Consider the following 57671-nt stretch of genomic DNA (forward strand, 5'->3'; position numbering starts at 1 on the left):
CGTCGCTACCGCATGAATCAGCGAAAACAACAGCGCAAAGACCGCAGCCGTCAGCAGCCCGATCCACGGCGACAGCGCCCCCAGATCCGCCTGCTCGGCATAATAGCTGCCGACAGCCGAAGCGAACGCTCCCGACACCATCAAGCCCTCAATGCCGATATTCACAATGCCCGAACGCTCCGAGAAAATGCCGCCGAGCGCCGAGAAAATCAATGCCGTCGAGAAGACGAGCGTTGTATTGAACAGCTGCCCGATAATCGTTAATGCTTCCATCTACAACGCTCCCTCCTTTTTGCGTTTGCCGTAAAACGGAATCAGCACCCACTTGACGATGCCCTGCGTCGCTACGAAGAAGATGACCGAGCCGATGACGATGCGGATAATTTCCGGCGGCACGTCGGCGCCGAAGCTCATGCCGGCCGAGCCGTACGTCAGCCCGCCGAACAACGCAGCCCCAAGCACAATCCCGAGCGGATTGTTCGCACCGAGCAGCGCTACGGCTACGCCGTCAAAGCCATAGCCCGGCGAAGCCGCCGCCACCACCTGATAGTGGAACACGCCGAGCACCTCGAACACGCCGGCCAATCCGGCAAAAATGCCGCTAATGAACATCGCCTTGACAATGCTGCGGTTCACGTTCATGCCCGCATATTGCGCAGCGTGCAGATTATGGCCGACAGCGCGCAGCTCGTAGCCCTGACGGGTTTTCCACAAAATGATATAAAAGGCCACAGCAGCCGCAATCGCCACAGCCGTACCCCAATGAACGCGAGCATTGTTCAGCAGCTCCGACAGCCAGCCAATGCTCATCGACGCCGAATCCTGAATCATGTAAGAACGCTGTTGTCCCGGCTGAAGCAGGAAGCGGTTCACGATATAGTTGGACAAGAACAACGCGATCCAGTTCAGCATGATCGTCGTAATAACCTCGTTGACGCCACGTTTGGCCTTGAGAAAGCCGGCGATAGCGCCCCAGCATCCGGCCAGCAGCGCTCCGGCCAGCACCGCCAATGGCGCGTGGATAATCCACGGCAGCCCGGTCAGCTTGACGCCTACCACCGTCGCGCCGGTCATCCCCATAATGAACTGGCCTTCAGCCCCGATGTTGAACAAGCCTGTCCGGAACGCAAACGCTACCGACAAGCCGGTTAGAATCAGCGGCGTAATCTCGCGAACCGCCTCGCCAAAATCGTACCAATTGCCAAAAATCCGGCTGAACAACGCCCCGTAAGCAACAATCGGGTTATAGCCGCCAACCAGCATCACGAGCGCGCCGAACAGCAGGCCGAGCACAATCGCCACCAGCGGCGTTACTGCGGAATCCCGCGTAAAAATCCGTATCAGCTTGTTCATGCGCCGCTGCTCCCTTCCCGCGTCCGGCTGCTGCCTGCCATCATCAAACCGATTTCCCGGTCGCTCGTCTCCTGCGGCAGCACCTCACCGACAATTTGTCCCTCATAAATGACCGCAATGCGGTCAGCCACATTCATAATCTCATCCAGCTCAAAAGAAATCAGCAGCACCGCTTTGCCTTGATCGCGCTGCTCGATCAGCTGCCGGTGCACAAACTCAATCGCGCCCACATCCAAGCCGCGCGTCGGCTGAGCCGCAATCAGCAGCTGCGGATTTTTGTCGATCTCGCGGGCGATAATCGCTTTTTGCTGGTTGCCGCCGGATAGCGACCGCGCCTTGTTGTAGATGCTCGGCGTGCGCACGTCAAACTTGCTGATCAGCTTCTCGGCGTGCCGGTCGATGGCCTCGTAATTGAGCAAGCCCCCACGGTTGTAGGCTTTGTGAAAATACGTTTCCAGCACCATGTTTTCACTCATTGTAAAATCCAGTACCAGCCCGTGCTTATGGCGATCCTCGGGAATATGCGACAGCCCGGCCTCGGAGATTGCTCGCGGTGTTTGCCCCGTAATCTCCTTGCCGTTCAGCAGCACCTTGCCGCCGTCCACCGGACGCAATCCGGTCAGCGCCTCGATCAGCTCGCTTTGGCCATTGCCGTCGACACCGGCGATACCGAGAATCTCGCCGCTGCGCACCGTCAGGTTGATGCCGCGCAGCGCAGCGAGCCCTTGATGATTGCGCGCCGTCAGTCCCTGCACCTCCAGCACCGCCGCTCCCGGCGCAGCCGCCTGCTTCTCGACTTTGAACGAAACGCCGCGGCCGACCATCTTCTCGGCCAGCAGCTGCGGGTTCGCGTCCTTGCGGGCCAGGGAATCGATCACCTTGCCCCGGCGAATAATCGTCACCGTATCGGCGATTTCCATAATCTCCTTGAGCTTATGGGTGATCAGAATAATCGACTTGCCTTCCTTGACCAGATTGCGCATGATCGTCATCAGCTCGCTGATCTCCTGTGGCGTCAAAACCGCAGTCGGCTCGTCGAAAATCAAGATGTCCGCGCCGCGATACAGCGTTTTCAAAATTTCTACGCGCTGTTGCATACCCACGGAAATATCCTCAATCCGCGCATCGGCGTCAACCTTCAGCCCGTATTGCTCCGAAAGCCGGCGCACCTTCTCCCGCGCGGTGCGGTAATCGATGCGCACACCCTTTCGGGGCTCCATGCCCAGAATAATGTTTTCGGCGACCGTAAACGGCTGCACCAGCTTGAAGTGCTGATGCACCATACCGATTCCCAGCTCGATCGCCCGATTCGGGCTGTCGATGGAAACCTCTTGGCCATGCAAGCGGATGCTGCCTTCGTCCGGCTGATACAAGCCGAACAAAATATTCATCAGCGTCGACTTGCCGGCGCCATTCTCGCCAAGCAGCGCGTGAATCTCACCCTGCGCCAGCTTCAAGCTAATGGCATCGTTCGCGACGATGCCGGGAAACCGCTTCGTGATGTTAACTAGCTCAACAACCGGGGCTGCACTCATCGAATCACCCTAGGATTAGAATAGTGTTGCATAAAGGAGAAAACCCCCGGCGCGCGGCCCGCCGTCAAGCGGGCCGCAGCTGGAGGCGATCCCTTTTTTTCTGCTTTGGAAGTAAAGAAGGCTAGTTTTGCAACTAGCCTGTGTACGACTGTCGAGAGGGCGTGGAGGACTTTGTAAGATTCGGAGAAGCGCAGCGTTCGCCTTTGCGGGCCGATGGCTGCCTTTGGAACATCCATTCAAGTCATCGGCCTGCAACAGCGATCGGAGAACTTACGAAAGTCCGTAGCGCCCTGCTCCTCGACATGGATCAGGCCAAGCAACTCCTGGCCTTCATTTACGCGCCGTTTATTGTTCCGGCACCTTGATCTCGCCGCTGATGATTTTCGCTTTGTACTCGTCGACTTTTTTGAGGATGTCAGCCGAGACGTTTTTCGTCGAAGTGGCCGGCAGACCTACGCCATCGTCTTTCAGGCCAAGCACAACCGTCTTGCCGCCTTGGAATTTGTTGTCGATCACGTCTTTGGAGACGCGGATGACAGCTTGGTCAACGCGTTTGAGCATCGAAGTCAGCGTAACGTCATCGCCAAACTCCAGGGATTGGTCCTTGTCGACGCCGATGACCCATACCTTCTTACCGGCTTTGGCGCGATCCTTTGCTTCATTGAACACGCCGTTGCCCGTTGCGCCGGAAGCGTGGAAAATGATGTCGGCGCCGTCGTTGTAAATCGTAGCCGCAGCCGCTTTGCCGAGGTCCGGCTTGTCGAATGCGCCCGTGTAGTTGATCGTGACCTTCGCGTTCGGGTTCACCGCTGCAACGCCAGCCTTGAAGCCGGCTTCAAAGCGTTTGATGACCGGAATGTCGACGCCGCCGACAAAGCCGATTTTGTTTGTTTTCGTAGTCAGACCGGCAACAACGCCGACGAGGAACGAGCCTTCATGCTCGGCAAAGGTAACGGATTCCACGTTCGGAGCGTCAACCGTGTTATCGATGATCGCCAGCTTGGCGTTCGGATTTTGCGTAGCTACCTGCTTGAGCGCGTCACCCATCAGGAAGCCGATGCCCCAAGTCAGCGTGTAGTTGTCTTTTACAAACTGATTCAGGTTCGGCGTGTAGTCGGCATCGCTTTTGCTTTGCAGATACTTCACGTTGGCGCTGGTTTCGTCTTTGACCTTTTGCAAGCCTTCCCATGCGCTTTGGTTAAACGATTTGTCGTTAACGCCGCCGATGTCGGTCACCATCCCGATATTGACGTTAGAAGCTTTGGCGCCTTCCGTTGCGGCTGGCGAAGCGCTGCTGCCCGAATCATTGCTTTTGCCGCACCCGGAAAGTACGAGCGCTGTGGCCATGACCAGCATGAGCCCTGTCGAAAACATTTTTTTCATTGACGAGTCCCCCTGTTTTTTGTTTTGAAGGTAGAGCCGGAATTCCACACCCTGTAGTATGGTCTGCGTTAGTCAAAATATGTAAGACTTCCACTCCCGATTTTATCATTTCTTGTCCATCATGAAAACGACTTTTGCAACATTTTGTCACATTTGGCCGTATGACTAACCGCAAAGGCAGGATGGCCAAAAAGCAGGGCGCATAGTCCTAGTGATTTATGATATAACCAACGGTCAATAAAAGCAACAAATAGGTTCTAGCTGATTTTTTGCTTCAACAGCTCGGCAAAAGCCGACGGTGCCAGCGGATTGCTGAACAGCTGCCCTTGCACTTCCTGGCATTGCAAATGCTGGAGATGCTCCAGCTGCGCCTTGGTTTCGACGCCCTTCGCCACCAACTTGAGGTCCAGCCGCTGCGCCATGCGCATGATCGCGCTGGCCAAAGCCTGATTCTCCCGGTCTTCGGGCAGATCGCGAATCAGATTGCTGTCCAGCTTCAACGTGTCAAGCGGCACCTGCTCCGCGCTTGGGCTCGCGAACAGACCCAGGCTCAAATCGTCCAGCACAATGCGCAGACCAAATGCCTTGAGAATGCGCAGCTTGTCCCGCACCTCCTGCACGCTGAGCGCGCAAATGCCCTCGGCCAGATCGAACTCCAGCATTTCGGGCGGGAGCCCGCTTTCTTTCAGCGCTTCGGCTACAACGTCGAGAAAATGCTCCTGACGGAATTGTCCCGCGGTAATGCCCATCGTCAGCTTGAGCGAAGGGAAGCCCATTGCGCGCCAGGCCTGCGCCTGCACACAGGCGGTACGCAGCGCCCACTCGCCAATCGGCGCAATCAAGCCGCTCTCTTCGGCCGTGCGCACCCACTCATGCTGTGCCATCAATCCCCGGCCGGGACGCACCCAGCGAAGCACGGCTTCCATGCCGACCAGCCGGCTGTCGCTCAGCTCGTATTGCGGCTGATAGTGCAGCTCCATCTCACCGCGCTCCAGCGCGTGGCGCAGCCCTTCCTCCAGCTCCAGCTTGCTGGCCACCATCGCATTGATTTCCGGGGCAAAAAATTGAAAATGATTGTCGCCGCGCTGCTTGGCGCGATACATCGCTTCATCCGCGTGCTCCATCAGCTCCTGAGGCGTCTCGCCGTCCAATGGATACAACGCGATGCCCATGCTTGCTGTCACGGCAACCGGATGACCTTCCAGCTGGAACGGCGTTTCCAGCGCATGCTGAATTCGCAGCGCTACCAGATGGGCGTCCTCGGGCTTATTGATGTAGTCGAGCAAAATGGCAAACTCGTCCCCGCCTTGACGATAGACCGTATCGCCTTCGCGCAGGCAATGCAGCAGCCGTTCGCCGGCATGGCGAATCAGCGCGTCGCCGGACGAATGCCCCAGCGTGTCGTTGACTTCCTTGAAGCGGTCGAGATCAAGGAACAGCACGGCGGCCAGATGGCCTTTGCGCTTGGCATGAATGAGCCCCTGACGCAAACGGTCGTCGAACAGCCGACGGTTGGGCAAGCCGGTCAGCACATCGTGATACGCCATATATTCCATTTCGCGGCTGACCTCTTTATAGGCATCGCGGGCCAGCAGCAAGTGGCGAATGCGGTGAGTAAACACCAGCAGAACGCCGGACTGCAGCAGCAGCAGCGTCAGCGTACCGGGCTCCAGAAACAAGCCGGCGACGGCGGCAGCGGCCAGCAGCACGGAAATGACCGCCACAAAGACGGGAGCTTGCTTGACGAAAAGGATCGACGCAGCGGCAATGGACATAACCAGACCGGCCAGCAGTCCGGGCAAACCGGCCTTGACGGACCACAGCTGGCAGACGGCCAACAGCACAACGCCCGACGCGCCGAGATATTCCCACAAATGTGCTTTGAAATGCTTGCTTGCGTTTCCGCTGACGCTACGCATCGCGCTGCTCCTCTCCGCCTGCCGGCACCGATATACAACTGCTTCAATACATGCTATAGAAGAAAACCCCCGCCGGAGTCTTCCGGGATGACAGTCTGATCTCTGAAAAAAGCTATTCCCGATGGAATAGCCGTATAAGCCTATTGGCAGGAGCGCTGCCCGCCGTAGGCTCTCCCGATAGGGACAGCTTGCTTCTTTAGGCTTGTGGCTCCAGCCCCTTTACTCGCCAAAGGCGAGCGCTGAAATGATTTCATTGGGACTTTTTTACTATACCACAAAAAACCATCGTTTTCTAATAAAAAAATCACAAAAACGCAGGTTTCGCCTGAAATTTTTTCCATAAAATAACGTGCAAAAAAAAGCCGCGCGGCGGCGGCTGGTCCTCTCTGTGCCCGCGGACTTGTCCGCACAGCGCCAGATGCGGTTCAAATCAGCAGATTGAACAGCTTGGGGTCCTTATTGATTTCGATATAATTGTAATCCTTGCGCGACAGACGTTCGATCAGACCGTCGTAATCGGCTTTGTGCTTCAGCTCGATGCCGACCACGGCCGGAGCGTTCTCGCGGTTGCTTTTTTTCATATATTCAAAGCGGGTGATATCGTCCGTCGGACCCAGCACTTCCTCCAGAAACTCGCGGAGCGCTCCGGCCCGCTGCGGAAAGTTCAGCACAAAGTAATGCTTGAGTCCCTCATAAATCAGCGAGCGTTCCTTGATTTCCTGCATCCGGTCAATATCGTTATTACCGCCGCTGATGATGCAAACGACGTTCTTCCCGCGAATCTGCTCGCGGTAAGCGTCCAGAGCCGCCACAGATAACGCGCCTGCCGGCTCGATGACAATGGCATTGTTGTTGTACAGCTCCAGAATGGTCGTACACTCCTTGCCTTCCGGAACGAGCACGATGTCCTGCAAGCCCTCGCGGCACAGCTCGTACGTCAGCTCGCCAACCTGCTTGACCGCCGCGCCGTCCACGAACCTGTCGATGCTGCCCAGAGTGACGACGCGCCCCTCGCGCAGCGACGCCGACATGCCTGCGGCACCCGCCGGCTCCACGCCAATCACCTCGGTATGCGGCGACACGCTGCGCACATAGGTCGATACCCCGGCCGCCAGACCGCCCCCGCCAACGGCCGCGAAAATAAAATCCGGCGTATCGGAGAGCTGATTCATGATCTCCAGACCGACGGTTCCTTGACCGGCAATCGTCCGCGCGTCGTCAAACGGATGCACAAATATCCGGTTCTGCTCCGCGCACGCCGCTTTGGCTTGCGTAGAAGCATCGTCGAAGCTGTCCCCTGTCAAAATGACCTCGACGAATTCCCCGCCGAAAAATTTGACCTGCGCCACCTTTTGCCGCGGTGTGGTTGTCGGCATGAAAATTTTGCCTTCGATCCCGAGCAGCCGGCATGAATACGCCACGCCCTGGGCATGATTGCCCGCGCTCGCGCAGACGACCCCGGCCTGCCGCTCTTGCGGCGACAAGCTTTGGATCACGTTGTAGGCCCCGCGTATTTTGAACGAGCGGACGACCTGCATGTCCTCCCGCTTCAGGTACACGTTACAGCCGTATTGCTTGGATAAAAACTCGTTGCGCTGCAAGGGCGACGGCTCAATAACCTTACTCAGCGCGATGTTTGCCTTAATAATATCCTCCAAACCTACTTTTCCGGTTATCGACATACGCATCTGCACCCTTTCTGTATCGGATTTGAAATTTTTAAAGCCTATTGTAGCACAACGGCCAATGAAGAGGATAGTGTGAAAATCAAAAGCGCCGACCGCCGCCGCCAAACGGCAAAAGCCGCCCCCATAACGGAGCGGCTTGAACGTTCGCCAGCGCGCCGGCGGCGGCCTGTGGCCGTGGCGGCGCGGCTGTGCGGATGGCGGATGCGAAGCGGATGACGCGACATCTGGCGCAGCAGCTATTGCAGCGCTGATCTTACATATAGATCGGAGGGCGTTGATCGCCCAGCTCGGCGCGTTTTTCCAGGAAACGATAGAACGCAGTCGCCGCTTGGGCGCGCGTCACTTCCTGCTTGCCGTTGAAGCGGCCGTCCGTGAGCGACATGATTCCCAAGCCGGTCACAATCGCCACTTCACCCAAGCTGCCCAGCTCGGAGGCGTCGGCAAAACGGTCGTTGAAGATCGCCGGATAGCCAGCCAGCTCTTTATAGCCAAGCGCTTTGACGATCAGCGAAGCGACTTCCTCGCGCGTCATGTGCGCCTGCGGGTTGAACGCTTTTCCCGGGTCAAGCAGACCGCGGTCTACGGCGTTCTCGACGTAGGCAAAATAAGGCGATCCCGCCTTCACATCGGCAAAGGAAGCGGCGCGGTCCGACGAATACTGGATGCCGGTACGGCCTCCGTTGATCGCGATCACGAGCATCTTGATCAGCTCGCCCTTCGTAATCGCCGCGTTCGGGCTAACCTTGCCGTCGACAACGTCCAGCGCGCGGTAGTCGAGCATGAGCTGCAGCTCACTTTGCGCCCAGTGGCCTTCAATATCCGTTGCTTGCGGCTTTTCCAGCGTGATCGGCTCCCCATTGGCTGCATCGCGCCATTCGCCGGTCTCGGCGTCGAGGAAAAACGAGTCGTGGACATATTTTGGCACCAGCGAATACACCAGCTTTGCTTCGTGCCCGCCGTCGCCGCTGCCGCCCGGAGGAAGCTCGCCGGACGCAATCATCAGGTTGAGCTTCTGCTCGGCAATGCCGCCCTTCACCATCGGACGGTTGAAGGAATCGGCTACGATATAGCCCAGCTCGATATCATACTGGGAGAACAACAGCTCTTTCGCTTCTTCAATCGGCAGCAGCTTTGGCTTCTGCGCCGGATATTCACGGCCGCTCAGCCCGTTGGAGTAGCTGACCAGCTCGCCGGTTTCGCGGTCGATCGCCACATTCACGGACTCGTAGCCGGCCAGAACGCCGTCAATCACCCGCTGGAAGGTAAAGCTCCAGTTGCGCGTTTGCTTGAGCGTCTCGGTATCCAGCTCCTGCTGCATCGGCGCTTCCAGCACCAGCTGATCGGCGTAATACGGCGCGAACTTTTTCACGGCATCCATCGCTTTTTGCTCGGCGCTTTCCAGCGATACGTTGGCCACGACCGGATGGTCGGCGTCGGACCAATATCCCTTGAAGTTCGTGTATCCGGTCACCTCGCCCGTACCGGCGTTAACGCTGGCCATCACACTGTCGACGGCAATTCGCTTCGATTGCTTGTCGTTGCTGTCCTCCGGCTCGGTCCAGCTGAAATTCCACACCATCTCGGTTGCGTCAGAGTAACCGCTCGGATATTCGCTGTAGGAGGCGTTCGTCAGCTTGTAGCCCGCAGGAATCGGGAAAGCCGCCGTCACCTTGGCGAGCGCTTCTTCCTTGCTCAGCTTTTTGCCGTCGGTCGGCTTCTCGCCCAGCGGTTTGTCGCTCAGCGGCTTGTCGTAGCCCGCTGCAGCCACACCTGCGGATTGCCCCCACAGCTCGCCGCTTACCGCCTTCAGCGCCAGCGTATCCATCGTGTAGGCTACATACAGCTTGCTCGGATCTTTGGCATCGTAAGGAGTCTGGTAGACCGGCACAACCCGCGCCTTTTCGCGGAACAGCGCCGCTGTCTTGTCCAGACCGAGCAAGTCGCCGGCCGACTCGAACTTGACTTCATCGTCCCAGTGGAACGAATATCCGGTCACATCGCCGCTACCGTTCACCGTCACGGTCACGCCGTCGCTGGCAAACGGCACGCCGTTCTCCACGCGGTCGAAGCGCACGTCATACTGCTGATAGCTGTTCAGCGGAGTCAGCGTCTGCTCCTCTTGGCGCACATTGTAGCGAACGTGATCCTTTTGCTGCGGATTGATGCGGGCGATCCACGTATCGGCAATCGCTTTGGCATCTTTATAGCTGATCTTTGGCGGGTACGTCGGCTTTTGCGCCGGATCATTGTTGTTATAGCGGTAGTCAAGCAATCTTCCGTTCATCGCGTCAATCGAAACGTAAATATCGCCCAGATACTGATCGTCGATCTGCCGGACGTAGCTGAAATTCCAGATGGCGGGAACCCTGCCGGTCGCATCCGGGTAATCGTTCAGGTTGGCGGATTGCAGCTTGAAATCGGCGGGAATCGTTATGTACGTTTGAATGAGCTCCAAGGCTTTCTCCTTGCCGATATTCACTTTGGTTTGCGTGCCATTGGCGGCTGCGGGCATCGAGGCGGCTGTGCCTGCGGCGGCCGTAGCCGAGACAGCAACGGGAGCTGCAGCGGGGGCAGCCCACGCTTGCGGGGCGATAGATAACAACAGGGCCGAAGCCACGGCGGCCGTACCGGCTTGTTTAAGTAATTTCAAATTCATCTTCCTCCTTCAAAAGTTCGCGGCTTGCGCCAAATCTACACCCTAGACGGCCCGCTTCCGCAAAAGGTTGCGGACTCGCCGCATGCGCGCATAAAAAAATCGGAGGCCCTCAGGCCCCCGATTTCGGCGTTTGCATTTGAATCTTGCGCATCAGCGTGCTCAGCTCGTCCGGCGTCAAATCGCGCCAAGCGCCCACCCGCAGCGAGCCCAGCTCGATATGCATAATCCGCACGCGGCGCAGCCGGACCACCCGGTAGCCGAACGCCTCGCACATCCGGCGAATTTGCCGGTTCAGTCCTTGTGTCAAAATAATGCGGAATACACGCTCGCCCATCCGCTCTACCTGGCACGGCTTGGTCGTCGTCCCGAGAATTTTGACTCCGCTGGCCATGCCTTGCAGAAACATCGGCGTGACGGGTCGGTTGACGGTTACGATGTATTCCTTGTCGTGGTTGTTCTCGGCGCGCAAAATTTGATTGACGATATCGCCGTTATTCGTCAGCAGGATCAGGCCCTCCGAGTCCTTGTCCAGCCGGCCGATCGGAAAAATCCGCTCCTTGTGGTTGACAAAATCGACAATGTTGCCTGGCACGTGCGTCTCCGTCGTGCTGGTGATGCCTACGGGCTTGTGCAGCGCAATGTAAACATGCGCTTTCTTCGCGCCCAGCGGGCGGCCGTCCACACAGACCTCGTCACCGTCGGCTACCGTACTGCCCAGCTCGGCGATGGCGCCGTTGATCGTCACTCGCTTCGCTTCAATCCATTTATCGGCCTCGCGCCGCGAGCAGATGCCGGTTTCGCTTATAAATTTGTTGATTCTCATCGTTGGGCTAACCCCTTATCGGACAAAATCGCGCCAAGCGGCGCTCTCTCCCCCCATTATGCGGGATTCGCCGCACAGGTTCAAGTGGCGGGCGCGGACGGCGGGCGTGGGGGCCGCGGGGGCTGATCGGAGGAGGCGCGAGCGGGCACAGGGGGCAGGGCGTCTGTGGCGCGGACGGCGGGCGTGGGGGCGCGGGGGCTGATCGGAGGAGGCGCGGGCGGGCACAGGGGACAGGGCGTGTGGCGCGGACGGCGTGGGGGCAGCGGGGGCTGATCGGAGGAGGCGCGAGCGGGCACAGGGGACAGGGCGTGTGGCGCGGACGGCGGGCGTGGGGGCCGCGGGGGCTGATCGGAGGAGGCGCGAGCGGGCACTGGGGGGCTGTGAACAGCAGGTGCATAATGCGTGGGTGGCAGCGGGGCACAAGCTATGCGAGGTGGCAGCAGCGATCTACGGCAGGTGCCGGTGCTGACACGGATCGACGGCGCAGGGCGCTGAGCCGCGAATGGCCGGCTCATGAGGCGTGGGTGGCAGCGCTAAGGAGCGCGGCTCGCGCGGGGCGGGCGTTTTCGCTACAATAGGAGGGAAAACGCCAAAAGGAGGCAGCTTTATGCACATCTGCCTATTGGGCGCTACCGGCCGCGTCGGCCGCCGGCTGCTGGCCCAGGCGCTGGCCGAGGGCCATCGCGTCACCGCGCTCGTCCGCTCCCCCGACAAGGTCGGGCAGCTCGCCGACGAGCGGAAGCTTCGGCTGGTGCAGGGCAACGCCTGCACGCAGCCGGATCTGTTGACCGCGCTGCAAGGCGCCGACGCGGTCATCAGCTGTCTCGGTACGGACGGGGGCACCGTCCTGACCGAGACGACGCCGCTGCTGCTTGAGGCGATGCAGCAGCTCGGGGTACGGCGGGTCATCGCCATCGGGACCGCCGGCATCCTGGACAGCAGCTCGCACAGCGGGCTGCTGCGGTACGAATCGCCGGACTCGCGGCGATCGTCAACCCGCGCGGCCGAAGAGCATCGGCGCGCGTGGGAGCAGTTGGCCGCGGCCGATCCGGCGCTGGCCTGGACGCTCGTCTGCCCGACGTATTTGCCCGAGGGCGAGCGGACCGGCCGCTACCGGATGGTCCGCGACCGGCTGCCCGAGGGCGGCACGTCGATCTCGACGGGCGACACGGCCGACTGCGCGCTCCGGCAGCTGGCGGACGACAGCTACCTCCGCTGCCGGGTTGGCCTGGCGTACTGAGCCGCACGTTGCTTCTGCCCAGCGCGCCTCAGCCCACACAGAGTCCGCTGTCGGCAATCCGATCCGCCCGTCCGTCCGGGTAGCCCAGCCCCGCTGCGGCCTTCACGGACGCACTTACGGTCGGCACTCGCGCTCCTGGAGTCCCGCGCGGTGCGCAGACGCCCCCGCCCCTGCCCGCCTGAGCGCCATTCACCGTCGACCGCACGCAGCGCTTGCCGGTGCGCGAGCAGCGCAACGCCCCCGCGTCCGCCAGTATGGCGAATGTCGGGGGCGTTGTCTGTCGGCTCGCGGGCCAGAGGAAGCCCCGACGCGCAGCCGTAATCTTTTTGCCGAGGATCAAGCTGACCGGAGGGCAGCGACATTTCGGTTTTCAGTGAATGCAGCCTCAACCCACAGCTTCTGGCCTCAATATTCTCTGCCGCGCGTCAGCACGCGCGCATTGATGACGCAAGCCGCCAGACCGGCGATGCGGAACACATATCCCAGCACCGGGATGTAGCTCAACAGCGCAAACGCAACGTTGGCCAGCGACACGTAGAAGGTACCGCCCCGGTTAAGCAGCGCGAGCACCAGACTGAGCACGGTCAGCGGCACGATCCATTGGGCGGACCAGATATACACGAACGGAATTAATCCCAACGCGTAGCCAATGGCAATGCCCAGTTCCGAAAGCAGCTGAATGATCGTCAAAAAACGAATCGTATCCGGTCTCACAGAATCACCTCATCCTGCCGCGTCAACGGCTGTATTCATACAAGACAGGCGAAGATCGGCAGTCCCGCCCCCCAGCCGCGTCAGCATCCGACGAACAACAGACCGGCATCGGGCCGGCCGCTGCCCTGCAATCAAGCCGAGGGCGATTGGGCCGGCGTTCCGCTCTGCTGCGTCAGCCCCTGCTGCAGCTGGTACATCTGGAAGTAACGCCCACGCCGGCTCATCAGCTCGTCATGCGCGCCGCGCTCGACAATCTCGCCGCGATCCAGCACGAGAATCAGATCGGCGTTTTTGATCGTCGACAGCCGGTGCGCGATGATAAACGTCGTGCGCCCCTTTTTCAGCACATCCAGCGCCTCTTGAATGACGGCTTCGGTTTCCGTATCGATGCTCGCTGTAGCTTCATCGAGAATGAGCACAGCCGGATCGAACGCCAGCGCGCGCGCAAAGCTGATCAGCTGCCGCTGCCCCGCCGAGAGCGTGCTGCCCTTTTCCAGCACCGGCTCGTCGATGCCCCGCGGCAGATGTCGGAACATCTCGGCGGCGCCAACGTCGCTCAGCGCCCGCTCCACCTGAGCGCGCGAAATCGCCGGATCGTTCAGACTGACGTTGGACGCAATTGTTCCCGTGAACAGGAACGGGTCCTGCAGCACGATCCCCATATGGCTGCGCAGCTGCTGCTTGGGAATGCCGGTAATATCGCGGCCGTCGATGAGCACCCGCCCCTGATTCGCGTCGTAGAAGCGGAACAGCAGATTCAGGATCGAGCTTTTGCCCGAGCCCGTATGGCCCACCAGCGCCACCGTCTCGCCGTGCCGGGCTTCAAAGGAAATCTGGCGCAGCACATATTCATCTTCTTTATACGCAAAGCTGACCTGCTCGAATGTCACATCGCCCCGATAGCGCTCCATGCGCGAATCGGCAACATCGGTTCCCGGCTCGTCAAGCAGCGTAAATACCCGATCAGCGGCGACGATCGCCCGCTCCATATTGGACAGCTGGTTTACAATGCCGACCATCGGCTGGAACATCCGGTTCATGTAATCGATGTAGGCATACAAAGCGCCAATCGTAATCGCCGCCGCCCCTCCGGCCATCCAGCCGCCGCCCACCAGCAGAATGAGGCCGAAGAAAAACAAATTTCGGATCACATTCATCAGATTATGCGACGTAATGGAATTCAGACTGAGCATTTTGTTCTGATATAACGTATATTCATCGTTTAACGCGTCAAACTCGCGCTGCGTCTCCTTCTGACGGCGAAATGCGCGGATAATCGGCATTCCTTGGATCGCCTCGTTCAGCATGCCGTTGATCTGGCTGACCCGCTCGCGAATCTCCTGATTGTAGCGCGTCGCATATTTGCGGTACAACACAACCCAAGCGAACAAAATCGGGACAATTGGCAGCGTGAACAACGCCAGACGGTAATCCAGCACAAACAGCGCGATCAGAATGCCTGCCATATACACAACGCCGGTAAAAAAATTCGCCAGCACCTGCACGTACAAATCGCGCACCGCTTCCGTATCGTTCGTCACCCGCGAGACAACGCTGCCCGCAGGCTGATTGTCGAAATACGGAATCGGCAGCCGCTGAATGTGCTTGTATACGTCCATGCGCATCCGCTGGATAACCCGATTGGCCGCCACCTGCAGCAAATACCGCTGTCCGTAGGTCAAAGCGGCCCCGATGATCGTCAGCGCAAAGAACATGCCGGCAATCAGCAGCAGCGGCTTAAATTCCGGCTTGTAGAACGCGTACAGCTCCCCGGCGGACAGCTCCTTGGCCGGATAGACCGCTGTCCGGTCCCCGTACGTAATCGTCAGTTGACCGTCCGCATAGCTGCGTTCTCCGTCAAACGTGATCGCCTGCGGCACGAGCACGAACCGGCGGCCGGACTGCAAAATCCGCAGCTCGGCTCCCCGCTCCTCCCCCGGTGCAAAATGATCGCTGCGCTTGTACCAGCCGCCCTGATACGCAACGGCGTCCTCGCTCTCCGTCGCTTGCTGCACCGCGTACCACGGCAGCTCAATGCCGAGAATGTTGCGGTCGATGACCGTCTTGGCGACGAACGGTCCGGCCAGCTCGGCCGCCACCGCTCCGGCGAGCAGCAGCAGCGCCAGCAGAATCGGCTTTTTGAACAAAGCCGCATAATGAAACAATCGCTTGCCTGTATGCATAAGGCCTTCACCTTCTTTTCCCTCATATTGCCAAACAAATGCAGGGGCGCGCCTACGACTCGATTCCGGCCTCCAGCTGCTGGCGGTCATATTGCTCCTTGTACCAGCCGCCCCGCGCCAGCAGCTCCTCGTGCGTGCCTTCCTCGACGACACAGCCCTCGTCCAGCACGATAATCCGGTCGGCGTGCTGAACGGCGGACAGCCGATGCGTCGTAATCAGCGTCGTCTTGCCGGCCCGCCCGGTGCGAATGCCGCGAATAATCTCGGTTTCCGTCTTGGCGTCGACCGCCGACAGGGCGTCGTCCAGCAGCAGAATCTCCGGGTCGATCAGCAGCGCCCGCGCAATCGACACGCGCTGCTTCTGTCCGCCCGACAGCGCCACGCCGCGCTCGCCGACCATCGTCTCCAGCCCTTCGGGCAGAAACTCGACGTCCTTGAGGAACGCCGCTTGCTCCAAGGCCCGCTCGATGTCCTCCGGCGCCGCATCCTTGCGTCCAAACGCGATATTATCGCGCACGGACATCGAGAACAGCAGCGGCTGCTGCGGCACGTAACCGACCCAGCCGTGCAGCTTCTCCAGCGGCAGCGCATCGACCGGAACGCCGTCAATGGTCAGCTCGCCAGCGCCGCCCGGATATTCACGCAGCAGCTGGCGCAGCAGCGTCGTCTTGCCGCTGCCCGTCCGGCCGACAATGCCCAGCGTCTGCCCGCGCTCCAGGCGCAGCGACACGTTGACCAGATTGTCGATGGGCGAAGACGGATAGCGGAACGTCACCCCTTCGAACGCAATCGCTCCCGGCTGAGCATCCGTCTGCGGCTGCTCCGCTTCCGGCACGTCGGGCTTATAACCCAACGTCTCGTTGACGCGGTCGAGCGAAGCATTGCCGCGCTGCATGATGTTGATCAGCTCGCCAACCGCAAACATCGGCCAGATCAGCATACCGAGGAACGCATTAAAAGAGACGAGATTGCCCAGCGTCAGCTCATTATGGAAAACGAGATAACCGCCATAGCAAAGGCCGATCAGAAAGCTCAAACCGACCAGAATTTTAACGGTCGGCTCGAATAGCGCTTCGACCCGAACGACCTCGATATTTTTTTCATACACGTCTTCCGTCATCTTGGCAAAATCGGCCACGCTCGCCTTCTCCTGCACAAAAGCGCGAACGACGCGCACGCCGGAGACGGCTTCCAGTACGTTATCGTTCATCTGACCAAACGCATTTTGCGCGCCCATGAAGCGCTGGTGAATACGGCTGCCGTACAACGTCACCAGCATCGCCAGAATCGGCAACGGCAGCAGGGAAGCCAGCGTCAGCTTCCAGCTAATCGTAAAAATCATCATCGCAACAATCGTAATCATGAAAATCGTCGAGTCGACCAGCGTCAAAATCCCGAAGCCGACCGTAGCCGACAACGCCTGCAAATCATTGGTGCCCCGCGCCATCAAATCGCCGGTGCGATTGCGCTCGTAAAAGGTTGGCGTCATGCGCAGCAAATGGCTCATCAAGCGCGAGCGCATCAGCCGCTCCAGCACAAAGGCGCCACCGAGCAGCTGGTACAGCCAGATATAGCTAAACACATAGCTTCCGACCATCAACGCCGCCCAAATCAGCAGCACCTTGGTCAGCTCGCGCCCCGTCAATGTGCCCAGATGGATGGCGTCGATCGCGTAGCCGATCAGCTTGGGCGGTACGACATCGATAAATCCGACAAGGTTCAAGAGGATCAGCGCCACTGTATAGCGCTTCCAATGAAGCTTGAAGAACCAGCCTAGTTTTTGTAAAACCGTAAGCATAGGTGTAGAACACCCCTCTCTCGTAATAAAAAGAGGCATACCGCATCGTTTGCGATATGCCATCTTCTGCTGTTTATGAAGCGCACGCTGCGTGGAGACGCGCAGCCTGCGTACAATGACGTGAAACACAGACGCGGCTTGCCGCCGCAAAGGCCTTGCTTCAGCCCTGAAATCCCATCCCGTCGCAGGTTGCGGAATATAAGGTTGTCAAAGACATGCGCACCAACGCCGGAAGTCGTCCGCCTTGCATTGTTGTCGTACTCATTTGTCAAACCCTCTTTCCACTTGATCTGCTGTATACGGTACTTGGTGATCGTACCACCCGCGGCAACGCTGTGTCAACGGACTTTTTGATTCATAATCAACTGTCGGAGCACACGGACGTTCACACATGTTTCATCCTTTTCACGCATAAATTGGAATAAAACCTTTTTGGGAGGAATGGTCTATGCCTGCTTGGTTGGAGCTCACCGGCTGGATCGCCGTATTCGCTGTGCTGACCGGAACTGTCATTACTTTGATTGCCCGTGGCATCAGCCGGGATTCCACGGCCTATGACTTGATTTTTGTCTGGGACGGCAACTATACGGCTGAGGAGCTGGGGCTTGCCGAGAAACCGTAACAGTGAGCCGCTTCGCCGCAACGAAATCCGCAAAAGCCAACCAGGCCTGACGCGTCGTAGCGGCAAGCCTGGTTGATGTGTAGAAGCGATACACTTACTTCCGATAAGGCCTCACCGGAATCACAATGCGCACAACGGTCCCTTCATTTAATCGGCTGTGGATGGTTACGCCGTACTCCTCGCCGTAATGCAAACGCACGCGCTCGTCTACGTTGAAGATGCCGTAGCCTTCCTTCGCTTCGCCGCTTTGCGCCGACAGCTCCCGAACCTTCTCCTCGCTCATGCCAAGACCATTGTCGCTGATTTCAAACACGATGGTTTCCTGCTCACGGTAGACGGACAAGCCGATTTCCAGATGCTCCGCGCTCCAGGCATGCTCCAGGCTGTTCTCTACAAATGGCTGCAGCACAAGCTTGATCGTTTCGCAATCCAGCAGCGACTCGTCAACCTCCAATTGAAGCTGGAAGCGGTCGCCGTATTTGATTTTCTGAATGCCGGCATACGCCTGCACCTGCTCCAGCTCATCGGCCACGGAAATCACGAAGCTGCCCTTGTTCAGCGTGAGACGGTAAAACTTGGCCAGCCCGCGAATCATACGGGTCAAGTCCTCGGTCCGCCCCAACTGGGCCATCCGACCAATCGACGATAATGTATTATAGAGGAAATGCGGATTGATCTGGGCCTGGAGCGTTTGCAGCTCGGCTTCTTTTTTCTGCAGACGGTTGACGTACACCTCTTGAAACAGCTGTTCAATCGTTTGGGCCATGTCATTGAAGGCTTGGGATATCAGCGTAAATTCGTCGTTGCCGCGATATGTGATGCGCTTATGGAAATCGCCGTTCTGGAAGGAACGCAGCGAGGTCGTCAGCTTGAGAATGCGCTTGGAATAATAATTCGAGATCAGCAGCGAGACGAGCGCAATGACCAGACTGCTCAGCAGGCTGATCCACAAGGTCAGCTTGCGCAGCTTGCCCGCGCCTTCGTTCAGCGAAGCCTTGGGCAGCAGCGTCACGAGCGAAGCGTTCATCAGCGGCACCTCGGAGCGGATGACCAAATATTTGCCGTCGTCAAAAACCGGCCCGTTCTCCTCCGCCGTCTCGGCAGCCGCGCTGCGGTACAGCAGCCGCTGGCGCTCGTCGAAGATCAGAATCGAGCTTTCCTTGCCAAGCTTGGTGTAGTCGACGCTCTGGAAGACATCCTTGAGCTTGACGGTCAGCTGCAGCAGTCCGGTCGGATGCATGCTCTCGTAATCGATCATCGTATGGAATAACGAAATGTTGCCGTATTCGCGGTCCATATCGACCTGCTGCCAGATCAAGGGCTGCTGATTGTCGGTAATTTCCTTGTACCACGGCTGGCCGCTGACCCGGCTGGCGTATTTCAGTCCATAGCCGCGCCCCAGTTGCAGAGGATCGCCAATGTGCGTGAAATACACCTCGGGAAACGTCGGACGGTCGAGATACAGCGTCATCAGCACCGGGCTTTGCGAGAGCAGCGAGGCATTGACGAGCTTGGGGATGATCGACTGCCGGGTGATACCCAATTGATCGACATCGGAAAACGCCCCGGAAAGAAAATCGGCGACGGTCTTGTCGGCATATACCGACTCCATGCCGCGCAGCACATCGCGAATGCGGTAATCGATATTGTTTTCCATCTGCTGCATGGCATATTCCACATTTTTGACAGTGCGCGCTTGCAGGGCGTCCAGCGAATAATGGTACGAGAACAAGCCCAATAGCGCTATCGGAATCAGCACCAGCAGTAGATGGGAAGCAAACAGCTTGAAGCCAAGCGGAATGAACAGCCGGGAAGGCTGAATTTTCATCGTGGTTCCTCTCTAGCCGCGGAATTCACCCGGGGTGAATCCGGAATAGTTTTTGAACTGCTTGCTGAAATAAGCAATGCTGCGGTAGCCGAGCTGGTCGGCGACCTCGTAAATTTTGAGCTTGGGATTTTTGAGCAGCACCTTGGCTTTTTCCAGCCTTTTGGTAATCATCGTTTCTGTGAAGCCATTGCCGTAATATTCCTTGAAAAGCACGCCCAAGTGGTTGGTCGAATAACCAAAATGGTTGGCCAGCTCCTTGAGCGTAATGTCCGAAGCCATATGCTCCTCCATATAGGCGTCGATCTGCTCGAACAGCCCCTGATTGCGGTTGCGTCGCTTGTTCAGCAACAGCTCGGACACATGGAACAGCTGGTAACGCAGCCAGCGGTGCAGCTCCTCCACCGTTTCGAAGCGGTAAATAACATCCAGACCGACGATCTCCCAACCGATCAGGCTGGTCAAGCTTTCATGAATCGACTGGAGGTAGTTGTCGAGCCGGGTAATGACATGGACTGCAAAGTGGTAAATGGAGATGGTGTTCCTGAGCCCGCGGAACAGCTGGAACAGCTCCTTGAGACAATCGTCGATGCGGATCAGCTCGTAGCTCGACATCGCAGCGAACATCTCGTCGAGTACGTCGGTCAAATCGTTGGATTCGCGGGCGACATCCTCTTTCGCCCTGTAGGCCTCGCGCGTATACACCTTGCCCTTGCCGTCAAACAGCTTGTAATTGAGCAGCTCGCGCGCTTCGCGGAACGACTCGGACAGCAGGTCCATCCCGTCGACAAAGCCGCCCAAAGCGATCGTCAGCGAAATGGCCGCTTGCTCCTTGAGGCTGCGGATCAGCTCCTGCAGCGCTTGCGGCGCCTTAGCCTCATCCAAATGGGTAATAAAGCCGATCTGGTTCGGCGCGACCTTGCAGGCAAAACCCCAGGCATGCGCCATATACCCCTCATAGACCTTGCCCAGCAAGCTGCGCGGCTCGGTCTCGGGGTCTCCTCCGCCGGCCTGCACCTTCCACAGCAGCTCGTCCACCTCGATCAGCCCCGCCGCCCAGCGCCGGGAAGCCAGCGTTTCATCCTCGAACAGCGCGGCCAGCCGTTTCGGATCGTAATGGCCCTCCAGCAAATCGGAGACGACGTTGCTTTGATACCATTGGAACGACTCCTCCAGCCAAAGCTCCTTTTTCTGCTTCTCTTTCTCCTGCTCGATTTGCACCACCGTTTTGCGCAGCGTGGCAATCAGCTCGTCGTCATCGACCGGCTTGAGCACATAATCAACCGCCATCAGCGAAATCGCCTGCTTCGCTAACGTAAAGTCATCGTACCCGCTTATAAAAATGACCTTCAGGTCCGGACTGCCCCGCCGGCACGACTTGGCCAGCTCAATGCCGGAGATGACTGGCATCTTGACATCGGTAATAAGCAGATCAACCTCGTGCTTTTCGATAAACTCCAAAGCCGCCGCAGGGCGATTCGACGCCAGCAGCACCTCGATCCCCAGCTCCTGCCACGGGATGCACAGCTTCAGACCCTCCAGATCAATGCTTTCATCATCAACCAGTACGCAGCTTACCATCGTATCACACGCTTTCTGAAAATCTGGTCTACCCGGAAAAAGTGAAGGAGGAAGCCGCCCTTGCGAGCCGCTTCCCCCTGCCTTTTTATTGACCGCTGAGTTTCTTGAGGTTGTCTTGCCATACTTTCGATTTGAACTCCAGCACTTTGTCATAGCCCATAGCTTGAGCTTCTTTGCTGGTTTGCGCGATAATCGATTTCACTTCATCGTCGGATTTGGCGAAGATCATTTTCGGCAGGCTGTTTTTATATTGATCTTTCAGACGTTGCATGATAATGCCCAGATCGGATTTCGGATCCGGATCCATGTTGGAGAACTCCGTCGTGTTGAGCGACGTTTTGAACGATACGGTCGATTGCGATACCGTCGTCCAGTCTTGCGCCGCCTCAGGCAGCGCTTGCTCGCGTTTGCCTTTAGTTCCGTCGATGTAGGACGTGTTGCCGGCCCACAGGAACTCACCGATGTGCTGCTCGTCGTATTTCTTAGGATCGCGGTTGATGTAAGCGTCGTTCGGAACCGGAACGCCGTCTTCGAGCTTATCCCAGTACAGGCCTTGAGGACCGAAGAAGTACAGGTTTTGCGCTTCAGGCGTAACCAGCCAGTTATAGTAAGCGAAGATAGCTTCAGGATCTTTAGCGTTGGTCGTGATTACGTTAACGTTCCAGCCCAGCGTAGAGTATCCACCTGGGAATACTTTGTTTTTGTCTACGCCTTCAGCGTGGAACGGCCATACCGTGATGTAGCCGTCTTCCGGATCGGCATTGCGCAGGTTATTGTGCGCTGTACGGCCCAGACCTTCGGTTACGGAATCGTAAGCGGCGAATACGGCGATTTTGCCTTTGTTGAGCTTCTCGCCGATTTGATCGCGAGTTTGCGTGAACATATCTTTGGAGGTCAGACCTTCGCGGTACAGCTTGCTGACATAAGTCACTGCGCCTTGGAAAGCAGGATCTTCGTAGATCGACGTCATTTTGTCGCCGTTTGGTACGCCGAATTGCAAGCCGGCTCCCGGAGAAATAAAGGAAGAAGTACGATTGTCGCCAAAGCCGCTGTACACCATGCCTACCATTTGCAGGTCGGCGCCATCGCGCATTTCGCCGGAATCGAACGGTACAACGTCCGGATATTTCTCTTTGACCATTTTCAGGTACGCTTCGAGATCGTCAAACGTTTCAAGCTTCGGCGAACCGAGCGCTTTATAGATTTTTTTCTCGACGATGTAGGCTGCGTTGCCGTTACCTTTGTCGCCGCTAATAAACCAGTTTGGAAGCTGATACAGCTTGCCGTCGGCGCTGCGCAGCATGTTGATGTTTTTCTCGCCTACGGCTTTGACGAACTCCGGATATTTCTCCAGGTACGGGTCCAAAGCGACAAGCTTGCCAGCTTGCTGCAGGCGCTCTACGTCTTTGCCGCGGTCCAGAACGATAACGTCTGGAAGCTCGCCGGAGACGATCATGGCGTTCAGCTTGTTCGCTGCGGCGCCGTTGGCTTGAACAGGGTTGATGTTGATTTTCAGGTTCTCTTGAACCCATTTCGTATGCGGCTGGTCGCCCCATTTGAGCGCTGTGAACCAGTCGTAGTTGACGTATTGGCTAAATGTAACCGGCTTAACCTTGTCTTTCGGAGTGCCTGTGGAAGCTTGCGGTGCTGCCGATGCTTCTGTAGTAGCCGTTGGAGCAGGCGAAGCGCTGGACGTATCCGTGCTATTGCCGGAGCTGCATGCGCTTAAAGTAAGTGTCATGGTGACGGCTACAAGCGTGAGCACGGAGAGATTTTTTCTCATTTTCAACTTCATGGATGGATCCCCCTATAAAAATTTATGTTTGAAGCGGCGCAGGCTGGTACCGAGCCCCCCGCCAGAAACCGATGGAACAACTGCTATTCCTTCAAAGAACCTACCATAACGCCCTTGACAAAATATTTCTGGATGAACGGATACACCAGCAGAATCGGCAGCGAAGCTACCATCATCGTCGCCATTTGCAGCGACTTGACCGAGGTCGTTTGCTGGATCAGCGTTTGCGCATAGCTGTTCAGGTTCGAGACGAGCTGCGACGTCACGCTTTGGTTGATGACCTGCACGAGCAGGGTTTGCAGCGGCAGCAGCTTCTCGTTGACGAGGAACACGGCCGGGATGAACCAGTCGTTCCAGATCGTCACTGCGGTGAACAGGCTTAGCGTAGCCAGAACCGGCTTCGACATCGGCAATACAATTCTGAAATAAACACCGAAGTTGGAGCAGCCGTCAATCTTGGCCGATTCCTCCAGCCCCTGCGGAATTTCCATAAAGAAGGTGCGGAAGATGATCATGTTAAACACGTTGATCAGACCGTGAATCACCAGAAACGTAAACGTGTTGTACAGGTGCATCGAGTGAATCAGGATGAAGTACGGAATCAGACCGCCGCTGAAATACATCGTGATGACGCAGACGATCATGTAGAATTTTTTGAACACAATGCCTCTCTTCGACAAGCCGTAAGCGAACATCGCCGTGAAGAAGATGGAGAGGAACGTACCCAATACCGTTCGGGCTACTGTGATTAAAAACGCGTTGGTAATGTTATGTTCCTTGAACACGACCTTGTAGTTGTCGAGCGTGAAATCGCGTGGCCAGATCGTCACGCCGCCCAGCGCAGTGTCGGAGCCGGTGTTCAGGGAAATCACCAGGGAGTTCCAAAACGGATAAAAGGTGATGATCACCAGCACGCACAGCAGCGCGTAAATAATGGTCATAAAAAACTTGTCGCTGGCACTCAGCTTCATATACATTCACCGCTTTTCTGTAGCATGTTGATTACCATAAGCTTGTTTTGCCCAATCGGCGGGCGATCGTGTTCGCTCCGACAAGCAGCAGAATGCTGATGAGCGATTTGAACAATCCGGCAGCCGTCGCATACGAGAACCGCTGGTTCATAATCCCTTCCTGATACACGTAAGTGTCGATGACCTGTGCGACCGGCATCACCACGCCGTTGTTCAGGTTCTTGGTCAGGAGGAGCACATCGTCAAAGCCGGCGTTCAGCAGGTTGCCGATGTTCATAATCAGGAAAATGATGATGACCGGCGCAATGCTCGGAATCGTAATAAGGAACACCTGCTTGAATTTGCTGGCTCCGTCGAGCGATGCCGCTTCATACAAGGCGGGATCGACGCCGGCGATAGCGGCCAGATATACAATCGAGCCAAAGCCGATTTCCTTCCACACGTTGGTCGATACGAGAATGCCCCAGAAGTAATTCGTTTCCGATAAGAAGTTGATCGGCTCGGAGACCAGGTGCAGCTTCATCAGCAGGGCGTTCACGCCGCCGCCGTCCGCTGCCAGCATCGAGAATACCAGACCGGATACAACCACCCAGGAGAAAAAGTGCGGGATGTACGTAATCGTTTGTACCACCCGTTTGAATACCATCTGCCGAACCTCGTTCAGCATGAGCGCCAGAATGATCGGCGCCGGGAACCCGACCACCAGCTTCAGCAAGCTGATCACCAGCGTGTTCCGCATAATGCCCCAGAACTCGGGGGATTCGAAAAACATCTCAAAGTGCTTGAAGCCTACCCAGGGACTTGCCCAAAAGCCTTGGAACAAATCGTAATCCTGAAACGAAACCAGCACGCCCCACATCGGGATGTAGCTGAAGATCAAGATAAACAGCATGGAGGGGATGATCATGATTTGAAAATCCCATTGGCTGATGAATCTCCGCCAGATCGATGGGTTACGTTTCGCCTTCGTGTCACGATACAAGATTTGTGCTGCTTCTTCCGTTTTCATGTTCATCACCACTTCGTCTCTTTGTATTCTTATCATAAAAGGATTCGCCGAAAGAAAGTAGACAATAAAACAACGATTACTATTACTTATCAAAGATTCGAAAAAATAAAATGGAAGCGCATTCCTAAATTAGAAGGGAAAAGGGCTGCAACTCATGAAAAACAAATAATAAACAGCGTTAATTTCCCTAAAAAAGTGCAATATGCGCAATATTTTAATATGACTTGCACGAAATCAAAGGAAAATGCCAGAAACATTTCGGCGTGAGGGGTTGTTGAAAGGGGTGGTGAAGGGGTGGTGGGTGAATCGTTACGAAGATTGTTGGGGCCTTGGCAGGTGAATCGGCGGGGCGATGGTTTGGCGAGAAGCCAAGTTTTATTTTTTGCGAAAATTATTTTGGCTGTCATCTACGGATTGTTGTAGCTTGCCCATCGACACTTTGACTGCGGCACGCAAGTAAAAAATATCAATATATCCATCCTTCATGCCAACTGCCATGCACTGGTCTGCAACTTGTTTAACGGCATCCGTTTCAAGGGAGCTGTCTATATCCGAATCGGAATCAACATACACCTCGATTGTGACATCGGTCCTTTGACTTCCAAAGTAATCGGTAAGGCTCATCTCTCTATCATGTAAAGACGTATCCGGAAAAGACAAGCCGAAATTACCGACAAGACATTTCACCCAAACCGGAGTTTGAAAAACAGTTCGGGCGAGCTCTGTCGCCTCCTCCCTGCTCGCCATGTGACCTCCAAGAATCTTCTCCACTACAAGTACCTTCTTCAGTTCTGCTCTGGTCAATGTCAATGTCAATGTCTCCTGTCCCATAGTGACATTTTCTCGGAATAGTTATAGGGTGACATTATCACGGAACAACAATAGTAGTAGACATGTACTGTTGACAGCGTTCAAAACAAGAATTATAATTAACTTATAAAAAGTAAGTAAATGAAAATATTAAAGCGAAGGGGTGTCAGATATGGACATTCGTGTATATTCAGCCGAGCAGCAAGGTGTCGGCGCCTTTGACGGCGGAAGGTTCCTGGAGCAGCGTCCCATCGGATTTCCGCGCGAGCCCGGGGCTGTGCCGAGAGTGGGACCGCTGTTTTACTGGGCTTGGGGCTACGCCGAGGAAGAAGCGGAGATCGGGCTGCACCCGCACAAAGCGTTTGAGATTTTGACCTATGTACTACGCGGCACCGTGGAGCATCAGGATTCGCTGGGAACTCGCCAGACGGTCACCGCGGGGGGCGCTCAGGTGATGCAGGCGGGCTCCGGTATCTATCACGGCGAAGCCTTCCGCGGCCCGCAAGCGGAAGCGATGCAAATCTGGTTCGAGCCCGATCTGGATCGGACCGTTCAGCAAGCGCCGACGTACCGGCAATATGACCACGACCAATTTCCGCTCGTCGAGCGGGACGGCGTGGTCAGCAAAACGGTCGTCGGCGCAGGCGCCCCGGTGCGCGTAGATACCGACGCGCAACTGTATGACTGGACGCTGGCCCCCGGCAGCGTCCACGCCCACGAGCTGGCCGCGGGCCGCCAGCTCGCCCTGCTCGCCATTGACGGCTCAGGCACCGTCAATGGGCAAGAGCCACTCGCGCGCAAAGCGTTCGCGGTGGCTCAAGTCGACGGCGCCGGCCCGGCCGGGCGCCTGACGCTTCACGCCGCGGCGGACAGCGGACTGCGGGTTATCGCGATCGAGGTTCCCTCGAAAGTCGATTACCCGCTGTACCGCAAATAACGCGCGGCGGCAGGCCAAGGGCGCCGGTGCGCAGGCCCGGCGCCCTTATATGGGGCGCAGCTGTCGCCGCCGCGCCCTGCTCCGAAGCCGTTACCCGAACCAGCGGGTAGCGGCTTCTTTTACGCTTTCCACGAGCTGCCAGAGGCCGTCGCGGATCGATTGCAGCACGCCGGTCTGAGCTTGAATGGCGGTCGTCTGCTCGCGGATCGAGCCGTTAATGCCGGCTGCCTCGCGCGTTAATCCCGAGAGTCCGAAGTACACGACCAGCACGAACGCGACAGCGACAATCAGCCCGATCCAGCCGATATAGCTGCGCGCCGACCCGCTTTCGCGCGGCGCTCGCTCGTAGCGATCATAGCGATCATATCGCTCCTCCGTCCGCGTCGGCTCCGCCTGGCCCATGTGCACGTGCACCTGCATCGGCCCGGGCGTCCCTGCGGCTTCGCCGTTGTAGCGGCTGCGGCCGTCAGGCCCGCGGCCCGCCGCCTCCGCAGGCGCGCTGCCCTCGCCGCCGCGCCCGCGCTCCGGCGCGGCAGCTTCATCCGCCGGGCCGCTCGCATACGCGCCGTCCTCGCCGCGGCGTTCGCGGGCGTACGCCGCGGCTCCATCAGCGCGCTCATGCTCCGGCGCTCTGCCTGCAGCGGCCCGCTCGCGCTGGTGCGCCGATACGGCGTCGCTCGCCTCATACGCATACGTCGAGTCGCTCTCGTAAGCGTACACCTGAGCCAGCGCGTCCGATTGCGCGTGTGCCGGGCGGGCCGGCGCACGGCGCGCTCCCGGCTCCGGCGGCGGCGTCAGCTCCGACCGCTCCATCGGGCCGCGGCCGATGCCGCGCAGCCCTTCCTCCGACGCGCGGCTATCGACACCGCGGCGCTCCCGTCTATCCATATCCTGTTCCATCGAATAGGTCCCCTTCCTTCGCCGGCGCGCCGGTTTCAGCCTCGTTCGGCAGCAGCAGACGTTGTTGGTCTTCTTGCCTCTATCTTAACCGCCCTGCCTTGGCTTGAAACACAAAGAGACCAGCCGCGCCGTCGACTGATCTCATCCAGGGACCTGCCGCTCTAAGCGCTCGGCGCCCTAAGCGGCTGCCCGCATCCCTCGCTGAGCCAGACGTTTCTGCCGGCTTAACGCAGCGTTTGCATGCGGGATTTTTGCTGCTGTAATGCCTCTTCAAGCTCCTGATACGCCGTAACGTTCCGGTCGCCCTTCGCCTGCTCTATCGCCCGTTCCGCCTGAGTGATCGCGTTTTGCGCTTCTTCAATCGTCGTCTTCGACGGATGCGACAGTGCATGGGACACCGCATGCTGCACATTGCCAACGGATTGCTGCGCCGAAGACAGCGGATTTTGCGTCTGCAGACTGGAATCCTTGATTTCCATACTCGCCAAACCTCCTCGCGCCGATAATGCCTTGCTCGCACGCGCAGACGTGAGTTTGTGATCATCGCGCCCACGACATGCTTTACACTTGGCTAGGATGAGGAATTTCAGGCTTTTTTATACCTTCTGCGAACGAGATGGAAGCCGGCTAGCGCAAGGGATGCGCCCAGTGTGTTGAGCAGCACATCGTCAACATCAAAGCTGCCGACGCGAAGCGCCGATTGCAGCGTTTCCAGCAGCAGCAGCGGGGGGACAAACACCACCAGTAGTCCGCGCAGCCGACGGGCTCGTGGCAGCAGCATCGGCAGCACAAAGCCGTAGGGCATGAACACGACGAGATTGCCGGCCAGATTGATCAGCCAAATTCGCAAAGGATACGCCGAAAAATGAGTCACATAGCTGCCGATCGTCCGCAGCGGAACAAGATTGTAACGCAGCTCGCCTGATAACGCCGTCCGGTGAAAGCCGACAAACATCATGTACAGCAAAAAAATCGTATACAGCGCTAACGCCAGCCCAAGCAGGCGAGCCGCCTTGCTGCGTCCGGTCCGCTGCATGGCCTCGCCTGTTGGTTGGGGCAAAGGTTGTCCCATCGTTGTTCTCCTTTTGTAGACCTTTCCCGTAATGGACGCCTGCCGCGAGCTTTCGGTTCAATGCCGACTCGCCTGATTGGCCAGCTTGACATGATACATGGCCAAATCGGCTTTTTTCAACAGCTCCTCAGCCGTTCGACCGTCATCAGGATACAAGCTGATGCCTACGCTGGCTTGAATCGACAGGCTCATCTCCTGCAGCAAAAGCGGCTTGCGCAGCGCCTGAGCAACGCTGTGGCCGATGGCTCTCGCCTGCTCCATCCCCGTCACGCCGGGGAACGCGAGAATAAATTCGTCGCCGCCTAGTCTCGCCGCCAAATCGTTGGCGCCCACCTGCTCCTGCAGCGCCGCGGCTACATGCTGCAGCAGCCGGTCGCCCGCTTCATGCCCATACGTATCGTTGACCTGCTTGAATTTGTCCAGATCGATGAATAGAACCGCAATCTGCGTGCCCAGCGTATCGGCCTTGCGCATCGCTTCCTGCAAAAATCCGTCCATCCCCAAGCGATTGGACAAGCCCGTCAGACTGTCGGTAAACGCATAGCTCTTGATCTGCTCTTCATATTGCTTGCGCTGCGTAATATCCCGCACGGTGACATATACGTGAGTCGGACCTTGATCGGCCTCTTCAATCATCCGCGAATTCACAAGCCCTTCCATCAGACGTCCGTCCGCCTGCACAAGCTGCAGCTCCAGATTATCGACAAACTGCTCCTTGCCCAGCTCCTGCAGCACCGTTTGCTCAAAAGCCTCGCGCGAAGTCGGCGCCAGCAGCTGCAAGAACGATCGGCCGAGCAGCTCCTCCCCGACGTATCCGGTCTGCTCCAGGAAAAACGGATTCACGTCGAGAATCCGCATTTGCGGGTCCGTCACAGCAATCATAACCGGCGTATGATTAAAATAATCGCGGTATTTCGCCTCCGAACGCCGCAGCTCCTGCGCCAGCGCCCGCCGCTCCATCGTCGATGCGAGCAGATTGAAGCAGGTACGAATGTAATCGTATCCATATGTAATCCGATGCTTTTCAATCGGACCGACCAGCGCCAGCACCCCAATCTGCCGGTCGCTCGTTTGCAGCAAATGCAGCGTAAGCACATCCTCACCGATCGTGTACGCATCGGTGATTTCCGGGGACGGGAACTGCTCGGCGAGCATCGTCCGGCCGAGCAGCGAAGCCGGCACGCGCGTGCCGAACACCTCCTTGATCGTCAGCTCCCGGCAATCGGAGCGCGACCACAGGGCAAGTACGCCGGAATGAAAATGCGTGGAGCTGAGCCACTGCAAACTTTCGTCGCGGTCGGAGGTCACGCTGATCAGGCTGTACCTGACACGTATGCCCATCTCATAGACGCTGGTGCTGATTTCCTGCATAAAGCTTTGCAGCTCTCGTTCGTTCGCCGGCACGCGCGCCTCATCGGGATCAAACGCGCAGCCGCACGAGCGGCGAATGACCGTTTCCGTGTCGACCAGCACGGCCTCTTGACCGCGAAAACGCCCCTCCAGCTTCTCGAACAGCACCTGCCCGCTCACTCTGCCCATGCGCTCGATATCCTGACGTACAGTCGTCAGCGGCGGCTGCAGCGTCACGGCAATATTGATATCGTCAAAGCCGCATACGGCAATATCCTCCGGTATACGGTATCCCGCCTGCTGCAGCACCTCGATGATTCCCAAAGCATTAAGATCGGTGGCGGCAACAATCGCGTCGTAGGGCATCTTCAGCTCCAGCAGCCTGTAGGCGCCTTCCCTTCCGCCTTCCTGAATGTTGTTGGGAATTTCCAGCACATGGGCTTCCATACCGGCATCGCCGTATTCGTGAATCGCCGCCAAATACCCTTGGTAGCGCCGCTCGATATCCAGCTGACGGTGCAGCATCCCGGCAAACGCAATACGTCGGTAGCCATGCTCCAGCAAATGCCGGGTCAACTGCTTGACGCCGTTGTAGCCGTCTGAGGTAATGAACGTTCCTTGCGGGGCATCGTGCTTGCGGCCTATGCAAACAAAAGGCTTGTTATCCGGATTCAATTCGCTGAAAAACGTATCCGTCACGCCGTCCAATATATTTATCCAGCCGTCAACCGGCTGCTTGGCAAGCAGCATACGGTATTCCGTCTTTTCGATCAGATCGGGACTGGTCTGAATCGCCAGCACCTGCGCACCGCGAGCCTGCGCCTCCAGATGAATCCCGTACATCAGATTGCCGAAATAATAACCGTCAAGATATGGAGAGATGACACCAATTTTGTATGCTTTGCGCACGTAAGCTCCCCCCGAGTTTTCCAGATGCTTCTTAATTCGCTAATCGCTGTCCGAAGTCCTCCAGATCAAAGAACGAAAGGGCAGCGAAATCCTTTCAGATTTGCTGCCCCCTCTATAAGTCCGGTGAAAAACCTGTGTCCTCCGGTCGATAGCGGTTTCCACTCGCTGTTGTAGCCGGATTTTCCGATGGAATGACCCCCTTTGGGGTGAAAATCCGTCTACAAAGGCGACCGCTGACGCTGTTCCAACTCCCTATCGACTCTCCGGCCACTTGTTCACCGGACTTCTATAGCTTGCCATATTGCGGTTACGGTTTCTTCACAAATTCAAACGACTCGAAGGTTTTGTTCAATCGCGATTCGTTCGCTTCGGTTCTGACCGCTTCGTCGATATTCAGCTCCACATTGTAGGATACGCCGTCATGGTTGAAGACGTAAACCGTGTTCTGATAAGGAATTTTACGGCTCGAATAATGAACGACGTATTTTTTCGCCTTCACGCCGAACAGCTCGACATCTGTAGCCTTGTAGGTATAATCCTTGTCGTTGTTATGACTTTTCTCTTCGAACTCATCTTCCTTCTTCACAGCGTCCTCGAAGCTCAAATCGTCGTCCGCCGTTACCGTCAGCGATCCGCCGGTAAAATAGAAAACCTTGCTCTCCGGATCCTTGTCCCCATAGCTGTAGCCGCTCGTCCACGTTTCCGGCACGTTCAGCGAATACCCATACGTCTTATTCACATATTCAATCGTACTGTCCGGGTCAAGCAGCTCGTCCATGTCCTGAATAAAGCCGAGCTCGGCGTCCACGTGGTCCTTGTCGACATTGACGGAATTCTGGAGCGCTTCGATCACTGCGTCGATCCCGTCTTTGTCTTCGTCGTCATAGCTGACGGTAATGCCGTATTTATATTTATCCTTGATGAAATAGAAAGCAACACTGGTGCTCCATTTGCTGTCACCGAACGTGTGCGATACTTCGACCATGCGCGCAGGCACGCCGTCGAGCGTCAGCTCCTTCACCTTGCCGATCTTCAAATATTTGCTTACATAGCTGTCCGTCACCGTCTTGAGATCGCGTTTGACCCAAGCGTCAAGCGTGTCGCCGGAAGAAGCCGAAGTAACCTGCACCCACACCGCTTGCGTATAGTCGTCATTGGCATACATCGACTCGGTGCCGTAGCTGTCCCGCTCCCAGCCCGCAGGCAGGTCCAGCGAAACGCCGTATTCGTCGGTATAGGTCGTATTGCCGTCCGAGAACACGGAGATATCCTTCAACGACTCATCGTCCGCGTCGAATTTCAACTGGAAGCTGTCGAGCAGGTCCAGCAAAATGTTCTGCTTCAACGAGGAGCCATAGCTCTCCTTGTCCACGTTCAGCGAGACGGTGTAGAGCTTGCCGTCCTTCTGGTAGCCGCGCGTCTGCTTGTAGCTGTCGCCCGACTTGCTGACGATCTTGGCATACGGCTGCTCGTCCTTGACATATTGGCGCTCCAGCACCATTTTACCGTCGTAATCGTTGTTGTCCGCGCCGATTTTGTTCAACAGCGCCGAAGGCGTCAGCTTGCTTTGATTGCTGGCTACGCTGATCGACAGCGTGAATTCGCCCTTGGCGTCAATGAAGCTGGCCGTGTCGCCGTCCGCTGACTGCGACGCTTTGACCAGACCGGACGGATATTTCATCGACCAGCCGAAGTGGCTGTCGCCGATGTGCGTTTTGCCGCGGTCCGCGTCCAGACTGGAGCCATCGTCGGTCGAGACCAGATCGGCGTCCTTACTCTCCGCTTCACCCAGCGTAATTTGCGTCGTAACGGTCGCGCCGTTCGATTTCAGCGTCAGACCGACCGTCTCGCCCGGCAAATATTTCTTCATCGCTTCGTTATAATCGACCAGCGTCCGCGTGCTGCTGCTGCCGAGCATCTCCAGCGTATCGCCCTGCTTGATGCCCGCTTTGGCCGCAGGAGAATCCGGCTCGACGTAAGCTACCTGCAGGCCTTCCGTGCTTGGCAGCCCCACAACCGCTTCCCAGCTTTCCTCCAGCTCCAGTCCGAGGTAGGGACGTTTCACCTTGCCGTACAGCTCAAAATGACGCAGTACATATTTCACTGTATCGATCGGAATCGCGAACCCGAGATTTTCCACGCCAAAATCGGCATACTTCATCGTGTTGATCCCGATGACCTCACCCTTCATATTCACCAGCGCTCCGCCGCTGTTGCCGGGATTGATCGCGGCATCGGTTTGAATCAGCTGGTACTGGGAGTTAACAGCCCGTTCCAGACCGCTGACAATTCCCGTGGTGACGGAGTTGCGCAGCGCAAATGAAATCGGCGTGCCAATCGCCGCTACCGTCTCGCCGACCTTGATATCGCCGGATTCGGCCAGCTTGGCCGTCTGCAGGCCAGTGGCTTCGATTTTGACCAGCGCCAGATCGCTCTCCTCATCGATGTTCGTCGTCCGGCCGCTGTAAGACTTGCCGTCCGACGTCACAACCACAATATTCTTCATGTCCTTGACGACGTGTGCATTCGTAATGATAACGCCATTGGACTGATATACGACGCCCGTTCCGTGCGCCAGATTGTATCGGTTTTTCTCCCAATTCTTGTTCTCGCTGGATGTCGGCTTGCCGATAATCGCCACGACGGACGGAGTAGTCCGGGACACAACGTCCGGAACGCTGGAAGCGGCATCCGCTGCATAAGCCGATACGCCCCCTACCCAGCTGGCTAACAGCATCGCTGCAATCAGGGAAAGGAACATTCTGCTCAAGCTGTTCGGTTTGGTTTGTCTAGTGATCATCTTCGTCTTCCTCTCTTCTACCTACCTATGAAAGCCTATTGAAAAAATAACGATAGCTTGAATCTAGCATATCTTCTCCGGGGAAACAACGAAATCTTTTCCACATATTGCCTATTGGAATATATTGGATAGCGCTCGAAAAAAGCTTCCCGCTCGGCTGCCACTACCCCGCAGGCTCAAGCGGAATCGCCGCATGGAGCCGAATGCCCGCGCCGTTGGCGTCCGCTTGAATCCGGCCCTTATACTTTGCTGCAATTTCGCTGGCTACGGCTATGTCCGCGCCAACGGACCGTTGCGTGACGCTGCTGGAGGAAGCGGTACCAGGCGCGTCCTTTCCGCCGTCAGGGCTCGTCACGGCAACATGCAGCAGCTGCTGCTCCAGCCAGCAGCGCAGCTCGACGTACCGCTGCTCGGGACGCACTCTCGCTGCTTCTCCGAAGGCCGTATCGACCAGACTGCCGATCAGCCGCACCAGATCGACCGACTTGGCTCCCGGCGGAAACGCAGGCAGCTCCTCAAAATGATGGACAAACCGGATGTTCTCGTTCTCCGCGCGCATCACCTTGCTTTGCACCAGCGCCGCAACCGCCGGTTCACCGATCTGGATGAGATCGCCGATGCTTCTCACATCGCCGATCATCTCCTCCGTATAGTTCTTCAGCTCGTTGATTTGCCCCAGCTCAACAAGCGCATGAATCGTGCTGACATGATTAATGAAATCGTGCCGTTGGCCGCGAATGCTGCGAAACAGCGTATTCAGCTCGTCAACGTAGGTCGCTTGCGTATCGCTGACCGCTTTGTCCTGCGACTTGGCAAACGAATAATTCAGAACGAACATGACCGCAATGCAAAAGCACGTCGCCACAATGATAATCAACAGCAGCTGCAGCATCGTCTCGTCCAGCTCGCTTTGAATCTGCCCGTAATCAGTCGTAATGGCAATAACATAGGTGTCGATGCCAAAGCCGATGTCGTTCAGCTCGTCCGCCTTGACCGGCAGAAACGTCTTGAAGACGTGCTTGCCGTTTAATAAAGCGTCATAGCTGACCGGCTTGCGGGTACGCAGCACCTCATCCACAATCCCCTCGTCCATCGTCCGGTTCGCGTAATCATACGAGCCGAAAAACACGGGCAAAATCTGACGCGGCCAGTAGGACGGCATGTATTGACTCAGGGTTGCGTCCCGCGAGTTGCCGAAGGTGGAGGGATTAATGCCGCTGATTTCGAGAATCGTCGGATTCGTTGTCCGAATCCCGGAAATAATCGCATTAATGCCAAGCTGCTTCTGGTAATCCAGAAATACGGCGTCGTTAATATACGGGCCAGTGATATAATTCGTGCTGCCGTCATAGAAATATCCGTGCTTCTCCATAGCTCCGCCAGGATCCCAGCCCTCGTAAGGTGGCGACCAGAAATGCTCTAGCCGCTGCCCCCAATTGAAGGAAACGATATCCCTCAACTGCAGCAGCTCATGCAGCGCCTTCTCCACGATCCCCTGGTCCTTCATCTTCATGCCGATCTGCCCGGGCGTCGACGACTTGTCCACCGCCAGCTCTCCGCGGTCGCTAGGCATGAGTACAATCCCGTTGATTTGCAGCTTGTCCGCCAGCGCTTCCAACTGAGTGTTGCTGATCCGGCGAATATCCGGACCCAGCTCGGCCTGGGCAGCCACGCTATCCGAGCGCAGCCGCTCGCCCACCAGCCGCTCGACGAACTGCTCGCCCTGAATGGTCCGCAGGAGCGACGCGTGAACCTGCAGCGCCTCCGTGGCCATCGTATCCATCATTTTTTTCTCCAGCGTATGCTTGCTGACCCAGTAATAAAAAACATTATTCACGACCAGCAACGCGATCAAAGCCAGAATTAAAACGACCGATATACGCTTGTACTTCCCCACCGTGCCTGCCCTCCCCGCCAAGCGCTCCGCTTTCCGAATGTATGATAAGACTTACAATATCCTTTATTCTATCATGTTTTCTACAAAAACCCTATAAGGAATTCTGACTTCCGGCGAAAAAAAAGAGCCGCTGCCGGCTCCCTCATCATTATTGGCCGCCGCGCGCCCCAGCGCGCCATTCAGCTCGCCTTGTGCACCGATGCTTGCAGCGGAATCGCCACCTGAAACTTGACGCCCTCTGCGCTTTCCACATGGATGCGGCCCTTGTATTTATGCAAAATGTCCTTGGTGATCGATAGCCCCAGACCGGAATGGTCGCTCCTGCTCTTGGAGGAGTAGCCGGGCTCAAAAATCCGTCCGATCTGCTCCTCGCTCAAATAGCCGGGATTGCTTACCGTAATCCGCAGCATCCGGTCCTCGATCCAGCCCCGCAGCTCAACACGCCGCTCTTCCTGCGGCAGCTTGATCACTTCGTCAAAGGCATTGTCGACCAGATTGCCGATGATCCGCACCACGTCGACCGACTTGACCCCCGAAGGGAATCGCGACAAGTCGTGAAATTCATGAGTGAACCGGATATTCTGGCTTTCCGCCAGCACGATCTTCGTCTGCACCAGCGCCGCAACCGCCGGCTGACCGATCTCGATAATATCTTCAATCTTCTTGACGTCGCCGATCATTTCCTCGGTATAGCGCTTCAGCTCACGAATGTCTCCCAGCTCCAAGAGCGCATGAATCGTACTGACATGATTGAGAAAATCGTGCCGCTGACCGCGAATGCTGCGGAACAGATTGTTCATTTCCTCAATATACGTCGCCTGCGTGGCGCTGACGGCCTGGTCCTTTGATTTGGTAAACAAATAATTCAGCAGCACCATGATCCCGACGCAAAAAATCGTAACCAGCAAAATCAGCAGCGACAGCTGGAGCAGCGTATGGTTCAATTCGCTTTGAATAAATTCATAGTCCGACGTAATACCGATGACATAATAATTGATCGTTTGCAGCGTTCTGGCGGCGTCCGCGTTCTCGACCGTGCCCAGCTCGTCCAGATTGCTTTCGGTAAATACCGGAATAAACGTCTTGAACACGTGCTTGCCGTTCACGATGGCATCGTAGCTGGAAGGCTTCTTCGTGTCGAGCGCCTTGCGGATGTGCTGCCGGTCGGGATCGACGTTGACATAATCGTAGGAGCCGAAAAAAATCGGAATATAATAGCGCGGCGTCCACGTCTGTCCCCGCTCGTTGGTCACTTCCATTTGCGCTTGGCCAAAGGTAGTTGCATTGATCCCGCTGATTTCCAGAATCGTCGGATTGGTCCGCTTCGTGTCCTGAATAATCGCTTGAATGCCAACCTCCTTATCGTAGTCGCGGAACGTTTGATCGTTGATAAATGGATTAATCAGATAGTTGGTCGAACCGTCGTAGTAATAGCCGTATTTATTGACTTCCTTGACATTCGTATCGGAGACGGAATAAGGCCCGCTCCAAAAATTCGGCAGGCTTTGCCCCCACTGGAGCTTGCTGACGTTATTGCTGGCGAACAGCTCCTGGAACGCCTGATACCACAGGCCCCAGGACTTCGTGCTGAGACCGATTTCATCCCGATAAGACGATTTATATAACGTGATGTTGTCATCTGTTTTTTTCAATAACGTAATCGCCTTCAGATTCAGCTTCGCCGCCAGCTCATCCAGCTGCTCATTGCTGACCTGCTCGACGTCGGGATCCAGATGGGCCTGAATCGCAATGCCGTCCGAACGCAGACGTTCCCCAACCAGACGCTCGACAAAACGCTCGCCCTCCTTGGTCCGCAGCAGCGACACATGGATCTGCCGGGCTTCCGTTACCATGTTGTCGACGACCTTTTCCTCCAGCGTTTCCTTGCTGATCATATAATAAAACGTATTGTTGACGATCAACAGCGCTACAAGCGCTGATACCAGTATGATAGAAATTTTTTTGAAGTTATTGATGATCGCACCCTCCTTGCAGCCTCGTTCATTTGCAGGCCCGGTGCTTCTATTCTATCACGTTTCAGCGCGAAAACTACATGATTATAGAGCTTGAATAAGTTATAGGCCTTCACAAAAAAGTCCTTTAAAGCAGCCTGTAACGTGGTAGCGTCGCAGGCCGCTTTAAAGGAAATTACACCGACCACTGTTTAGTTAATTTGCACTGGCGTTACACGCATGGTTTTGGAGCCGTCTCCCAATTGGCCGCTGTCGTTTGCTCCCCACGACCATAAGGTTCCGTCGCTCTTACTGGCGACATTGAAACTGCCGCCTGCGCTAAAATCAACAATAGAAGAAATCGTCGATACTTGGACCGGAGCATATTTAATATTGTAATATCCGCTAGTCCCGTTTCCGACCTGACCGGATGCTCCATAGCCCCAAGCCCAAACAGTTCCGTCGTTTTTTAACGCTAACGTATGAAGCGCACCCGATTCAATTTTGGAAATACCCGTGAGAGTAGCTTGAACTGGCAATACGCTAGAGCTTACGCCTGTGCCGTTCCCTAATTGACCATACGTATTCTGCCCCCACGTCCAAACTGTACTGTCATTTTTCAAAGCAACACTGTGGTAACTTCCTGCAGTGATGCTTACAATGCCGCTTAGACCTGTAACTGTAACCGGGGTGCTGCTACTACTTGTGCTTCCTCTGCCTAACTGACCGTACGATCCGTCGCCCCAGACTTTGACGGTACCGTCGTTCATAACGGCCAGACTGTGAAGACTTCCGGCAGCTATTTTAGCAACCCCTGATAATGTTGTGATCTGCGTAGGCACCACACGATAGCCGCTGCTTGCACCTATGCCCAACTGACCATTACTGTTGCTACCCCAAGACCATAGGGTTCCGTCGCTCTTTAGCGCTAGATTGTGGGATCCTGATGCAGCAATCGCGATGACATTGGTTAAGCCCGAAACCATCACAGGCGTTTTGCGGTTCGTTGTCGTCCCGTCTCCCAAGTTTCCCGTGGTATTATAGCCCCATGACCAAACTGTTCCATCGTTTTTTAGCGCGATGCTGTGATAGTTGCCTGCGGAAATCGCCACGATTGAGGTTAAATTCGGGATTTGTGCGGGCCTTGTTTTAGCAGTGGTCGTGCCATCCCCCAGCTGTCCGTAGAGGTTGTCTCCCCAAGACCAAACGGTTCCATCGGCTTTTAATTGAAGGGTATGCGCATCGCCCCCCGACAGCATCGGACCGCCAGTTAGCGCAAGCGTAATTTTGAACCATGCCGCCGTTGACCATGCCGACCACGTACTGCCATCGTTGACTCTGACTCTTACCTGAAGATTCTGGCTGGCCGGCAGATCCCCAGCTGCCGTCCAATTGCCCGTCCCTGCAGTAGTGTTTTGATTTACAGTAGTGTCTACAAGTACAGTGGTTCCGGCTTCGTTAAGAATCTGAATTTGGGAGGCCGAAAACACGGTGCCCACATCGTCTGTCTGCGACCATGAAACGGTCGGCTTGGCCACAGAAACACTAGTTGGCGCAGCTTGTGAGCCACTCGGTGAAATCAAGGATACTGCTGGTGCTACATTCGCTTTAACCATGACCGGAGAAAATACATTTGCTACAGTTCCGTTGCCCACCTGCCCATTGGCATTGTAACCCCAGGCGTACAAATTCCCTGCACCAGATAAGGCTAAGCTGTGACTGCCGCCACCGGAAATGCTTCTGATGTTGGACAAGCCGGATACAGGCACTGGCGTATATCTATGGGAAGTCGTGCCATCGCCAAGCGAGCCAAGGCTATTATTTCCCCATACCCACACTGTACCATCATTTTTCAAAGCTAGACTATAATTGCCTCCGGCCGCAACAAGAGCTATGTTAGCAAGAGACGTGACCTGAATCGGAACGCGGCTGTCTACGCTGGAGTTATTGCCAAGTTGTCCGAAGTTGTTAGAGCCCCATGCCCAAACGGTTCCATCGGTCTTCAGAGCTAAGCTATGAGAACCAGAAGGAGCGGCAGCGATTGCTTTAATTTGCGAGATTCCGGAAATTTGGACAGGAACGCGACTGCTCGAATTATTGCCGTTCCCCAGTTGCCCTTGCGTTCCTTCTCCCCACCCCCAGACGGTTCCATCCCCTTTGAGAGCCAAACTATGGCTTCCACCCGCCGCAATGCGAACGATTCCACTGAGATTGGACACCTGTATAGCCCGAGGGAACATCCCTCCCGGATCATTGCCACTGCCTATTTGTCCAGCGTTATTATAACCCCACGCCCAAACCGTACCATCGCTCTTAAGAGCCAGTGTATGGTAGCTTCCGGAAGAAATGCTGATTACATTAGTCAAATTATTATTGCTGATATCCTTAACCTGCACAGGTACGGATCTATTGGCATAGGTTCCGTCTCCCAGTTCGCCTGAAGCATTATAACCCCATGCCCAAACTGTACCGTCATTCTTAACGGCAACGCTAAATCCTCCTCCAGCCGACACAGCCGCGATAGCGCTTAGTCCCGTAATAGGAACAGCGGTAGTCTGTGTTGGAACGGCTGCGGTTCCTAATTGCCCGAACGAATTATCTCCCCAGCCCCATACGGTGCCATCAGCTCGCAGTTGCAGGCTGTGTGAACTTCCGCCCACTACCGGGAAATCATTGATGATAGCAGGCTTGATGGTCATCCATCCGGGGCTTGACCACTCGGACCAGTCCAGTCCGTCCGATACCCTGACCATCACCTTCAGCTTAACGGATTGAGGGAGCACCGAAGATGGTCTCCAGCTCTTGGTAGTGCCTGTAAAATTGCCATTGATTGCGCCTGTGTCCAAAACCATCGTGTTCGTTTCATTCCATACCTGAACCTGATACGCAGTAAAGACCGTTTGCTCGTCATCGAGCTGATTCCACAACACTACAGGGAACAGATCGGTAAACATGGTTGGCGCCGCTGCAGAGCCTTTTGGTGTTTCAAGCGAAACTTCCGGCTTGCGATTGGTGATGTTCAGCCAGCCGCTGCTCGACCATGCCGACCAACCGGTTTGATTTTGCACGCGAACGCGAACTTGCATCACTGGATTTTGCGCAGGAATCGCACTCAGCGTCCATGAACCGCTGCCAGCGCTCGTATCCTGAGCCATTATCCCGGAATCAAGCAGCAGATCCCCAGTTTCGTTGAATACCTGTACCTGGAAGGCTGTAAACACCGTACCGCCATTTACAGCCGTCTGACTCCAATTAATGACCGGAACACCTGTGAAAGCAGCCGGGCTTTGACGATCCGCCGATAATCCATTCAACGAAACCTGCGGCGGTAAAAACAAGGTCAACCGCACCGGCTCGCTGCTGTTTATGGCAGTATCGTTACCCAATTGTCCGTAATCGTTCATGCCCCAAGACCAGACACTTCCATCGGATTTCAGTGCAGTGACCCTATCTCTGCTGGCAGAGAGGTTCACAATGTTAGTGACACCGATACGTTGAATAGGAACTGTTACCATAGTACCGGAGGAACAAGCTGTTGGCGCACAATAGCTTGTGATGACACCCCACTCCCATACGGTTCCGTCAGAACGGAGTGCTGCATGGCGATTGCCGTCAGTCGCAACAAGATCGACATGGTCGAGGCCTTGAACAAGAACAGGATTTTCGGTGAATCCGTAAATATCCTGAACCCGCTGATCAAGAATCCAAACCGTTCCATCCCGTTTTAAAGCCACAATTTTGCTGCCGCTTGCGCTGATTTGCCGCACTTGATCGATCGGGAGCTTCATGATGTTCGTATCTGCCAGTGCCTTGTTCCCCCATACCGTTCCATCGGTTTTCAGGAAAAGGCCATATTCGTCTGTCATGCTGATCGCAACGTTATTCGAACCTGCGCTTGAGAACACTTGTGGCATAAGCGTATTGCTTCCCGGCACATAGCGTCCCCATATGCGGATTGTCCCGTCTTGCAGCAAGGCCAAGCTGAAGTTTTTCCCTGCGGACACGGCAGCTACGTCGTGCAGAGCAGAAATTTGAACAGGAGCGCTGCGGTTAATTGTCGTTCCATCTCCTAGTTGTCCTTGCCCATTCTGCCCCCAAGCCCATACGGTCCCGTCAGTTTTCAGAGCCAGACTATAGCCGTCGCCTGCCGCGACTTGAATCACGGAAGCCAGACCAGGTACAGTAACTGCAACTTTTTTCATCGAGCCTGTCGTACCGTCGCCAATTTGCCCGTAAGCGTTGCTTCCCCAAGCTTGGACGGAGCCCGTCGAGTCGACAAACAAGGTATGGTCTGTTCCCGCTGCGACTTTCCCCAAACCTGTTCCGGTGATTTTCAGCCACTTGACTTCAGACCATGAAGATACGATCAAACCGTCAGATACCCTGACCCTTGCTTGAAGCTTGTGATTAAGCGGCAGCGTTGACGTATTAAGCATAATCTGCCGGCTTGCCGAATCAGAGCCTTCGAACTGCTGCCCGCTATCATAGAGCAGATTTCCCAAGTCATCACGAATCTCAACCTGGTAGGTAGAGAAAGTTGTCTTATAATCGTCCAATTGCTTCCACGACAATCTCGCAGAAGGAACTTGCATCAATTCTGGAGCTGCTTCGTTATTGGTCTGACCATCCAGTTCCACGCGCGCTGCCGCATTGCTTTTGAGCTGCACCGGAATGCTGCTGGCTTGGCCAACGCCATCTCCAAGCTGGCCTTTATCATTCCATCCCCACGACTGTACGGTCGAGTTCTCAGTAACAACGGCAACAAAATTATTGCCACCAGCTACTGCACTGCCCTGAATGCCTGGTTTTTGTAAAGGCAAGCTGCCATCTACGTAGTAGAGTACCCCATCAACGATTTCAGAAAGCGTGACGCCAAACTCCCAAACGGTTCCATCGCTTTTCAAAGCAATGCTCTTTCTGTTGGCAGCCGTCATGCTTGTTATTTGAGAAAGGCCGATAACCGGACCTGGGGTAGCAGACGGCGTATACGATGCCGTTCCGTTGCCCAATTGTCCTACTTCATTGGCACCCCAAGCCCATACAGTCCCATCGTCTTTCAGAGCCAGCCTATGCGAAGAGCTAGAATCTACAAGAACCACATGATCGATCGGCGCCTGTTCCACACCATTATTCCAGAACCATACGTTTCCGTCACTTTTTACTACATAGGCGGTCAAGCTAGACGAAACACCCACGTTGTCTTGCCCAAAGTGAGTAAGCTTAATTGGAGTCAAGGAGCCCAAGCCATTATCATAGTAACTATGCGATTTGCCGCCCCATGCCCAGACGCTTCCGTCCGTTGCCAAAGCAAGGCTGTATGTACCTCCAGCGGAAATAGCTACTGCAGACGGCAGGCCGACCACTTGCATCGGAACCGCCCGATCCGTTGTCGTTCCATCCCCTAATGCTCCCTCCGAATTGCCACCCCACGCCCAGACAGTGCCATCGCCCTGAAGTGCCAGACTGTGGCTCTCTCCTGCGGCAACAGCTACGATATTCGATAAATTAGAAACCTGAGTGGCCGTAGACTGGATGCCGTTAACCAATCCATTACCAAGTTGCCCCTTTGTATTGAGCCCCCAGGCCCATACACTGCCATCAGCCTTCACCTGCAGCGTATGATTGCTGCCCGAAACCAGCGGGTTGTTCGTCAGAATCGAAACCCGCCTGCTCGTTGAAGATAAGTTGCCTGCTTCATCTCTGGCTCTTACTTCTATCACATGATACACATTGGGTTTCAGATGTATAGCTTTAAACGTAAGGGTACTCGTGCTTCCGGACATCTGCTCGTCTACAAAAATGTCGTATGCAACGGAGGACAAATTGTCCTCGGATGCATTCCAAGATACCGTCACACTTGTTGCATCCTTGGCGATCATCTTCAACCTTTGCGGAACAGACGGCGGGGTTTTATCAATTTTGAGAAGAGCCTCTGCCGTGCTGCTTATATTCCCCGCATAATCGATCGTTCTGGCGTAAATGTGATGAATTCCTTCCTGATCGACAGTTACCGCGCTGGTATAATCAGTCCATTCGCCGCCCTCATCGAGCTTATATTGACTCAACCTGATTCCGCTTAGTGTCTCCGCCCCAGGTGTAACGGTAAACGAGCCTGATTGAGTCCAGGAAATCGGGTCTGGATGAATAACCGGGTGCTCCGGCGGCGTTTTGTCAATTTTCAGCTCAATGGAAACCTCTTGACCGATATGGCCTACAAGGTCTACCGTCCTCGAATATAGCGTCGTAATGCCTTCTTCGCGCCACGGAACCGGCGAGCTATAATCTTGCCATTCCCCGTTCGCACCTATTTTATATTGCGATTTGGCGACCCCGCTCATAGCGTCGATGCCATCCAGTACAGAGAAGACAATCTGCGAATTGCTCCAATCGTAGGTGCTCAGCGTGACAGACGGTTGCGCAGGGGCTTCCGTATCGACCCTCAAACTCAATGTTTGCTCGGTCTCCAAGTGACCGAAATTATCCTGAGAGAAGTAGCTGACAACGTGATTTCCTTGCGTTTGAATCGTAAACGGTGCCGCATAAACCGTCAAAGGACCATCATCGATCTGGTAAAAAGTTTTCAGAACGCCGCTTTGCGTATCGTTGGCCGATAAAGCAATCGGTGTGCTCTCTCCGATCCACGAATTAGTCGGTAAGGAAGCCACTGTAACAGGCGCTTCGTTATCGTTAATAGAGTCCGCGAACGGCATAGTGGCCGACGGATGCAGCACTTGGATCGTTCCATTGCCCTCGTAATCATAATTCAGATTTAACATGTGATTATCCGGATTGTCGGGATTAAAGTCGAACTCTAATTTCGTCCCGTCTTTGACACCGATATCATAGAGAAGATTAGTGGTCTGCGGGGTTTCTCCCTCGTATCGGTCAAAATCGATGTCCATCGTTCCCATGTCGTATCCTTCAACCTTAAAATGGACGTTCAGCCCTGACGGCACCACCACCACCTTGGTTTGTCCCAGAACTTTATAAGTGAGCCCTGGAATATCATTGAGGAAAAAGCCCCCGGCGACGAATCCCGCAAAATGATTCTCATCGTCGTATACGGACACGGTGACAGGACAATTAAAAGTAACTACTTGACTCCTCTTACTTAGGAACTGCCAGTTTCCTAGATTAGTGAAGTTAGGATCTTCCGCTGGTCGATTATTGTAGATGATCTGCGTATAATCACTATAAAGGGAACTGCCCGCCCAATGTTTATTGTATAAAATATCCATATGATAATACTTGTTGGCATAATAGGTTTGTCTGGTATTTGAATCAAGATCAGCCGCTGCCGACCTGTATGGAACCACGCTATCTCCGTAACCCATTTGGTATTTATAGTGGTCCTCGACCGAAAGCAGTGGCGTCAGAGGAGTCGGGACTTGTAACGACGTTTTTGTTGTTTTAATCATTTTAATAAAATCAGTTGGACTATCCGCATCATAACCAACGAACCGATATTGGCTAATCGCAGGATTGATGTTTTGCCCCTCAATCTGATTTCTAAAAGCCTGAGCCTTGCTGTACAAAACTGCGTTAAAATTATCATGGATGTACGACATTGTGCTTGGATAAGAATTAGCTACAATCTCAGAAACGCCTTTCGTAGATATTTTCGTATAATCGAGGTAAGTATTCCCAAACTCAGGGACATCGGAATACGCATAAATGTATTTCGACGTCGGCAACAGTTCATAGATGGATGTCATATTATGCATAAACTTGCTCAAGAAATACTGGTTTACAAAAGGAACCAGCACCTCAGGGACGCCTGAGGACTTTAATGTTCCCAAATCGTCCCCTTCCTCCAATCCTTTAATGGACAGAAGGCTGCCTAACGAAGGAGGAGCTACACTCAATAATGACTCCACATGCAGTGAAGGATCATTGTAATGATCGATCAAATATTTACGGGTAGGCAATGCTCCTAAACTGTGCGTTAGGATCGAAATTGGTTCCCCATGTGAATATTTATCGCTCATAGCTTCTTTGACAGCTTGGTCGATACTGGATTGAACGACGGTTCCCCCTAAATCCAGACGCCAATCGTATGGGGCCTCAACTACATCAATACCGTTACCTTTTAAATAATCGATAAAATCCCCTTGTGTGGTATCGCCCGCAAAGTCACGCACGATTTTCGTCGCTTTGATGTTCAACAACGATGTCCCGTCGGACTTTAATGTTAAGCTTGCTGCCGCTTGAGACAACGCTGTAGTAATTAACAGCGATTTTAACGTTAAATATTCCTGAGCAGGGTAATAAGCATGATCTTGAATATCTTTAAATTTCAAACTATCAAAATCCACCGGAGGCCATACTTTAGCGTTGCCTAAATAGAGTTCCGACGACATCAAGCCCGGTACAAACACAACAGTCGGTCTGGCGATATAGAAATAAATCACTGATTCGGCGGTTGCTTCAACTGAATTATTGCCGTTATAATCTTCCGCTGTAATGGTGGCTTCGTACCATCCCTTCGAGTACCCTCTGTACAGCATGGAAGTTTTGCTTCCATCCAGTTGAAAAACCTCCGGATGCGCGTAATCGTAATTGTCCTGACTGTCCTGGCGGTAGACCTTAATCGTAATTTTCGAGATCCCTGACTTGTCGGCGGCCGTGAACATAAGTGGAATATCGCGATTGACAATTTTGGCCACGGAGGTATCGTAAGTCAAAGTCGTCGTCGGAGCCGTTTTCTCCTGACTGACCCAATAGGATATGCCCGGCACGTAGCTCGATGCGTTTTCGTTCTGGTCGTAGGCGACGATGACAATACGGTAATAGCCGTATTGCTGCGGAGTCCACGTTACATTTTTGCTGAAGCTGCTGGAGCTATTGGTCGCGCTGGCAAACCAGATGTTGTCTCCCCAGGATCCGTTCGATTGCTGACGTTGATAGTAGTATTCAACCCTTTTTACAGTCCCTTTGTCAGCAGCTTGGATATGAATGACGGCATCTTTATATTGCTCGAGTACACTGCCGTAGCTGATAGAAAAACTGGTCTGGTCAATCACCGGAGCTGTAGTATCCTTGTTCACATATATAGCCATGCTGCGCTCGGATACATGGTTGCTTTCATCATAGGCTTTGACGATAAACGTATAATAGCCCATGCCCAAATCGGCCTTAAACGGCGAAAAGCTTACCGATTGCTGCGCAGTGCCTGTATTCGTTACCGTCTGCAGCAACACCGGCTGCTGCATCGAATCGTACTTGTAGCTCAAGCTCATGCTCTTTACTTGGTTCAAGTCATGAGCGTTGGCGCTGATCGTTAATTTATCGTATTCTTGAGGGCTATTCCCCGTATCGACCGTATAAGTCAAGGGATCGATGTCCGGCCCGGCGTCCTCGACCACTTGAACGGGGCCTACGGTAATGGGTGCCGATACATTTCCCGACGTATCGGTTGCTTTGACCGTAAAGGAATACCACCCGCTGCTGGCAGGGACCCAAGCAAACGGATTCGTTCCCGTTACTCGGACTGAACTAGCATTTTGCAAATTGCTACTTTGACTGCCGTATTTAATTTGAATGTCCACCGAGCTAACCCCGAGGTTGTCAGTAGCCCGCGGAAGCAAGTTATACGAGTTGCCTACAAAATATGGACCGGTGGACAATTGCGGATTGACTGCCGGAGGGATCGTATCCGGTGCCTGAGGCGCATCGACTTTCACATACCAATAGATGGAAGAGGCCTCCGCACACCCATAATTGCCCCCGGCATTTATGAAGCAAGGAGCCAGCTTCACTTTGTAAGTCCCTGGAGCAGTAGTTGCATCCGTGATCCACGAAGCTTGAATGGTTGAGCCTTGCGGGATGGTCGCCGCTCCATTGGAGGGAGTTATGTGTTCTCCGGCAATTTTCATATTGTTGGCATCAAAAATACCGGTATAGTAATCAACAATCGCATCTTCCGTTACAACGGAAAAGGTCTGGTATTGACCCTGCGTAAGCACGTAAGGATAGGCAGCATCGATTCCACCTGCAGGAATGCGATTCGTATAGGATAACTTGGCAAAAAAATCGCCGTATACAGCGCCGCTAACGGTTCCATCCACATCGATAGAGACCTGTCGACCGTACTGTTCTTTACTCGCTGCCAGCGGATTAATAACGCCGTAGCCAAAATCCTTCTTTTCCCCCAGGCTTTCGGCAGAGTTCAGTAAAGACAATCTGACCTGCTGTGCCGTCCATTCCAGGTGACTAGACCAAACATCCGCTGCTGAAGCTACAGCAAACGCCGTTGCGAACGAGGTGCCTGAAACACTGCGATAGGCTCCATTCAATGATGTCGTATAAATATTTTGTCCCGGTGCTACAAGCTCCAGTTTGTCGCCGAAATTTGAAAATGAGGAGCGGGTTAAATTTTCATCCAGTGCCCCCACCGCTACTGCCGTCGGATACTGCGCAGGAAAATCAATGCGTTCCGCTCCGTCGTTACCCGCAGCGGCAAAGACCAAAATCCCCGCGTTTTGAGCTTCTTTAAGCGCATTTTGCAGAGCCTCACTATTTATTTGGCCCCCAAAGCTCATATTGATAATTTGCATATGGTTATCGATCGCCCAGTCAATGGCGGCAATAATGTCGCTGTACGAACCGTTGCCCTGAGAATCAAAAACTTTGATCGCATACAGCTCTGCGTCAGGGGCTAGTCCTTTGATGCCAAAGCCATTGAGTTGTCCATTGATAATCCCGGCAATCTGGGTACCATGTCCTTGATCATCCTCATAGCTGCTGCCGAGAAAAGACGTACCGCCGGCAATATGCAAATCAGGGTGATTTGAGGAAACTCCGGAATCGATCAAGGCGATCTTGATCCCGCTGCCCGTTATTCCGGCCGCACGGAGCTGTTCTCCCTGCAGGGCTTCATAGGCCAGCGAAGCAGGCTCTGCATAAGCATCAGGTATGTCCAGAAGCTTGGCCTTTTGGTCAAGTTCTACGCTTTTAATACCAGGGTAACTTTGCAATTCCCGCAATTCGGTGGGAGTTAGCTCGGCAACCTGTGTGGGCAGATTCCTGAATTCCTTTTTGATTTTATACATTTTCTTTTTATTTTTACCTATAAACCGCGTTTTGGTGTTTTGCTTGTCTGCCAAGGTGGTAAAACTGATAATATACTTGGCTTTCGCTTCTTCTACAACGTTGGTTCCATAGGTTGCATCTACAACGGTATTGTAGACATTGTCAGCAACGGAGGCTGCAGATTCGAAGGGAATCTGACTTTGCGCTTGTCCTGACGGCCCTTGGAGCACTTGCTCCTTAATATCCTCTATATTTGTGCCCGCTGACCCATTGTCCGGAAGCGGCGCTTCAGGCGCTGAGGAGGCTTCGGAGGCATTCAATGTCGGAGCATCGGCATATAAGCTTTCTCCCAAAACGGAATAAAAGCTGTTGCCTACTAATAGTAACGATAGAAAGAGCATTGTTAGCCTTCTAATGAGCATGTGTCTTCCGCCTTCCAACCTTCCTAAATTTTGTCTAGATACTTTCTTCAACACTGGATTTTTCTGTACTGGTCAATTCCCCCTCAGCAGCTTATTTTTTAAGGAATTTATGATACTTTCTCACAAAAGGATAATTCCTCCAGCCTAATTATACTGATTAAATATGGAAAAAAAACGAAATATCGGTGCATCATGACGCAATTTTTTTTGCGTCTTTGGGCGAATTTCGGTACAAACACGCAATAATTACGCAAGATTACTTTATAAATTTCTCCAAGTCAGTGGGAGACATAATTCCATGATAATCATCAGATGAAATTGTGATGGTCTCAGGTATTGATTTTCCTTTTTCATAGAAATTAATCCGCATCCCCCCCCAAGAATAATCTATTGATTCCAAATATTTCAATGCATTATAGAAATTTTGGATACTTGTTTTCAGTGAATTAGGTTTAATATCGCAAAATATAGTGATGTTTGGATAAAAACGCGAGTGATTGTCTTTTATAAAATCACTATACAGTGTAAACTTTCCTGATACGTCGGTTCGGTAACTTTTCGAGTCGTCTGATATGCTCAGATTAATAAATGAATTAGGTAGATACATTTTGATTTTTCGTTCATAATCATCTTTAGCATCTGATTCAAAAACATCAACCCATAATTGATATAACGATAAATCTAAAGCGGAAATAGAAAATACATCATTAGTCGAAGCTACAATTAGGTGAGATTTGATTGTTTTTTTTCGTTTGGGTGACACATATACATGAATTATATTCGGTTCTGTTTGGCTTCTTTTTCCTATCATTGGATGCACATCTTCATCAGCCCGCATGTAGTCAATTTGGAAATCTTCACTCATATTTCTTTTGAGTACCTCATCTACCGCTTGTTGTATCTTCAATTGCGTTTCTGCTGCTATCGGATGCTCCGGTCCACATCCAGTCAAAAATATCAGGGTCATTAGTACGACTAACTTTTTCAACAAGACACCACCTATCATCTTCTTTACGAATTTAGAAATTGTTCATATAAGTAAGTGAGATTATCGGATTCATTCGTGCTAGTATCATAATGTGAATATAGGGAGCTTTATCGCTATGTTTTTAATTACTTAATGAGCGTGCCAAAAGATGCACCCTGGAGTTGTCAAAAGAAGTGCAGTTTGAAACACACTCTCGTTACCAGTCTGCTCGTGAATTCTTTCGCGATAAATAGTTGGGACCCACGATCTCTTCGTTAAACAATCCAGTAACGCGGAAGGGCTTCGGTGATATTCGATGCCACCTTTTCTGGGAGCTAAGACGCTGAAGTCTCTGTGGATCAGGTTTTCGCTCTTTTGAGCTGTGGTATCCTCGGCGTGCAAGTGGTTACCTTCAGCTAGTGTTGCTTGACAGGCGTAAACTTGCTGAGAAGATAGCGGGGCACTCTATTTCCCGACAAACTCTCTTTCAAAGTTGTTCTTCCTTCTGCCAATGCGGCTGTATGACGTTGTCTTCGCCTTCACTTCGTGCTCCTAAATAGTGCGAATCTGAGTTCCACTTCGACTCCAGCATCTCCTGAATCATCTCCCATTTAGCCAAGAGTTTTATACGTTCTTGATAAATTGCTTGTTCATCCTCGCAGCCGCACGACAAGAAAGGCTAACCCTTCAATCAGAACAAATCCAGCTGGCGCGGAGCCAGCCCGTCCTCGGAGAGCCCGAGCAGCCCCATCAGCTGCTTGGCGTTGTCAGCGGCATCGCCGCCGGAATTGTTGTTGAAGATAACCAGAATGCGCTTTACCTGCTTGCGCAGCTGCTCCAGTCGCTCCTTCCACTCCAGCAGCTCCTCGCGGTTGTAGCGGTACAAATAACGCACATCGCGCCAATTCGCCGCTCCGCCTTGATTCCAGCCGCCGACGTTGCGCCCGTGGAATCGCACAATCGCCAGCTCGGGATGCGTCGACTGCAGGACGATCGGCACAGAGCCGGCCCCGGCCTGCGGCTCGTCGCAAATGCTGTGCATCCAGCCCTCGCGCTCCATGAACGCCAGCGTGCGCTCGCGCATGGCCGGCGCGAACCAGCTCTGATGGCGGAACTCCAGCGCTACGGGCACGTCGCCCATCCGTGCCTTGGCCTCGCGCAGCGCCGCTACGGCGTCTCTGTCGCATTCGAACCACGGCGGATACTGGAATAGCACCGCCCGCAGCTTGCCGGCGGCCCGTACAGGACCAATCGACGCCAAAAAGGCCGCATACATTGCGTCCGTATCGGCGAACGGATTCTCCCCGCGCAAATGCCCCGTCATCCCCTGATACGCTTTGACCACAAAGCCGAAGCCTGGCGGCGTCTCCTCCAGCCACTTGCGAAAGTTGCGCTCCGGCTGCACGGCATAAAACGACGAATCCACCTCAACAACCGGGAAATGGCTGCTGTACGCCCGCAGCTTGTCCCCCGGCTTGACCCTTGCACGATAAAGCCCGTCATGGTCGCCCCACCCGGTTAATCCGATCTCAATCACATCAGCACCTCCCGTCCGGCCTTCGCGCCGGCTTTCCGTTCTCCTACCGCTTCGTTACTTGTATCATAACAGAAAGCGGGCCGGGAAAGAATTGGAGCCATTACGACGGGGGCTGCTGTGCCCGGGGGCTTGGGCCGCACTTCACTCCCATAAAGCGAGCGGCAGATGCATCGGAATATCAAACAGCCGCAGCAGCAAGGCGCAAATACCCGCCGAGATCGCATACGCCGCCAACGGCCGCACATAAAACAAACGCAGCATCGGAAACATGATGCAGTCGAACAAAATCGACCAGCCCAGCGACCAGCCATAGCGATAGTCGATATGATCCGTAAACAGCAGAATCAGCTCAAACGCCGCATACGTCATAACCCATTTACCCACATAGAGCACCTTGCCGTGCCAAGGGCGCATATCCGGGTAATGCGTCAGAAAGAGCAGCACCGTACCCGGAAACGTCACAAAGGTATACACCAGCTCCGTCAGCTTATCGCCCAGCCAGCCGTCCGGAACCATCTTCCAGAGATAGTGGCCCGAGCAGAGCAGGCTGTACGCCAAATTGCACACGGCCATATACAGCATGGCCGTGTGATACCGCTGCCATTGCTTCCAGTCCCCCCACTTCCAAGCAACGGCAATAACAAACAGGGCGATCGTTAAATGCACGGCAATTCCCCTTAACTATGTTCATGTCGTATCTGGTATCATCCCCCATCTGCTATAACCCGATTCCATATTGCGCAAGAAATGAGACAAAGCTTTTACATGCTGTACAGCCGGCTACTTCACATACTCGCGAAACAGCTCATTGTAGTACACATAAGGGCTGGACGGGTATTGGAATCCCAGCAGCACCCCGGACCATTCCAACTGGACGGACTTGAGCCTGCGCGTCGTTACCAAGCTACGAACGAGCTTCTCCGCCAGAATACGGCGACCGCGGCGAATCGCGACAGCCAACTGTGCCGCATAACGCGGATTGCCCGCCAGCTCGCGATAGAACGGCAGCACGGCTGCAGCAATCTGCCGGTGAATGCTGGCGCTGAACGTAAACTGCACCTGACCAGGACGCAGCGAAGTCGCGTTCGTGTACAGGTAGACGGGCTTCGGGAACGGGATGTCGATAAAATATCCGATGCCGTTCGTAGCCAGGCCGGCCAGCGGCTGACGCGGCGGAAGGACGGTGCGCAAAAGCTTCTCCATTGCGCTGAGATCCGCTTCGCGCACCGCGCGCGCCCAAGCCGCAGCGTAGGTGCGATTGGCGGCGATTTTGGCGTAGAACGGCAGCATCAGCGCAGCGACCTTGCGCAGCATGGCCCCGGTCGGTACGCGGCTTTGCGGGCGCTTCTCCGCCGCTGCCGCCCGCGATTGGCGGGGCGCAGCGCTTGCCCGGCGGCGGACGGCGGCTCCACTAGTCGCAGCTTTTCTAGCCGAACGTTGCGCGGCTGATTTGAGGGTGCAAGTGGACGCGCGGGCGGCGCGTTTTTTTCCGGCATATCGGTTCATGGCAGTTCCTCCCTGCTGAACGTTGATACTGCCAGATTATTGCCGCAAGCCCAAAAAGGTGAATGTTATATAAACAAAACCATGCTTGCAAATCAGGAAATTTTATAGAACAAGCGCCCGGAAAGCAAAGGAATCGGACAAGCCGCGGCGAATATGATTAAGTACACACCAACAGCAGCAAACACGTTACTCAGGTTGGAATTGTCGACCGGCAAACTGGAGACGCTTATCTCAGGATCAGCAAGGGCTTTTCAGTTCACAGGAAAGCGGGTGGCGCGTCATGACCGAGGATCATATGGTGGAAGGAACGAGCCGTACATGGACGATTATCGAAGCGGTCGTTATGCTGGTTTCCGGGTTGGTTTTACTATTCAGATAACAGCCGCATATAGAACGAACAAACCCCTCCGCCGCTAACGGGTCACCGTTGCTGCGAAGGGGTTTTTGCTTGCCGTGAGATTAGATTTCAAACGAGCTTTTCAGCGACACAATCAGATTGAAAACCAGCTTCTCCGGGGTCGTATATTTCGGGTCCACATTGAAATAGCCGTGGCGGAAAAATTGGAACTTGTCATGCGGCTGCGCCGTCTTCATGTTGTCTTCGACAAAGCCCTGCACGATCTCCAGCGAGTTCGGGTTCAGATTCTCCAGGAACGAAGCGCCGTCTTCGCCCTCGTTGTCGAGAATGAGCGGCTCGTACAGGCGGAATTCGGCCGGCACGGCGCTGCTGGCATCGACCCAGTGGATCGTGCCTTTGACCTTGCGTCCGGTGAAGCCGCTGCCGCTCTTCGTCTCGGGATCGTAGGTGCAGTGCAGCTCGACGACGTTGCCCTCGGCATCCTTGATGAAGTCGTGGCATTTGATGAAATACGCATGCTTGAGGCGTACCTCGTTGCCTGGGAACAGCCGGAAATATTTGTTCGGCGGGTTCTCCATAAAATCGTCGCGTTCAATGTAAATCTCGCGCGAGAACGATATTTGCCGGCTGCCCATCTCTGGATTCTCGGAGTTGTTCTCGGCCTCCAGCAGCTCGGTTTGCCCTTCCGGGTAGTTCGTGATCACGACCTTGAGCGGGTTCAGCACGCCCATCGTGCGCAGCGCCTTGAGCTTGAGATCCTCACGGATAAAATGGTCAAGCATCCGCGCGTCGACGGTGCTGTTGCTTTTGGCTACGCCGATCTCGCGCGCGAAGGCGCGAATCGCTTCCGGCGTATAGCCCCGGCGCCGCAAGCCGGAAATCGTCGGCATCCGCGGATCATCCCAGCCGTCCACCGCCTGCTCGTCGACGAGCAGCTTGAGCTTTCTTTTGCTCATAACGGTATTGGTCAGATTCAAACGGGCAAACTCATACTGACGAGGCACGTTCGGCATCTCGCACTCACGGATCACCCAGTCGTAGAACGGGCGCTGATCCTCGAACTCCAGCGTGCAGATCGAATGCGTGACGCCTTCGATGGCGTCTTCCAGCGGATGGGCGAACGCGTACATCGGGTATATGCACCAAGTGTCGCCCGTATTATGGTGATGGGCGTGAACGACGCGGTAAATGACCGGATCGCGCATGTTGATGTTCGGCGAACCCATGTCGATTTTGGCGCGGAGCACGCGCTCGCCGTCCTTGAATTCCCCGGCTCGCATACGGGCGAACAGGTCGAGATTCTCCTCGACGCTGCGGCTGCGGCTCGGACTTTCCTTGCCCGGCTCGGTCAGCGTGCCGCGCGTCTCGCGGATTTGCTCCGCCGTCTGATCGTCGACATACGCCAGCCCTTTCTTGATCAGCACAACGGCCCGGTTATACATCTCTTCAAAATAATCGGAGGCGAAAAACAAGCCGTCCCATTCGAAACCAAGCCAGGCAACGTCGGCTTTGATCGACTCTACATATTCCGTGTCTTCCTTCACCGGGTTCGTGTCGTCAAAACGCAGATTCGTCAGCCCTTTGAACTCGTCGGCCAGCTCGAAATTCAGACAAATCGACTTGGCATGCCCGATATGCAGATATCCGTTCGGCTCCGGGGGAAATCGGGTGACAATCTGGCTGACTTTGCCCGATTCAAGATCTTCGATTACAATGTTTTTAATGAAATTCGATGGAATGCCTTTCGTTTCCATTGCTCCCAGCCTTTCTGTCTCCCTCGGATTGAAGTTTTATTTTCTATCATACACCAAAAACAACCAAAATATAAAGGAGGCAAAACCTATGGAGTATTTCGATCAAACGTTGGAAAAATATGCGGAGCTTGCCATTAAGGTCGGCCTGAACGTGCAGCCGGAGCAGACGGTCGTCATTATGACGCCGATTTCCTGCGCTGAATTCGTCCGCAAGCTGACGGACAAAGCCTATGAAGCCGGAGCCCGCGACGTTGTCGTCGACTGGGATGACGATGAGGTCAAAGCCATCCGCTTGCGCAAGGCGCCGGACGCCACCTTGGAGCAGTATCCGATGTGGAAGGCCAAGGGGCTGGAGGAGCTTGCCGAGCAAGGCGCGGCGTTCCTGCAAATTTATGCGCCGAATTCCGAGCTGCTCAAGGGCATCGACCCGGAGCGCATCGCCAAATCCAGCAAGGCCGCGGCGGCGGCACGCGAAGGCTTCCTGAAATATTTGCGCAACAGCCAGGTCAATTGGCTGATGGTATCGATTCCGACGCCGGAATGGGCGGCCAAGGTGTTCCCGGAGCTGGGTGCAGAGGAGCGGATCGAGCGGCTGTGGGAGATGATCTTCAGCTTGACGCGCGCCGATGCCGAAGATCCGGTCGCTGCCTGGCAAGCCCATATCGCCACGCTGACGGAGAAGCAGCAGCTGTTGAACAGCCGCCGCTACAAAGCGATTCATCTGCGCGCCGAAGGCACGGACCTGACCGTAGAGCTGGCGAAGCGCCACCTGTGGGTCAGCGCCGGCAACCGCACGGACAAGGGCACGTTCTATGTGCCGAACATGCCGACGGAGGAAGTGTTCACGATGCCGGAGAAAACCGGCGTGAACGGCACCGTGCGCAGCACGAAGCCGCTGAGCTACAACGGCACGCTGATCGACCGCTTCAGCCTGACATTCGAGAACGGCAAGGTCGTGCACGCCGAGGCCGAGCAAGGTGAGGACATGCTGCACAAGCTGCTCGACATGGATGAAGGCGCGCGTTATCTCGGCGAAGTCGCGCTCGTGCCTTACGATTCGCCGGTCTCGAATTCGAACATCATCTTTTACAACACGCTGTTTGACGAAAATGCCTCTTGTCATATCGCGCTTGGCAATTCCTATCCGTTTTGCCTGGAGGGCGGCACGACGATGAGCCCCGAGGAGCTGCTGGAGAACGGTTACAATAAAAGCCTGATTCACGTCGATTTCATGATCGGCTCGCCCGGGATGGAGATTGACGGCATTCGCGAAGACGGCACGCGCGAGCCGCTGTTCCGACAAGGCAATTGGGCCTGATTGGATCAACAAAGCACCGCCGACTGCGGAAAAGAAGCCCCCTGAGCTTCGGCCGCAGCCGACGGTGTTTTTTTCGCGCTTGCGGGGGCGCGGGCAGCTACAGCGTTTTGCGGATGGCTGCCTGCACCGGCGTCCATGCGTGATTGCGCCATTTCCACACGGAGGTGATGTAAGCAATCGTATCGGCGTTGGCGATCCCGGTGATCCGCTGCACGCCCTCCAGCTCGCAAACGCCGTCGCCGTCCGCATCAACGGGCTCCAGACGGCCAAAATCGTTCACGCCGACAATAAACGGCTTGAGCAGCTTCCCGTTGCGATAGACGCCGAATTGATCGTAATCGGCTTTTTTGTCCTTCAGGCTGATCGTGTAGACTTTGCCGGTTTCCTTGAGCTTCAGCTTGACCTTGTAGCTGTTTTTGAAGGCGGCTTCCGCCTGCAGCGGTTCGGGCAGCGGCAGCGTCGCAGCCACGCCGCCGCGCAGCGAATACAAATAGTGGTCGACAAACCCGCCGCTTCCGCCGGTATCCGCCGATACGTACAGCTCCGGCAGCTTGTCTCCGTCCATGTCGCACAGCGTCAGGCGCGGATTGTAACCGCCCTCCATCGCGAGACTGATCGGCGCTTGACCGTCCCCCGGAGCAACCACCAGCCGCAGCTGGGTAAAGTACGGGCTGCCCGGGTCCTCACCCTTCTCTCCGATCAGCGTTATGTGGTCCTTGCGTCCGTCGCCCGTCACATCGGCGGCTTCTGTCTGCAGCACCTGCGTCGACGCAGCAGGAAGCGTCTCTTGTCTGGCTGCAGCCGGCGTAGTGAACATGCACAAAGCGAGCAAGGCCGCAGCTGAACCGGCCGCAGCTCCGGGCAGCGCCAAACGCAGCAATCTCCTGTTTATCCGCACATTCATGAGCATGAATTCCCTCTTTCTTCGTCCAGAATCGCAAATCGATATCAGCGTTAGAAGTGTGGTGAAAAACCAGTGTCCGCCGGTCGATAGCGGTTTGCACTCGCTGTTGTAGCCGGATTTTTCGATGGAAGGACCCCGTTTGGGGTGAAAAT

Annotated in this window: 35 protein-coding genes (1 of these 35 only partly in view); 4 read left to right on the forward strand and 31 right to left on the reverse strand. The window is 55.0% G+C overall.

What is annotated here, in order from left to right:
* The 8 genes from B5M42_RS14625 to rluF all read right to left on the reverse strand — a co-directional run.
* Nucleotides 1–273: the 5' end (the start) of an ABC transporter permease gene (locus B5M42_RS14625; RefSeq protein WP_134749817.1), read on the reverse strand. Its footprint begins 690 nt before the window's first position; the window shows 273 of its 963 coding nt (coding positions 1–273); the start codon lies at nt 271–273; its stop codon lies beyond the left edge, outside the window.
* The gene (locus tag B5M42_RS14630) at nt 274–1353 is read right to left on the reverse strand and encodes an ABC transporter permease (protein WP_134749819.1); all 1080 of its coding nucleotides are present in this window, start codon (nt 1351–1353) and stop codon (nt 274–276) included.
* On the reverse strand, nt 1350–2888 hold the full coding sequence (locus tag B5M42_RS14635; RefSeq protein WP_134749821.1) for an ABC transporter ATP-binding protein: 1539 nt from the start codon (nt 2886–2888) through the stop codon (nt 1350–1352). The genes B5M42_RS14630 and B5M42_RS14635 overlap by 4 nt, the downstream gene beginning before the upstream one ends.
* Before the next feature lie 345 nt (nt 2889–3233).
* Nucleotides 3234–4271 (reverse strand): BMP family lipoprotein, encoded by a 1038-nt coding sequence (locus B5M42_RS14640; RefSeq protein ID WP_134749823.1) that lies wholly within the window; start codon nt 4269–4271, stop codon nt 3234–3236.
* A gap of 257 nt (nt 4272–4528) precedes the next feature.
* Nucleotides 4529–6190 (reverse strand): putative bifunctional diguanylate cyclase/phosphodiesterase, encoded by a 1662-nt coding sequence (locus B5M42_RS14645; RefSeq protein ID WP_134749825.1) that lies wholly within the window; start codon nt 6188–6190, stop codon nt 4529–4531.
* Between the two features lie 425 nt (nt 6191–6615).
* Complete coding sequence (ilvA, locus tag B5M42_RS14650) at nt 6616–7872, reverse strand: threonine ammonia-lyase IlvA (RefSeq protein WP_134749827.1); 1257 nt, start codon at nt 7870–7872, stop codon at nt 6616–6618.
* Between the two features lie 259 nt (nt 7873–8131).
* On the reverse strand, nt 8132–10528 hold the full coding sequence (locus B5M42_RS14655; RefSeq protein WP_167689619.1) for an S-layer homology domain-containing protein: 2397 nt from the start codon (nt 10526–10528) through the stop codon (nt 8132–8134).
* A 115-nt stretch (nt 10529–10643) separates the two neighbouring features.
* The gene (gene rluF, locus B5M42_RS14660; protein WP_134749831.1) at nt 10644–11357 is read right to left on the reverse strand and encodes a 23S rRNA pseudouridine(2604) synthase RluF; all 714 of its coding nucleotides are present in this window, start codon (nt 11355–11357) and stop codon (nt 10644–10646) included.
* 607 nt (nt 11358–11964) lie between these two features.
* On the opposite strand from rluF, the gene B5M42_RS14665 reads away from it, so the two are divergent.
* Nucleotides 11965–12597, forward strand: coding sequence for an NAD(P)-dependent oxidoreductase (locus tag B5M42_RS14665; RefSeq protein WP_134749833.1), 633 nt, complete (start codon nt 11965–11967; stop codon nt 12595–12597).
* A 405-nt stretch (nt 12598–13002) separates the two neighbouring features.
* Here B5M42_RS14665 and B5M42_RS14670 read toward each other — a convergent pair whose 3' ends face one another.
* The 3 genes from B5M42_RS14670 to B5M42_RS14680 all read right to left on the reverse strand — a co-directional run bounded on the left by B5M42_RS14670 (nt 13003) and on the right by B5M42_RS14680 (nt 17292).
* Nucleotides 13003–13311, reverse strand: coding sequence for a hypothetical protein (locus B5M42_RS14670; protein ID WP_134749835.1), 309 nt, complete (start codon nt 13309–13311; stop codon nt 13003–13005).
* Between the two features lie 131 nt (nt 13312–13442).
* Nucleotides 13443–15494, reverse strand: a complete 2052-nt coding sequence (locus B5M42_RS14675) for an ABC transporter ATP-binding protein (RefSeq protein WP_134749837.1) — start codon at nt 15492–15494, stop codon at nt 13443–13445.
* Between the two features lie 52 nt (nt 15495–15546).
* Complete coding sequence (locus B5M42_RS14680; RefSeq protein ID WP_134749839.1) at nt 15547–17292, reverse strand: ABC transporter ATP-binding protein; 1746 nt, start codon at nt 17290–17292, stop codon at nt 15547–15549.
* A 448-nt stretch (nt 17293–17740) separates the two neighbouring features.
* On the opposite strand from B5M42_RS14680, the gene B5M42_RS14685 reads away from it, so the two are divergent.
* Nucleotides 17741–17914 (forward strand): hypothetical protein, encoded by a 174-nt coding sequence (locus B5M42_RS14685; protein ID WP_167689622.1) that lies wholly within the window; start codon nt 17741–17743, stop codon nt 17912–17914.
* Between the two features lie 94 nt (nt 17915–18008).
* On the opposite strand, the gene B5M42_RS14690 is transcribed toward B5M42_RS14685, so the two are convergent.
* From B5M42_RS14690 to B5M42_RS14715, 6 genes are all read right to left on the reverse strand, one after another.
* The gene (locus B5M42_RS14690) at nt 18009–19742 is read right to left on the reverse strand and encodes a cache domain-containing sensor histidine kinase (RefSeq protein ID WP_134749841.1); all 1734 of its coding nucleotides are present in this window, start codon (nt 19740–19742) and stop codon (nt 18009–18011) included.
* Nucleotides 19743–19754: 12 nt separating this feature from the next.
* Complete coding sequence (locus B5M42_RS14695) at nt 19755–21320, reverse strand: response regulator (protein ID WP_167689624.1); 1566 nt, start codon at nt 21318–21320, stop codon at nt 19755–19757.
* A gap of 85 nt (nt 21321–21405) precedes the next feature.
* Complete coding sequence (locus B5M42_RS14700) at nt 21406–23115, reverse strand: extracellular solute-binding protein (RefSeq protein WP_230632919.1); 1710 nt, start codon at nt 23113–23115, stop codon at nt 21406–21408.
* Nucleotides 23116–23198: 83 nt separating this feature from the next.
* Nucleotides 23199–24086 (reverse strand): carbohydrate ABC transporter permease, encoded by an 888-nt coding sequence (locus B5M42_RS14705; protein WP_134750043.1) that lies wholly within the window; start codon nt 24084–24086, stop codon nt 23199–23201.
* 31 nt (nt 24087–24117) lie between these two features.
* Nucleotides 24118–25095: an ABC transporter permease gene (locus B5M42_RS14710; protein ID WP_134750045.1), complete on the reverse strand. Its 978-nt coding sequence runs from the start codon at nt 25093–25095 to the stop codon at nt 24118–24120.
* A gap of 375 nt (nt 25096–25470) precedes the next feature.
* Nucleotides 25471–25905 (reverse strand): hypothetical protein, encoded by a 435-nt coding sequence (locus tag B5M42_RS14715; RefSeq protein ID WP_134749845.1) that lies wholly within the window; start codon nt 25903–25905, stop codon nt 25471–25473.
* Between the two features lie 172 nt (nt 25906–26077).
* Between B5M42_RS14715 and B5M42_RS14720 the strand changes: the two genes are divergently transcribed.
* Nucleotides 26078–26842, forward strand: coding sequence for a pirin family protein (locus tag B5M42_RS14720; RefSeq protein ID WP_134749847.1), 765 nt, complete (start codon nt 26078–26080; stop codon nt 26840–26842).
* A gap of 90 nt (nt 26843–26932) precedes the next feature.
* Here B5M42_RS14720 and B5M42_RS14725 read toward each other — a convergent pair whose 3' ends face one another.
* From B5M42_RS14725 to B5M42_RS14785, 13 genes are all read right to left on the reverse strand, one after another.
* On the reverse strand, nt 26933–27742 hold the full coding sequence (locus tag B5M42_RS14725; protein ID WP_134749849.1) for a hypothetical protein: 810 nt from the start codon (nt 27740–27742) through the stop codon (nt 26933–26935).
* Nucleotides 27743–27966: 224 nt separating this feature from the next.
* Entirely contained in the window at nt 27967–28221 is a 255-nt protein-coding gene (locus B5M42_RS14730; RefSeq protein ID WP_134749851.1) for a hypothetical protein, read from the reverse strand.
* 107 nt (nt 28222–28328) lie between these two features.
* Nucleotides 28329–28814, reverse strand: coding sequence for a VanZ family protein (locus B5M42_RS14735; RefSeq protein WP_134749853.1), 486 nt, complete (start codon nt 28812–28814; stop codon nt 28329–28331).
* A gap of 57 nt (nt 28815–28871) precedes the next feature.
* The gene (locus B5M42_RS14740) at nt 28872–31073 is read right to left on the reverse strand and encodes a diguanylate cyclase domain-containing protein (protein ID WP_134749855.1); all 2202 of its coding nucleotides are present in this window, start codon (nt 31071–31073) and stop codon (nt 28872–28874) included.
* Between the two features lie 307 nt (nt 31074–31380).
* Nucleotides 31381–33873 carry a trypsin-like peptidase domain-containing protein gene (locus B5M42_RS14745; RefSeq protein ID WP_134749857.1) on the reverse strand — a complete coding sequence of 831 codons (2493 nt, stop codon included), beginning with the start codon at nt 33871–33873 and terminating at the stop codon, nt 31381–31383.
* Between the two features lie 163 nt (nt 33874–34036).
* Nucleotides 34037–35770 carry a sensor histidine kinase gene (locus B5M42_RS25575; RefSeq protein ID WP_134749859.1) on the reverse strand — a complete coding sequence of 578 codons (1734 nt, stop codon included), beginning with the start codon at nt 35768–35770 and terminating at the stop codon, nt 34037–34039.
* Between the two features lie 179 nt (nt 35771–35949).
* Nucleotides 35950–37692: a sensor histidine kinase gene (locus B5M42_RS14755; RefSeq protein ID WP_134749861.1), complete on the reverse strand. Its 1743-nt coding sequence runs from the start codon at nt 37690–37692 to the stop codon at nt 35950–35952.
* A 242-nt stretch (nt 37693–37934) separates the two neighbouring features.
* Nucleotides 37935–49175: an RCC1 domain-containing protein gene (locus B5M42_RS14760; protein WP_134749863.1), complete on the reverse strand. Its 11241-nt coding sequence runs from the start codon at nt 49173–49175 to the stop codon at nt 37935–37937.
* A gap of 256 nt (nt 49176–49431) precedes the next feature.
* Nucleotides 49432–50163, reverse strand: coding sequence for a hypothetical protein (locus tag B5M42_RS14765; protein WP_134749865.1), 732 nt, complete (start codon nt 50161–50163; stop codon nt 49432–49434).
* A 670-nt stretch (nt 50164–50833) separates the two neighbouring features.
* The gene (locus B5M42_RS14770) at nt 50834–51679 is read right to left on the reverse strand and encodes a DUF72 domain-containing protein (protein WP_134749867.1); all 846 of its coding nucleotides are present in this window, start codon (nt 51677–51679) and stop codon (nt 50834–50836) included.
* Between the two features lie 141 nt (nt 51680–51820).
* Nucleotides 51821–52345: a CBO0543 family protein gene (locus B5M42_RS14775; RefSeq protein WP_134749869.1), complete on the reverse strand. Its 525-nt coding sequence runs from the start codon at nt 52343–52345 to the stop codon at nt 51821–51823.
* A gap of 114 nt (nt 52346–52459) precedes the next feature.
* A complete protein-coding gene (locus B5M42_RS14780) occupies nt 52460–53185 on the reverse strand; it encodes a hypothetical protein (RefSeq protein WP_230632920.1) in 726 nt (241 codons plus the stop codon).
* Between the two features lie 459 nt (nt 53186–53644).
* Complete coding sequence (locus tag B5M42_RS14785; protein ID WP_134749871.1) at nt 53645–55297, reverse strand: glutamine--tRNA ligase/YqeY domain fusion protein; 1653 nt, start codon at nt 55295–55297, stop codon at nt 53645–53647.
* A gap of 88 nt (nt 55298–55385) precedes the next feature.
* Between B5M42_RS14785 and B5M42_RS14790 the strand changes: the two genes are divergently transcribed.
* Nucleotides 55386–56615 carry an aminopeptidase gene (locus tag B5M42_RS14790; protein ID WP_134749873.1) on the forward strand — a complete coding sequence of 410 codons (1230 nt, stop codon included), beginning with the start codon at nt 55386–55388 and terminating at the stop codon, nt 56613–56615.
* A gap of 97 nt (nt 56616–56712) precedes the next feature.
* Here B5M42_RS14790 and B5M42_RS14795 read toward each other — a convergent pair whose 3' ends face one another.
* Nucleotides 56713–57519 (reverse strand): hypothetical protein, encoded by an 807-nt coding sequence (locus B5M42_RS14795; protein ID WP_134749875.1) that lies wholly within the window; start codon nt 57517–57519, stop codon nt 56713–56715.
* Between the last annotated feature and the right edge of the window lie 152 nt (nt 57520–57671).

It is taken from the genome of Paenibacillus athensensis, from assembly GCF_004514475.2.
Lineage (GTDB): Bacteria > Bacillota > Bacilli > Paenibacillales > NBRC-103111 > Paenibacillus_AL > Paenibacillus_AL athensensis.

Bases quoted from the DNA above. Each gene is read 5' to 3' on its own strand.
- B5M42_RS14730 (WP_134749851.1), bottom strand. From the start codon at position 28,221: ATGGAAATCAAGGATTCCAGTCTGCAGACGCAAAATCCGCTGTCTTCG.
- B5M42_RS14760 (WP_134749863.1), bottom strand. From the start codon at position 49,175: ATGCTCATTAGAAGGCTAACAATGCTCTTTCTATCGTTACTATTAGTA.
- B5M42_RS14645 (WP_134749825.1), bottom strand. From the start codon at position 6,190: ATGCGTAGCGTCAGCGGAAACGCAAGCAAGCATTTCAAAGCACATTTG.
- B5M42_RS14735 (WP_134749853.1), bottom strand. From the start codon at position 28,814: ATGGGACAACCTTTGCCCCAACCAACAGGCGAGGCCATGCAGCGGACC.
- B5M42_RS14745 (WP_134749857.1), bottom strand. From the start codon at position 33,873: ATGATCACTAGACAAACCAAACCGAACAGCTTGAGCAGAATGTTCCTT.
- rluF (WP_134749831.1), bottom strand. From the start codon at position 11,357: ATGAGAATCAACAAATTTATAAGCGAAACCGGCATCTGCTCGCGGCGC.
- B5M42_RS14640 (WP_134749823.1), bottom strand. From the start codon at position 4,271: ATGAAAAAAATGTTTTCGACAGGGCTCATGCTGGTCATGGCCACAGCG.
- B5M42_RS14675 (WP_134749837.1), bottom strand. From the start codon at position 15,494: ATGCATACAGGCAAGCGATTGTTTCATTATGCGGCTTTGTTCAAAAAG.
- B5M42_RS14790 (WP_134749873.1), top strand. From the start codon at position 55,386: ATGGAGTATTTCGATCAAACGTTGGAAAAATATGCGGAGCTTGCCATT.
- B5M42_RS14710 (WP_134750045.1), bottom strand. From the start codon at position 25,095: ATGAAAACGGAAGAAGCAGCACAAATCTTGTATCGTGACACGAAGGCG.
- B5M42_RS14785 (WP_134749871.1), bottom strand. From the start codon at position 55,297: ATGGAAACGAAAGGCATTCCATCGAATTTCATTAAAAACATTGTAATC.
- B5M42_RS14725 (WP_134749849.1), bottom strand. From the start codon at position 27,742: ATGGAACAGGATATGGATAGACGGGAGCGCCGCGGTGTCGATAGCCGC.
- B5M42_RS14705 (WP_134750043.1), bottom strand. From the start codon at position 24,086: ATGAAGCTGAGTGCCAGCGACAAGTTTTTTATGACCATTATTTACGCG.
- B5M42_RS14700 (WP_230632919.1), bottom strand. From the start codon at position 23,115: ATGAAGTTGAAAATGAGAAAAAATCTCTCCGTGCTCACGCTTGTAGCC.
- B5M42_RS14695 (WP_167689624.1), bottom strand. From the start codon at position 21,320: ATGGTAAGCTGCGTACTGGTTGATGATGAAAGCATTGATCTGGAGGGT.
- B5M42_RS14680 (WP_134749839.1), bottom strand. From the start codon at position 17,292: ATGCTTACGGTTTTACAAAAACTAGGCTGGTTCTTCAAGCTTCATTGG.
- B5M42_RS14630 (WP_134749819.1), bottom strand. From the start codon at position 1,353: ATGAACAAGCTGATACGGATTTTTACGCGGGATTCCGCAGTAACGCCG.
- B5M42_RS14795 (WP_134749875.1), bottom strand. From the start codon at position 57,519: ATGAATGTGCGGATAAACAGGAGATTGCTGCGTTTGGCGCTGCCCGGA.
- ilvA (WP_134749827.1), bottom strand. From the start codon at position 7,872: ATGTCGATAACCGGAAAAGTAGGTTTGGAGGATATTATTAAGGCAAAC.
- B5M42_RS14635 (WP_134749821.1), bottom strand. From the start codon at position 2,888: ATGAGTGCAGCCCCGGTTGTTGAGCTAGTTAACATCACGAAGCGGTTT.
- B5M42_RS14685 (WP_167689622.1), top strand. From the start codon at position 17,741: ATGCCTGCTTGGTTGGAGCTCACCGGCTGGATCGCCGTATTCGCTGTG.
- B5M42_RS14720 (WP_134749847.1), top strand. From the start codon at position 26,078: ATGGACATTCGTGTATATTCAGCCGAGCAGCAAGGTGTCGGCGCCTTT.
- B5M42_RS14780 (WP_230632920.1), bottom strand. From the start codon at position 53,185: ATGAACCGATATGCCGGAAAAAAACGCGCCGCCCGCGCGTCCACTTGC.
- B5M42_RS14690 (WP_134749841.1), bottom strand. From the start codon at position 19,742: ATGAAAATTCAGCCTTCCCGGCTGTTCATTCCGCTTGGCTTCAAGCTG.
- B5M42_RS14665 (WP_134749833.1), top strand. From the start codon at position 11,965: ATGCACATCTGCCTATTGGGCGCTACCGGCCGCGTCGGCCGCCGGCTG.